This window comes from Nonomuraea sp. NPDC049750 (assembly GCF_040659625.1).
Lineage (GTDB): Bacteria > Actinomycetota > Actinomycetes > Streptosporangiales > Streptosporangiaceae > Nonomuraea.
Genome location: NZ_JBFANB010000037.1, coordinates 1 through 56,224 on the forward strand (window position 1 = coordinate 1; position 56,224 = coordinate 56,224).

56 protein-coding genes (1 of these 56 cut by a window edge) are annotated in these 56,224 nt (G+C 69.0%); 41 read left to right on the top strand and 15 right to left on the bottom strand.

Annotated elements, in window-relative coordinates:
* The 14 genes from AB0J16_RS50760 to AB0J16_RS50825 all read left to right on the top strand — a co-directional run.
* Positions 1–1,098, top strand: a 1,098-nt coding sequence (locus tag AB0J16_RS50760) for an ATP-binding protein (protein WP_358553725.1), incomplete at its 5' end; no start/stop codon positions are given.
* Entirely contained in the window at positions 1,095–1,517 is a 423-nt protein-coding gene (locus AB0J16_RS50765) for a roadblock/LC7 domain-containing protein (protein ID WP_214641568.1), read from the top strand. The genes AB0J16_RS50760 and AB0J16_RS50765, both read left to right, overlap by 4 nt.
* A gap of 65 nt (positions 1,518–1,582) precedes the next feature.
* The gene (locus AB0J16_RS50770) at positions 1,583–1,930 is read left to right on the top strand and encodes a DUF742 domain-containing protein (RefSeq protein ID WP_214641717.1); all 348 of its coding nucleotides are present in this window, start codon (positions 1,583–1,585) and stop codon (positions 1,928–1,930) included.
* Entirely contained in the window at positions 1,911–2,501 is a 591-nt protein-coding gene (locus AB0J16_RS50775; RefSeq protein ID WP_214641567.1) for an ATP/GTP-binding protein, read from the top strand. The genes AB0J16_RS50770 and AB0J16_RS50775 overlap by 20 nt, the downstream gene beginning before the upstream one ends.
* 149 nt (positions 2,502–2,650) lie before the next feature.
* Positions 2,651–4,201, top strand: a complete 1,551-nt coding sequence (gene ffh, locus AB0J16_RS50780) for a signal recognition particle protein (protein WP_225290502.1) — start codon at positions 2,651–2,653, stop codon at positions 4,199–4,201.
* A 220-nt stretch (positions 4,202–4,421) separates the two neighbouring features.
* Complete coding sequence (gene rpsP, locus AB0J16_RS50785; RefSeq protein ID WP_358553728.1) at positions 4,422–4,892, top strand: 30S ribosomal protein S16; 471 nt, start codon at positions 4,422–4,424, stop codon at positions 4,890–4,892.
* Position 4,893: 1 nt separating this feature from the next.
* A complete protein-coding gene (locus AB0J16_RS50790) occupies positions 4,894–5,139 on the top strand; it encodes an RNA-binding protein (protein WP_020546537.1) in 246 nt (81 codons plus the stop codon).
* A gap of 71 nt (positions 5,140–5,210) precedes the next feature.
* Positions 5,211–5,711: a ribosome maturation factor RimM gene (rimM, locus tag AB0J16_RS50795; RefSeq protein WP_358553730.1), complete on the top strand. Its 501-nt coding sequence runs from the start codon at positions 5,211–5,213 to the stop codon at positions 5,709–5,711.
* Positions 5,711–6,517, top strand: coding sequence for a tRNA (guanosine(37)-N1)-methyltransferase TrmD (trmD, locus tag AB0J16_RS50800; protein WP_358553732.1), 807 nt, complete (start codon positions 5,711–5,713; stop codon positions 6,515–6,517). The genes rimM and trmD overlap by 1 nt, the downstream gene beginning before the upstream one ends.
* A 137-nt stretch (positions 6,518–6,654) precedes the next feature.
* On the top strand, positions 6,655–7,017 hold the full coding sequence (gene rplS, locus AB0J16_RS50805) for a 50S ribosomal protein L19 (RefSeq protein ID WP_214641562.1): 363 nt from the start codon (positions 6,655–6,657) through the stop codon (positions 7,015–7,017).
* Between the two features lie 141 nt (positions 7,018–7,158).
* The gene (gene lepB, locus AB0J16_RS50810; RefSeq protein WP_358553734.1) at positions 7,159–8,019 is read left to right on the top strand and encodes a signal peptidase I; all 861 of its coding nucleotides are present in this window, start codon (positions 7,159–7,161) and stop codon (positions 8,017–8,019) included.
* Positions 8,019–8,612 (top strand): signal peptidase I, encoded by a 594-nt coding sequence (gene lepB, locus AB0J16_RS50815; protein WP_358553736.1) that lies wholly within the window; start codon positions 8,019–8,021, stop codon positions 8,610–8,612. The genes lepB (AB0J16_RS50810) and lepB (AB0J16_RS50815) overlap by 1 nt, the downstream gene beginning before the upstream one ends.
* 53 nt (positions 8,613–8,665) lie before the next feature.
* Complete coding sequence (locus tag AB0J16_RS50820) at positions 8,666–9,334, top strand: ribonuclease HII (protein ID WP_358553738.1); 669 nt, start codon at positions 8,666–8,668, stop codon at positions 9,332–9,334.
* Between the two features lie 39 nt (positions 9,335–9,373).
* Positions 9,374–9,697 carry a DUF2469 domain-containing protein gene (locus tag AB0J16_RS50825; protein ID WP_026215037.1) on the top strand — a complete coding sequence of 108 codons (324 nt, stop codon included), beginning with the start codon at positions 9,374–9,376 and terminating at the stop codon, positions 9,695–9,697.
* An 830-nt stretch (positions 9,698–10,527) separates the two neighbouring features.
* On the opposite strand, the gene AB0J16_RS50830 is transcribed toward AB0J16_RS50825, so the two are convergent.
* Positions 10,528–11,181, bottom strand: coding sequence for a maleylpyruvate isomerase N-terminal domain-containing protein (locus AB0J16_RS50830; RefSeq protein ID WP_358553895.1), 654 nt, complete (start codon positions 11,179–11,181; stop codon positions 10,528–10,530).
* Between the two features lie 741 nt (positions 11,182–11,922).
* Here AB0J16_RS50830 and AB0J16_RS50835 point away from each other — a divergent pair.
* The 3 genes from AB0J16_RS50835 to dprA all read left to right on the top strand — a co-directional run bounded on the left by AB0J16_RS50835 (position 11,923) and on the right by dprA (position 15,527).
* Positions 11,923–12,276, top strand: a complete 354-nt coding sequence (locus tag AB0J16_RS50835) for a YraN family protein (protein WP_357942951.1) — start codon at positions 11,923–11,925, stop codon at positions 12,274–12,276.
* Between the two features lies 1 nt (position 12,277).
* Entirely contained in the window at positions 12,278–13,813 is a 1,536-nt protein-coding gene (locus AB0J16_RS50840; protein WP_358553740.1) for a YifB family Mg chelatase-like AAA ATPase, read from the top strand.
* Positions 13,814–13,955: 142 nt separating this feature from the next.
* Positions 13,956–15,527 (top strand): DNA-processing protein DprA, encoded by a 1,572-nt coding sequence (dprA, locus tag AB0J16_RS50845; RefSeq protein ID WP_358553742.1) that lies wholly within the window; start codon positions 13,956–13,958, stop codon positions 15,525–15,527.
* A gap of 831 nt (positions 15,528–16,358) precedes the next feature.
* Here dprA and AB0J16_RS50850 read toward each other — a convergent pair.
* Positions 16,359–17,501, bottom strand: a complete 1,143-nt coding sequence (locus AB0J16_RS50850; RefSeq protein ID WP_358553744.1) for an NAD(P)/FAD-dependent oxidoreductase — start codon at positions 17,499–17,501, stop codon at positions 16,359–16,361.
* 189 nt (positions 17,502–17,690) lie between these two features.
* On the bottom strand, positions 17,691–18,137 hold the full coding sequence (locus AB0J16_RS50855) for a MarR family transcriptional regulator (protein WP_358553746.1): 447 nt from the start codon (positions 18,135–18,137) through the stop codon (positions 17,691–17,693).
* 192 nt (positions 18,138–18,329) lie between these two features.
* On the opposite strand from AB0J16_RS50855, the gene AB0J16_RS50860 reads away from it, so the two are divergent.
* Positions 18,330–19,079, top strand: a complete 750-nt coding sequence (locus AB0J16_RS50860; RefSeq protein WP_358553748.1) for a sulfite exporter TauE/SafE family protein — start codon at positions 18,330–18,332, stop codon at positions 19,077–19,079.
* Positions 19,080–19,258: 179 nt separating this feature from the next.
* Positions 19,259–20,821: a cellulase family glycosylhydrolase gene (locus tag AB0J16_RS50865; protein WP_358553750.1), complete on the top strand. Its 1,563-nt coding sequence runs from the start codon at positions 19,259–19,261 to the stop codon at positions 20,819–20,821.
* 119 nt (positions 20,822–20,940) lie between these two features.
* Here AB0J16_RS50865 and AB0J16_RS50870 read toward each other — a convergent pair whose 3' ends face one another.
* The gene (locus AB0J16_RS50870; protein ID WP_358553752.1) at positions 20,941–21,396 is read right to left on the bottom strand and encodes a DUF4573 domain-containing protein; all 456 of its coding nucleotides are present in this window, start codon (positions 21,394–21,396) and stop codon (positions 20,941–20,943) included.
* A 613-nt stretch (positions 21,397–22,009) separates the two neighbouring features.
* Here AB0J16_RS50870 and AB0J16_RS50875 point away from each other — a divergent pair.
* Positions 22,010–22,876, top strand: coding sequence for a tyrosine recombinase XerC (locus AB0J16_RS50875; RefSeq protein ID WP_358553898.1), 867 nt, complete (start codon positions 22,010–22,012; stop codon positions 22,874–22,876).
* A 418-nt stretch (positions 22,877–23,294) separates the two neighbouring features.
* Here the strand turns inward: AB0J16_RS50875 and AB0J16_RS50880 are convergent, their stop codons facing one another.
* Positions 23,295–24,548 carry a peptidoglycan DD-metalloendopeptidase family protein gene (locus AB0J16_RS50880; protein WP_358553754.1) on the bottom strand — a complete coding sequence of 418 codons (1,254 nt, stop codon included), beginning with the start codon at positions 24,546–24,548 and terminating at the stop codon, positions 23,295–23,297.
* 129 nt (positions 24,549–24,677) lie between these two features.
* On the opposite strand from AB0J16_RS50880, the gene AB0J16_RS50885 reads away from it, so the two are divergent.
* Entirely contained in the window at positions 24,678–25,154 is a 477-nt protein-coding gene (locus AB0J16_RS50885; protein ID WP_358553756.1) for a GNAT family protein, read from the top strand.
* Positions 25,155–25,452: 298 nt separating this feature from the next.
* Here AB0J16_RS50885 and AB0J16_RS50890 read toward each other — a convergent pair whose 3' ends face one another.
* The gene (locus AB0J16_RS50890) at positions 25,453–26,787 is read right to left on the bottom strand and encodes an MFS transporter (RefSeq protein WP_358553901.1); all 1,335 of its coding nucleotides are present in this window, start codon (positions 26,785–26,787) and stop codon (positions 25,453–25,455) included.
* A 125-nt stretch (positions 26,788–26,912) separates the two neighbouring features.
* On the opposite strand from AB0J16_RS50890, the gene AB0J16_RS50895 reads away from it, so the two are divergent.
* The 6 genes from AB0J16_RS50895 to AB0J16_RS50920 all read left to right on the top strand — a co-directional run bounded on the left by AB0J16_RS50895 (position 26,913) and on the right by AB0J16_RS50920 (position 32,156).
* On the top strand, positions 26,913–27,521 hold the full coding sequence (locus AB0J16_RS50895; protein ID WP_358553758.1) for a winged helix-turn-helix domain-containing protein: 609 nt from the start codon (positions 26,913–26,915) through the stop codon (positions 27,519–27,521).
* Between the two features lie 220 nt (positions 27,522–27,741).
* Positions 27,742–28,692, top strand: coding sequence for a 30S ribosomal protein S2 (gene rpsB, locus AB0J16_RS50900; protein WP_358553761.1), 951 nt, complete (start codon positions 27,742–27,744; stop codon positions 28,690–28,692).
* A gap of 299 nt (positions 28,693–28,991) precedes the next feature.
* Complete coding sequence (tsf, locus tag AB0J16_RS50905; RefSeq protein WP_358553763.1) at positions 28,992–29,825, top strand: translation elongation factor Ts; 834 nt, start codon at positions 28,992–28,994, stop codon at positions 29,823–29,825.
* 123 nt (positions 29,826–29,948) lie between these two features.
* On the top strand, positions 29,949–30,647 hold the full coding sequence (gene pyrH, locus AB0J16_RS50910) for a UMP kinase (RefSeq protein WP_225290523.1): 699 nt from the start codon (positions 29,949–29,951) through the stop codon (positions 30,645–30,647).
* A gap of 43 nt (positions 30,648–30,690) precedes the next feature.
* Positions 30,691–31,248, top strand: a complete 558-nt coding sequence (gene frr, locus AB0J16_RS50915) for a ribosome recycling factor (RefSeq protein ID WP_358553766.1) — start codon at positions 30,691–30,693, stop codon at positions 31,246–31,248.
* 68 nt (positions 31,249–31,316) lie between these two features.
* Positions 31,317–32,156 carry a phosphatidate cytidylyltransferase gene (locus AB0J16_RS50920; protein WP_358553768.1) on the top strand — a complete coding sequence of 280 codons (840 nt, stop codon included), beginning with the start codon at positions 31,317–31,319 and terminating at the stop codon, positions 32,154–32,156.
* Between the two features lie 11 nt (positions 32,157–32,167).
* Here the strand turns inward: AB0J16_RS50920 and AB0J16_RS50925 are convergent, their stop codons facing one another.
* Positions 32,168–33,190, bottom strand: a complete 1,023-nt coding sequence (locus AB0J16_RS50925) for a suppressor of fused domain protein (RefSeq protein WP_358553770.1) — start codon at positions 33,188–33,190, stop codon at positions 32,168–32,170.
* Positions 33,191–33,322: 132 nt separating this feature from the next.
* Between AB0J16_RS50925 and rlmN the strand changes: the two genes are divergently transcribed.
* Positions 33,323–34,423 (top strand): 23S rRNA (adenine(2503)-C(2))-methyltransferase RlmN, encoded by a 1,101-nt coding sequence (gene rlmN / locus AB0J16_RS50930; RefSeq protein ID WP_357942983.1) that lies wholly within the window; start codon positions 33,323–33,325, stop codon positions 34,421–34,423.
* Between the two features lie 78 nt (positions 34,424–34,501).
* Here the strand turns inward: rlmN and AB0J16_RS50935 are convergent, their stop codons facing one another.
* From AB0J16_RS50935 to AB0J16_RS50945, 3 genes are all read right to left on the bottom strand, one after another.
* Positions 34,502–35,203 (bottom strand): GDSL-type esterase/lipase family protein, encoded by a 702-nt coding sequence (locus AB0J16_RS50935; RefSeq protein WP_358553772.1) that lies wholly within the window; start codon positions 35,201–35,203, stop codon positions 34,502–34,504.
* A gap of 80 nt (positions 35,204–35,283) precedes the next feature.
* Positions 35,284–35,955: a hypothetical protein gene (locus AB0J16_RS50940; protein WP_358553774.1), complete on the bottom strand. Its 672-nt coding sequence runs from the start codon at positions 35,953–35,955 to the stop codon at positions 35,284–35,286.
* Positions 35,952–36,695, bottom strand: coding sequence for an ATP-binding cassette domain-containing protein (locus AB0J16_RS50945; protein WP_358553776.1), 744 nt, complete (start codon positions 36,693–36,695; stop codon positions 35,952–35,954). The genes AB0J16_RS50940 and AB0J16_RS50945 overlap by 4 nt, the downstream gene beginning before the upstream one ends.
* Before the next feature lie 141 nt (positions 36,696–36,836).
* Between AB0J16_RS50945 and AB0J16_RS50950 the strand changes: the two genes are divergently transcribed.
* Entirely contained in the window at positions 36,837–37,385 is a 549-nt protein-coding gene (locus tag AB0J16_RS50950; RefSeq protein ID WP_357656443.1) for a DivIVA domain-containing protein, read from the top strand.
* A gap of 30 nt (positions 37,386–37,415) precedes the next feature.
* Here AB0J16_RS50950 and iolD read toward each other — a convergent pair whose 3' ends face one another.
* From iolD to iolC, 4 genes are read right to left on the bottom strand one after another with little or no spacing between them, the layout of a single operon-like run.
* A complete protein-coding gene (iolD, locus tag AB0J16_RS50955; protein ID WP_358553778.1) occupies positions 37,416–39,272 on the bottom strand; it encodes a 3D-(3,5/4)-trihydroxycyclohexane-1,2-dione acylhydrolase (decyclizing) in 1,857 nt (618 codons plus the stop codon).
* A complete protein-coding gene (gene iolB, locus AB0J16_RS50960) occupies positions 39,269–40,177 on the bottom strand; it encodes a 5-deoxy-glucuronate isomerase (protein WP_358553780.1) in 909 nt (302 codons plus the stop codon). Before iolB ends, iolD begins: the two co-directional genes overlap by 4 nt.
* Complete coding sequence (locus AB0J16_RS50965; protein WP_358553904.1) at positions 40,174–41,070, bottom strand: deoxyribose-phosphate aldolase; 897 nt, start codon at positions 41,068–41,070, stop codon at positions 40,174–40,176. The genes iolB and AB0J16_RS50965 overlap by 4 nt, the downstream gene beginning before the upstream one ends.
* Positions 41,071–41,075: 5 nt before the next feature.
* Entirely contained in the window at positions 41,076–41,999 is a 924-nt protein-coding gene (gene iolC / locus AB0J16_RS50970) for a 5-dehydro-2-deoxygluconokinase (RefSeq protein ID WP_358553782.1), read from the bottom strand.
* Positions 42,000–42,257: 258 nt separating this feature from the next.
* Between iolC and AB0J16_RS50975 the strand changes: the two genes are divergently transcribed.
* From AB0J16_RS50975 to AB0J16_RS51020, 10 genes are read left to right on the top strand one after another with little or no spacing between them, the layout of a single operon-like run.
* Positions 42,258–43,652, top strand: coding sequence for an extracellular solute-binding protein (locus AB0J16_RS50975; RefSeq protein WP_358553784.1), 1,395 nt, complete (start codon positions 42,258–42,260; stop codon positions 43,650–43,652).
* Complete coding sequence (locus AB0J16_RS50980) at positions 43,627–44,553, top strand: sugar ABC transporter permease (protein WP_358553786.1); 927 nt, start codon at positions 43,627–43,629, stop codon at positions 44,551–44,553. Before AB0J16_RS50975 ends, AB0J16_RS50980 begins: the two co-directional genes overlap by 26 nt.
* A complete protein-coding gene (locus tag AB0J16_RS50985; protein WP_357943003.1) occupies positions 44,550–45,368 on the top strand; it encodes a carbohydrate ABC transporter permease in 819 nt (272 codons plus the stop codon). Before AB0J16_RS50980 ends, AB0J16_RS50985 begins: the two co-directional genes overlap by 4 nt.
* Complete coding sequence (locus AB0J16_RS50990) at positions 45,368–46,438, top strand: ABC transporter ATP-binding protein (RefSeq protein ID WP_358553788.1); 1,071 nt, start codon at positions 45,368–45,370, stop codon at positions 46,436–46,438. Before AB0J16_RS50985 ends, AB0J16_RS50990 begins: the two co-directional genes overlap by 1 nt.
* The gene (locus AB0J16_RS50995; RefSeq protein WP_358553790.1) at positions 46,435–47,619 is read left to right on the top strand and encodes a CehA/McbA family metallohydrolase; all 1,185 of its coding nucleotides are present in this window, start codon (positions 46,435–46,437) and stop codon (positions 47,617–47,619) included. The genes AB0J16_RS50990 and AB0J16_RS50995 overlap by 4 nt, the downstream gene beginning before the upstream one ends.
* Positions 47,610–48,503, top strand: coding sequence for a TIM barrel protein (locus AB0J16_RS51000; RefSeq protein ID WP_358553792.1), 894 nt, complete (start codon positions 47,610–47,612; stop codon positions 48,501–48,503). Before AB0J16_RS50995 ends, AB0J16_RS51000 begins: the two co-directional genes overlap by 10 nt.
* 34 nt (positions 48,504–48,537) lie before the next feature.
* Positions 48,538–49,629: a Gfo/Idh/MocA family oxidoreductase gene (locus AB0J16_RS51005; RefSeq protein ID WP_358553794.1), complete on the top strand. Its 1,092-nt coding sequence runs from the start codon at positions 48,538–48,540 to the stop codon at positions 49,627–49,629.
* Positions 49,626–52,400, top strand: a complete 2,775-nt coding sequence (locus AB0J16_RS51010; RefSeq protein WP_358553796.1) for an alpha-mannosidase — start codon at positions 49,626–49,628, stop codon at positions 52,398–52,400. The genes AB0J16_RS51005 and AB0J16_RS51010 overlap by 4 nt, the downstream gene beginning before the upstream one ends.
* Before the next feature lie 37 nt (positions 52,401–52,437).
* The gene (locus AB0J16_RS51015) at positions 52,438–53,322 is read left to right on the top strand and encodes a hypothetical protein (protein ID WP_358553798.1); all 885 of its coding nucleotides are present in this window, start codon (positions 52,438–52,440) and stop codon (positions 53,320–53,322) included.
* Entirely contained in the window at positions 53,315–53,527 is a 213-nt protein-coding gene (locus AB0J16_RS51020; RefSeq protein WP_358553800.1) for a hypothetical protein, read from the top strand. The genes AB0J16_RS51015 and AB0J16_RS51020 overlap by 8 nt, the downstream gene beginning before the upstream one ends.
* A 53-nt stretch (positions 53,528–53,580) precedes the next feature.
* On the opposite strand, the gene AB0J16_RS51025 is transcribed toward AB0J16_RS51020, so the two are convergent.
* Entirely contained in the window at positions 53,581–54,075 is a 495-nt protein-coding gene (locus AB0J16_RS51025; RefSeq protein WP_225290547.1) for an Lrp/AsnC family transcriptional regulator, read from the bottom strand.
* Between the two features lie 262 nt (positions 54,076–54,337).
* Here AB0J16_RS51025 and AB0J16_RS51030 point away from each other — a divergent pair, with 262 nt between their 5' ends.
* Positions 54,338–55,771 carry a gamma-aminobutyraldehyde dehydrogenase gene (locus AB0J16_RS51030; RefSeq protein WP_358553802.1) on the top strand — a complete coding sequence of 478 codons (1,434 nt, stop codon included), beginning with the start codon at positions 54,338–54,340 and terminating at the stop codon, positions 55,769–55,771.
* 15 nt (positions 55,772–55,786) lie between these two features.
* Positions 55,787–56,224, top strand: partial view of an ABC transporter ATP-binding protein gene (locus AB0J16_RS51035; protein WP_357943021.1) — the 5' portion only. It continues 630 nt past the right edge of the window; the window shows 438 of its 1,068 coding nt (coding positions 1–438); it begins with the start codon at positions 55,787–55,789; the stop codon falls past the right edge of the window.

Genomic DNA, 56,224 nt, shown 5'->3' on the forward strand with positions numbered 1-56,224 from the left:
ACCGACTCCGGCATCGGCATGACCCAGGACGAACTGGCCGCGGCCAACGACCGCCTCACCGACGCGCCCATCGTGGACGTCTCGGTGTCGCGCCGCATGGGCCTGTTCGTGGTCGCCCGACTGGCGCACCGCCACGGCGTCCGCGTACAGCTGCGCCCGCACGGCTCCGGCGGTCTGACCGCCATGGTGCTGGTGCCCGAGAGCCTGCTCGGCAGCCAGTCCCCGGCCTACGCCGGGACGCAGGGCGGCATGCCCGTGCGCGAGGAGACCTACGCGGCTCCCGCTCCCACGGCCGCGCCCCCCGCGCCTCCGCAGTGGCAGGGCGGCGGCTATCAGATGGGCCCGGGACACCCGTCCTACCCGTCCAACCCGGAGCCCGCCGGTGCGGGCGCGGGCGCCTGGCCGTCCATGCCTCAGTGGCCGTCCGACGTCAACGGCTGGCCCTCCGACCCGCGCGCCAGCAGCGGCGGTTACGACACCGCCGACGTCTGGGTGCCGTCGCGAGGCCAGGGTGGTGGCGGCGGTGGCGGCTGGGGCGGCGACAACGGCCTGCCCAAGCGGCCCACCGGCGACCAGCCGCCGTTCCAGCCGCCACAGGACTGGAGCTTCGGCAACCGGCCGGTGGAGCAGAGCCTGCCGCCCAGGCCGAGGTACGACTTCCCGGAGACGGAGTCGGCCGCGACCGGCCCCATCCCGGTGGTCAACCCGCCCTCGTCGGGTGACGAGTACCTGCCGATCTTCGCTTCGGTGGAGTCGGCCTGGTTCGAGCACGGTGGTGAAAGCGGCGCGAACTGGGGTTCCTCCAAGGCGGATGCCGGTTGGAACGCCGCGGCGGCCGCGGTCGAGCCGGTACGTGACGGCTCGACGGCCGCCGGGCTGCCCAAGCGGGTGCCCAAGGCCAACCTCGTGCCGGGTTCCGCCGACACCGCCTCGGCGCCGAAGGGGGTCGCCCCGATGCCCTCTGTCTCGCCCGATCGTGTCCGCAGCCGCCTGTCCAGCTTCCAGCAGGGCTTCCGCGCGGCACGTGACGACATCAGCGAGGGCAAGGCGTACCCCGCCGGCTCGAGGCCCGTTGATAGCAGGGAGGAGGGCGTATGAACGACCTGAGCCACGCGGCACGCGGAGTCGACTGGTTGATAACCGACTTCGTCAGTACCGTTCCAGGTGTCGCCCACGCGGTCGTTGTCTCGTCCGACGGTCTGCCGCTGGCGGCATCGTCGGGCTTCCCCGTGGACCGGGCTGATCAACTGGCCGCGATCGCGTCCGGCCTGGTGAGCCTGACGCAGGGAGCGGCCAGGGTCTTCGAGGGCGGCGCGGTCAACCAGACCATCGTCGAGATGCAACGCGGGCTGATGCTGATCATGTCGATCAGCGACGGCTCCTGCCTGGCCGTGCTGGCGGCGCCCGACTGCGACATGGGCCTTGTCGCGTACCAAATGACGCTTATGGTCGATCGTGCCGGTCAGGTACTTACTCCGGCGGTGCGCGCCGAGCTGCGCGCCAGCCAGACCAGGTGATGTAGGTGACGGACCCAAGGTGGAACAGCGGTGGCTGGGATCCCCATCCGCAACCCCAGCCGCAGCTGAGCTCAGATCCCGCGTCGCCGGTCCGTCCTTACGCCGTGACGGGAGGACGGACCGCGCCCCGGGTCAAGCTGGCGATGGAGGCCCTGGTCTCGTCCGCGACGGCCGAGCACCGGGAGTTCTCCCACATCACGCCGGAGTATCAGGCGATCAGCCAGCTCTGCCGGCAGGTCCGGTCGGTGGCCGAGGTGTCGGCCCTGTTGCGGATCCCGCTCGGCGTGGTGCGCGTGCTGATCGCCGACATGGCGGCCGAAGGTCTGGTACGCGTACACCAGCCAGCGCTGGAGTCCGGACGGCCAGACGTAAACCTGCTCGAAAGGGTGCTCAGTGGACTTCGCAGGCTCTAGCCCCGGCCTCACCTCGACGAAGATCGTGGTGGCCGGAGGGTTCGGGGTGGGCAAGACGACGTTCGTCGGCGCGGTGTCGGAGATCATGCCGCTGACGACCGAGGCCGTCATGACGGACGCTTCGGCGGGCATCGACGACCTCGGTATGACGCCGCTGAAGTCCACCACGACCGTGGCGATGGACTTCGGCCGGGTCTCGCTCGACCGTGACCTGATCCTCTACCTGTTCGGCACGCCCGGACAGCACCGGTTCTGGTTCATGTGGGATGACCTGGTGCGTGGTGCGATCGGCGCGGTGGTGCTGGTGGACACGCGGCGGCTGGCCGACAGCTTCCCCGCGATCGACTACTTCGAAGAGGCGCAGCTGCCGTTCGTCGTGGGCGTGAACGGGTGGGATGGGTCATACCCGCACAGCGACGCGGAGGTGCGCGACGCTCTCACACTGGCGCCGCACATCCCGCTGGTGCGACTGGACGCCCGGTCGAAGGACTCGGTCAAGAGCGCGCTCATCAACCTGGTCGAACACGCGCTGACGGTCCGGATGGCGGTGCCGGGCTGGAGCGGTAGCTGACCTCGCCTGCTACCTGGCAGGCCGCCGTCCGGGATGTCGCCGTCTGGGGCATGCTGACAGACCGGATGGCCGAGCCAGGCTGGAAGGGCTGCCGGAGCGGATAGGCTGAACCATTAGACCAACATTCGCTTCGAGGACTGGCCTACCACGTGTTCGAGACGCTTTCCGACCGGCTGACATCGGTCTTCTCCTCCCTCCGCTCCAAGGGTCGGCTGTCTGAGGCCGACATCGACGCCACCACCCGCGAGATCCGCATCGCGCTGCTCGAGGCCGATGTCGCGCTGCCGGTGGTCAAGGCGTTCGTCGCCCAGGTCAAGGAGCGCGCCCGCGGCATCGAGGTCTCCCAGGCGCTCAACCCGGCGCAGCAGGTCGTCAAGATCGTCAACGACGAGCTGATCGAGATCCTTGGCGGCGAGACGCGCCGGCTCCGCTACGCCAAGACGCCGCCGACCGTCATCATGCTCGCGGGCCTGCAGGGCGCCGGTAAGACCACCCTGGCGGGCAAGCTCGCCAAGTGGCTGCGCGAGCAGGGCCACGCGCCCATGCTCGTCGCCGCGGACCTCCAGCGCCCCAACGCCGTGCAGCAGCTCCAGGTCGTGGGCGAGCGCGCGCAGGTGGCCGTCTACGCGCCCGAGCCCGGCAGCGGCGTCGGCGACCCGATCGGGGTCGCCCGCCGGTCGATCGACGAGGCCAAGCGCGCGCAGCACGACGTCGTCATCATCGACACCGCCGGCCGTCTGGGCATCGACCAGGAGATGATGCGGCAGGCCGCCGACATCCGCGACGCGGTCTCGCCCGACGAGGTCCTGTTCGTGGTCGACGCCATGATCGGCCAGGACGCCGTGACCACGGCCCAGGCGTTCATGGAGGGCGTCGGCTTCGACGGGGTGGTGCTCACCAAGCTCGACGGCGACGCCCGCGGCGGTGCCGCGCTGTCGGTCAGGCACATCACCGGCCGGCCGATCATGTTCGCCTCGACCGGTGAGAAGCTCGAGGACTTCGACGCCTTCCACCCCGACCGGATGGCCTCCCGCATCCTCGACATGGGTGACATCCTCACCCTGATCGAGCAGGCCCAGAAGACCTTCGACGAGGAGCAGGCCGCCAAGATGGCGGGCAAGCTCACCTCGGGCGAGAACTTCACGCTCGAGGACTTCCTCGAGCAGATGATGATGGTCCAGAAGATGGGCCCGATCAAGAACCTGCTCGGCATGATGCCCGGCATGGGGCAGATGCGCGACCAGCTCAACTCCATCGACGACCGCGACCTCGACCGCATCGCGGCCATCATCCGCTCGATGACGCCGGGCGAGCGCCAGGACCCGAAGATCATCAACGGCTCCCGCCGGGCCCGCATCGCCGCCGGCTCCGGTGTGACGGTGAGCGCCGTCAACAACCTGGTGACGCGGTTCTTCGACGCCCAGAAGATGATGAAGAAGATGGCGGGGGGCATGGGCATCCCCGGCATGCCGGGCGGCCGGGGCAAGGCGGCCAAGGCCCAGAAGAAGACCAAGAAGGGGCGGCGCGTGAGCGGCGACCCGCGCAAGGCCGCTCTGGGCAAGGGCGACTCGGCTCCGGCCGAGCCGCAGCAGCCGGCCAAGGGTGGTCTGCTGGGCAACCTGGGCGGGAAGCTGCCTCCGGGCATGGAGCTGCCGCCGGGCTTCGACCCCAGCAAGTTCAATCTCCCGGGCCAGAAGTAGCAACTTTTCTGGATATTCCGGGTTTACGAGTGCGGCGACCCGCGCCTGCGGGTCGTGCGCAGTCCTGTGCGTCTGGCACAATGACATGTTGGAACATCGTGGCCAGGTGGGTGCCCTCTCATCTCCCGCCGGTCATGCCTGTCCCTGGAGCGGACTCCCATCGTGCCCCACTCGATGTGATGCCGTTCACCCACGCTCGAATGCAGGAGAGACCACACCAGTGGCAGTCAAGATCAAGCTCAAGCGGCTCGGCATGATCCGTAGCCCTCAGTACCGCATCGTCGTCGCCGACAGCCGCACCAAGCGTGACGGCCGGGCGATCGAAGAGATCGGTCTGTACCACCCGAAGGAAGACCCTTCGCGCATCGAGGTCAACGCCGAGCGCGCGGCCTACTGGCTCGGTGTCGGCGCGCAGCCGACCGAGCCGGTGCTCAAGCTGCTCAAGCTGACCGGTGACTGGCAGAAGTTCAAGGGCGAGGCCGCCCCTGCGCCGATGAAGGTCGCCGAGCCGGCGCCCGACCGTCACGCCCTCTACGAGGCCGCGGCCAAGGAGACCCTGTCCGGTGGCGACACCGGCACGGCCGCCACCACGCCGAAGAAGGCTCGCAAGAAGGAGGAGACGGCCGAGGCCGCTCCCGTCGAGGCCGCCCCCGCCGCTCCCGCCGAGACCAAGACCGAGGGCGAGGCCTGAAGTGCTCGAGGAGGCTCTCGAGCACCTCGTTAAGGGCATCGTCGAACATCCAGACGATGTCCGGGTCCGCGCACGCCGCATTCGCAGCGGGCGCGTCCTGGAGGTCCGGGTGCACCCCGAGGACCTGGGTAAGGTCATCGGTCGCGGTGGGCGCACCGCCAAGGCGCTGCGCACTGTCGTGAATGCCCTGGCCGACGGGAAGTACGTCCGGGTCGATCTGCTCGACCTGGACGAAGCCGTCCGTTAGCGTCAGGTTCCTGCGCCCTCATCGGTTTCTTGCCGATGGGGGCGCTTGCGTTAGAAAAGGTGGGAGTTCACGTGCAGTTGGTCGTCGGCCGGATAGGCCGCCCGCACGGAGTACGCGGCGACGTGACCGTGGAGGTGCGCACCGACGATCCCGAGCTTCGCTTCGCCGTCGGCGCGGCCGTCGCCACCGATCCCGCCGACAGGGGGCCGCTGGTCATCGAGAGCCGCCGCTGGCACAAGGGCGCGCTGCTGATCACTTTCGCCGGGGTGACCCAACGCGACACGGCCGAGGAACTGCGCGGCACGATGCTGGTCATCGACTCCGACGAGGTGACGCCCTCCGACGACCCCGACGAGTTCCACGATCACCAGCTCATCGGGCTCGCGGTCGTGACCGTCTCCGGGGAGGCCGTCGGCGAGGTCACCGACGTGCTCCATCACGGTCAGGACCTCCTGGTCGTACGGCGGAGCGGCCAGGACGACGCGCTCATCCCGTTCGTCAAGGCCCTGGTGCCCGAGGTCGATCTCGACGGCGGCCGGCTCGTCGTCGACCCGCCCGAAGGGCTGCTGTGATGCGGCTCGACGTCGTCTCGATCTTCCCCGAATACTTCGCGCCGCTCGACGTCTCCCTCATCGGCAAGGCCCGCGAGCGCGGCACCCTCGACGTCCGGGTGCACCAGCTCCGCGACTGGGCGCACGACGTGCACAAGACCGTGGACGACACGCCCTACGGCGGCGGACCCGGCATGGTCATGAAGCCCGAGGTGTGGGGCGAGGCCATCGACGCGGTGATCGCCGGCGGCTCGCCGGCTGCGGTCGCTGGGGGCGGCTTGCCGCGTCTGATCGTGCCCACGCCGAGCGGGCGGCCGTTCACCCAGGAGCTAGCCCAGGAGCTCGCGGACGAGCCCTGGCTGCTGTTCGCGTGCGGGCGCTACGAGGGCATCGACTCGCGTGTCATGGCCGAATACGGCACGCGCCTGCGCGTCGACGAGATCAGCATCGGCGACTACGTGCTGGCCGGCGGCGAGGTCGCGACGCTGGTGATGGTGGAGGCCATCGGCAGGCTGCTGCCCGGCGTGCTCGGCAACGCCCACTCGGCCGTCGACGACTCCTTCGCGCCGGGGGCCATGCGCAACCTCGTCGAAGGCCCCGTCTTCACCAAGCCGCCGGTCTGGCGGGGACACGAGGTGCCGCCCGTACTCCTGTCCGGGCATCACGGCAAGGTCGCGCGGTGGCGGCGTGACGAGGCGCTGCGCCGTACTGTAGCCAACCGGCCCGAGCTGGCGGCGGCGCTCGACCCCGAGGCGCTCGACAAGCACGACCGGCGGCTGCTGGAGGAGCTCTCGTTTCGCTTCCAGCCGGAAGATATGGCAAACTGAAGCGCTACCGACCATCATGTGGTTGGTCTGCCATGCCCGGGGGACAGTCCCGGGTTCATCGAATCAGCAGGCGCGTCCGCCGCGAGCTCAGGCCGGGTGGACCTCCGCGTGCTCGCGAGGACTTGAGGACAGCTCTCATGCACACGAAGATCCAGGAGCTCGAGAAGGCGACCCTGCGCGGCGACGTGCCGGATTTCCGCCCCGGTGACACGCTCGAGGTTCACGTCCGCGTCGTCGAAGGAAACCGCTCCCGCGTCCAGGTCTTCAAGGGCTTCGTGCTGCGCAGGCAGGGCAGCGGCGCCCGCGAGACCTTCACGGTCCGCAAGGTCAGCTACAGCGTCGGCGTCGAGCGGACCTTCCCCGTGCACAGCCCGATCATCGAGAAGATCGTGCTCGTGACCCGTGGTGACGTGCGTCGCGCCAAGCTTTACTACATGCGTGATCTGCGCGGCAAGGCCGCCCGGATCCGCGAGAAGCGCGAGGCCGTGCCCGCCAAGTGACACAGACCTTTCCGAATGGCCCGCGTCTTGCGCGGGCCATTCGGCTTTGCAGGGGCATTTCCTTTATGTGGAGCGACTCGGGCGCGGGTGTAACGTCGGTCGAGACTTGTCGAGCCGACGCATCATCTAGGCTCGTCAGCGATGACTAGCGAGAGCCAGGAGCACGGCGCGTCGCGCCGCCCTGTCAAGGACGAGGTGGACGTGGTCGCCGAAGAAACAGAGAAGCCAGCAAAGGGCGGCAAGAAGGACAAAAAGGGATCGTTCTGGAAAGAACTTCCCGTCCTGGTCGTCGTGGCGCTGGTGTTGGCCCTGATCATCAAGACGTTCGTGATCCAGGCCTTCTACATCCCGTCGGAGTCGATGGAGAACACTCTCCTGAAGAACGACCGGGTCCTGGTGAACAAGATGGTCTACCACACGCGTGACATCGAGCGCGGCGACGTGGTGGTGTTCTCGGGCGTCGACTCCTGGGACGGCGAGTTCGAGATGGAGGAGCCGTCCAACCCGGTCGCGGCGTTCTTCCGCTGGGTCGGCACCGCGTTCGGCGTGGTGCCCGGTGAGAAGGACTACATCAAGCGGGTCATCGGCGTCGGCGGCGACCACGTCAAGTGCTGCGATCCCAAGGGGCGCATCACGGTCAACGGCGTGGCGATCGACGAGGGTAGCTATCTCTATCCGGGCAATGTGCCCTCCGACAAGTTCTTCGACATCAAGGTGCCTGAGGGGCGGCTGTGGGTGATGGGCGATCACCGCTCGGTGTCGCTCGACTCGCGCTCGCACCAGGGTGACCCGGGCGGCGGCTCGATTCCCGTGGGCCAGGTGGTCGGGCGGGCGTTCGTCATCGTATGGCCGTTCAACAGGGCGACCACGCTGCCCATCCCCGACACGTTCGCGCAGCCGGCATTGCAGGCGATGGGCGGCTCCGTGCCGCTGGTCGCCGGGTTCGCGGGAGCACTACCCTTGGTGCTGATCCGTCGGCGCAGGCGAAGCAGGAGGCCCTGATGTCCTTCACCAAGAAGGCGGCGGCGGGGGACAACAAGAAGAAAAAGGGCGGCTTCCGCGAGACGATCCTGCTGCTGGTCCTCGGCGTCGGCATCGCGCTGCTGTTGCAGGCGTACGTCATCGGATCGTTCTACATCCCGTCGGAGTCGATGGAGAACACCCTGCTGATCAACGACCGGGTGTTCGTCAACAAGCTCTCGGGCAAGCCCGAACGCGGCGACATCATCGTGTTCAAGGGCTGGAACGGCGAGGACACCATCAAGCGGGTCATCGGCATCGGCGGTGACAAGGTGGCCTGCTGCGACGCCAAGAAGCGGGTGACGGTCAACGGCACGGCGCTGGACGAGGAGTCCTACCTCTATCCGGGCGACTTCCCGTCGGGCGACACGTTCAAGTACACCGTGCCGCCGGGCAAGTTGTGGCTGATGGGCGACCACCGCAGCGCCTCCGCCGACTCGCGCAGCCACGTCGAGGAGCCCGGGGGCGGGTTCATCTCGGAGGACGCGGTGGTCGGCAAGGCCATCATGCGCTACTGGCCGCTGTCGCGAGGCAGCATCTTCATGCACCCTGACACCTTCGCCAAGGTCAAATAGCGGCGGCTCCCGGTCGCGGTTTGCGGCGATTGGGGCGTACGCTGCCTCTTGTCATGACAGTTGCGTTCCGCCCTCGGCCCAGCGTTGTCCGGCGTGATTCCGGACTCTATGCCTATGAGCGGGCATTGGCCCGCCGTGGCCTGACCCCGATCGCCGGTGTCGACGAAGCAGGCCGGGGGGCCTGCGCCGGCCCGCTGGTGGTCGCCGCGACCATCCTGCGCAGGCCGATCGAGGGTCTCAACGACTCGAAACTGCTGGTGCCGGCCGTACGAGAACGGCTCTATGAGCTGATCATGGACTCGGCGCACGTCGGGATCGTCGTCATTCCCCCGGCGGAGATCGACGCGCGGGGGCTGCACAAGAGCAACGTGGCCGGAATGCGCCGGGCCGTCGCGCGGTTGACCTGTGACCCGGGGTACATCCTCACGGACGGCTTCCCCGTCCCGGGCCTGCCGGCGCCTTCGCTGGCGGTGTGGAAGGGGGACCAGGTGGCCGCCTGCGTGGCGGCGGCCTCGATCGTGGCCAAGGTCACCAGGGACCGCATGATGATCGAACTGGACGCCGAGTTCCCGGGTTACGGCTTCGCCGAGCACAAGGGGTACGTCACCCCAGGACATCGGCTGGCGCTGGAGACGAACGGGCCATGCTCCCACCACCGTTACTCCTTCGTCACGGTGGCCAGGGAGATGGGGGAAAATGAAATGGGGGCCGGGGTTGCCTGACCAGGCGAACCGGAAGACCGGTACGACAGGAGGACCGCGATGAGCGCAGAGGATCTCGAAAAGTACGAAACCGAGATGGAGCTGCAGCTTTACCGCGAATACCGCGATGTCGTCGGGCTGTTTACGTATGTCGTGGAGACGGAACGGCGCTTCTACCTGACCAACTCGGTAGACCTCGACGTCCGGACCGCGGAGAACGGGGACGTGTTCTTCGATGTGAAGATGCAGGATGCCTGGGTTTGGGATATGTACCGGCCGGCGCGGTTTGTGAAGAATGTGCGGGTGGTCACGTTCAAGGACGTCAACGTCGAAGAACTGGCCAAGGCCGACCTGGAGATGCCGAAGGAGGGGTTCTCGGGGTAGGCGCTTTTTGAGGATGTTCGTACGGGGTGGCTCGGCTTGCTGGAGCGGGGGGCTGCCTGACGGGAGGACAGTGCCTGTGGGGGCCGGAACGCCCATGGCCGGGGCCCTTGGCAGCCCTGAGGCCCGTCCAGGCCCGCCCTGAAGGACCACCGTCCAGGCCCGTCTCGAAGGGTTACCGTCCGGCTCGGCCCTAAGGGTTGCCCATGGGCCAGCATGGCCACCCAGCTGCTCAGCCGCCCACCCGCTGGGCCACACACCCCCTCGGGGTCAGTCGCCCCGGTTCCCGCCCGCCAACGGGTGACCAGCCGCCTGGCCGCCCTGGCCAATCCACAGTCGCTGGCCGAGGCCTATCCGTAGCCAGTTGCCGGACCACGGGGTCACGGGGTCACCCGCTGGGCTCCCCGCCCCCTGGGCCACTCATTCACTCAGGGGGCCGACACCCCGGGTCTTCGCCCGCCCGTGACCGACTGCCCGGCCGTCCCGGCCCATCCACCGGGCCAATCCACAGCCGTGCGCCGGGGATTACCCGCAGCCAGCCACCGGGCACCGCAACGACATGGCCACCAGCCCGGGTCCCTTCCCCATGGCCGCTCGCGGGATCCCCATACGATCACCGGCAACGGCCGCCGGCCCTTCATGGACCCAAGCACAGCCGCCTACCGGGCCACCCGTCGCCCTCTCCATGGCCCGTCTCCCGGTGGCCCGTGGATCCCCATGGTCCGTAAGCTCGCCATGGTCCGTAAGCTCGCCATGGTCCGTAAGCTCGCCACGGTCCGTAAGCTCGCCACGGGCCGTGAGCCTGCCACGGGCCGTTGCCCACAGTGAACGGCTCAACCGAGGACAAGCGGGAGCTTAGCGGCGAAATCACCCAGCGCGACCTTCTCTGCGTCGGTCGGCATACGACGTCCGGTGCCGATCAGCAGCGCGTCCTTGTCGGAGAACGAGGCGGGAAATGAGGTCCCGCCGATCTTCTCCAGCGACGCGCGCGCCGCCACGAGGGTCTCGGTGGGCGGCTCGGCGGCCGACGGTAGATGCGCGATCAGGTCGAGGTGGTGCAAGGTCCATTCGAGCACGTACGCGGACAGATAGTCGCCGACGGTCAGCACCTCGTCGCGGGTACTGACGCGCACGGCGGGATCGGCGAGTTCGGCAGCACGACCAGCCGCGGAACCGACGTCGTCGAGATGGAACTTGAGCAACCGCGGCTCCCCATACGCGGCGGCCAACCGGGGGATCAGCGCATCGAGCGGATCTTCTCCGATTGGGGGTTCGACAAGGTTCCAGTAGGTGACCGCGTCCACGGTCGGCTCGGTTTCGGCGGGCGTGACCAGCGTGATCAGTACGTCCTGGGCGTCGATGACCAGGTGACACACCAAGTCTCGAACGAGCCAGCCGACACAACCGGACGGCCGCTCGAAGTCCTCATCCGAGATTTCGGCGACCGCCGTACGCAACGCCGTCCAAGAGCGTGAGAAGAGATCCACTGCGGCACGGTAATGCCGGACCGGAACGGCGGACAAGCGTACTCGTACGCCCGATTCACGTACCCGGACGGTTGGTCGCGCATCTCGGCGGCCTCTCACGCCAACTAGCGCAGCCCCCCACCACAACACCCGCACCGCCAAAGACCACCCGCACCCCCCGCAGTCACCCGCATCGCCACAAGCCACCCGCACTTCCCGCAATCACCCGGCACCCGCACTCGCGCTGCCACCCGCACTCGCACCGCCCCAGGCCACCCGCACCGCCACAAGCCACCCGCACCGCCACAAGCCACCTGCGCTTCCCGCACTCGCGCTGCCGCCCGCACCCGCACCTGCACCGGCCGCCCGCACTGCCCGCAGTCACTTGCCACTGCCGACTCGTAGCCGCCATGGGTCACCCGCACCGAGACAGGCCGGTCACCCCGCACTGCCACTGGCCACCTGCACATGCAGGTCACTCGGGGCGGGTGAGGTGCTCGGGCCGATTCGCTCTGGGCGAATGGATCACCTGGGTCGGCTCACTCAGAGCGGGTGGATCACCCGGCGAGGCCATCTGGAGTGGCCATCCGGCGAGGCCACGCGGGGCGGCAGCGCACCTCACCCGGCGCGGTGCCAGCTGCCCAACCCCGTCCCCGACTTATCCACAACCCCCCGGACCCACAGCCCCCTCTGTCCACAGAACCTCGCTCGGCCCCAATCTCCCATCCCCGATCCGCGAAAGTCAGGGCCCGGAGGTGCCACATGGCCGCGAGGAACGACCTCGGCAAACACGGCGAGCAACTCGCCGTCAACTACCTGGAAGCCGAGGGAATGACCATCATCGAACGCAACTGGCGTTGCCGCCACGGCGAGATCGACGTCATCGCCGAGGACGGCCCCAACCTGGTCGTGGTAGAGGTCAAGACCAGATCCAGCCGATCACACGGCACAGCCTTGGAGTCGGTACGACCGGCCAAACTGGCCAAGCTCCGCATGCTCGCCGCCAAATGGCTCATGACCCAGCCCCGCGCCTTCGACACGGTCAGGATCGACGTGATCGCCCTGGAACGTTTCGCCGGCGACTACTCCCTCCAGCACGTACGGGGGGCGATCTGAGATGGCAGTGGCGAGGACCCGCAGCGTGGCCCTGGTCGGCGTCAAAGGCCGCAGCGTGGAAGTGGAAGCCGACGTGGGCAACGGCTTGGCGGGAATCCACCTAATCGGCCTGCCGGACATGGCACTCAGCGAGGCCAGAGAACGGGTCAGATCGGCGATGGTCAACAGCCATTTCCCGTGGCCAGACGCCCGCATCACGGTAAGCCTGTTCCCCGCAAGCCTCCCCAAGCGTGGCAGTCAGTTCGATCTCGCCATAGCCGTGGCCATACTGGGTGCCGCCGGGGTGGTCCCCGCCGACCGGGTCGCGGAGCCGTTCTTCCTCGGCGAACTCGGCCTCGACGGACGCCTGAGACCCGTGCGTGGCGTTCTCCCGTCGGTGCTGGGCGCGGCCGAGCACGGAGACGTCACGGTGGTCGTCCCGGCCGCGAACTCGGCGGAAGCGGCGCTGGTGCCCGACGTCAAGGTGGCGCCGTTCACCGACCTGCGCCAGCTGGTGGAGTGGCTACGACGGGGAGACGACCTGCCCGAGTGGCACATCCAAGACGTTCCAGAGTCGCCTCAGCCGACCATCCAGCCCGCTGTCGACCTGTCCGACGTGGCCGGCCAGCCGGTCGCCCGCCGAGCACTCGAGATATGCGCGGCGGGAGGCCACAACCTCTGGATGCTCGGCCCGCCCGGCACAGGCAAGACTCTGCTCGCCGAACGCCTGCCCACACTCCTCCCCGACCTGGAGCTGGACCACGCTCTTGAGGTGACGGCCATCCACTCGGTGGCAGGCGTACTGCCGGCCAGCAGCCCCATGCTGAGCAGACCACCGTTCGTCAGCCCTCACCACACCGCCACGGCGGCGGCCATCATCGGCGGCGGCAGCACCGTCATACGCCCCGGCGCGGTCTCCCTCGCCCACCGGGGAGTCTTGTTCATGGACGAAGCCCCCGAATTCCCCCGCCACATCCTCGACTCCCTCCGCCAGCCCCTGGAGGCCGGTCGCGTGACGGTGTGCAGATCAGCCGGCTCCGTCACCTTCCCGGCCCGCTTCATGCTCGTCCTCGCGGCCAACCCCTGCCCCTGCGCCCAGCCCCAGGACCAGGGGGAAAGCTGTCAGTGCTCACCCACGATGAGACGCCGCTACCTGGCCAGACTGTCCGGCCCGCTTCTCGACCGCGTAGACATGAAGGTCACAGTCGCCCGTACGTCCAGACGCGAGCTCATGGCCGACCGCCAGTTCGTCGAACCGAGCAAGATCGTGGCCGAGCGCGTGCTGGCAGCCCGCCATCGAGCCGCCAAACGCCTGGCCGGCACAGCCTGGCGCACGAACGCCGAAATCCCGTCCGCCGCCCTCCACGCCGACTACCGCCCTTCAGATGCCGCCATGAAGTGCATGACGACCGCCCTCGACTCGGGCACCCTCAGCGCGCGCGGCCTCGATCGCGTCCTACGAGTCGCGTGGACCCTTACGGACTTGGCAGGCAAACCCCGCCCCGAAGACGCGGAAACGTCGACAGCCCTCGCCTTGTGGCTGGGGGTGAACACGTGACCTCTCAACCCGCCGCGCAGCCACCACCGAGGCTCGGCGCACCCGAAGCCCACATTCCCACCCCTCAGGAGCGTCGATGACGAGAGCAGAAGTGGAGGCGAGGGCCGCCCTCATGCGCGTAGCCGACGCTGGAGACCCGACGATGGGTCGCCTCGTCGCCTGCTGCGGCGCCGAGGCAGCAATCGACGCTGTACGCACGGAGACCCTCCCGCCCGATTTCATCACCCAGGAAACCCAAGACCACTACATCCCGGACCCCACCCAATATCGACTGGCGGACCTCAACGGGCAGCACCTCCCGGACCCCACCCAACCCCAACTGGCGAACCCCAACGGGCGGCACCTCCCGGACGCCACCCAGCACCAACTGGCGGACCCCACCCGGCAACACCTTCCGGACCCCACTCAGCAACACATCGCGGACCCAACATGGCGGCACATCGCAGCCGACCTCACTAAACGTCCGCCAAATGACCCAAGCTGGCAACTCAGAGACAATCCCACCCAGAGGCAGACCACAGACTCCGGGGGGCAATGCGGAACGACCATCCCTCAGCAACGGATCTCCGACTCCACTCAGCAACACGTCACAGGCCTCGCCCAGCAACTCGGCACAGCCCTCACAGAGCGCCGCATAACAGAGCTCACCCAGCGACTTCGCGCCTGGCGCGCCCGTCTGGAATCCGCCGATCCCGCAGCCGACCTCGCCAACGGCGAACGAAGCGGCGCCAGATTCATCATCCCCGGCAGCCCAGAATGGCCTACTCAGCTGGATCAACTCGGACCGCGCCGCCCGCTCGGCCTGTGGCTCCACGGCTCGGCCGACCTGCGCTTCTCCTGCCTGCGATCGATCGCCGTAGTCGGCGCACGGGCTGCCACGGCGTATGGTGTGCACGTCGCGGCTCAGTTCGCCGTGGGATTCAGTGACTCCGGCTGGACAGTGGTCTCGGGCGGTGCGTTCGGGATCGACGGCGCGGCCCATCGCGGCAGTCTGGCCGCCGACTCCCCGACGGTCGTCGTCCTGGCCTGCGGCGTCGACGTCAGCTACCCGACCGGACATCACGAACTGTTCGCAGCCGCCCGCGACCAGGGCGTTGTAGTCAGCGAGTGCCCTCCCGGCGTACACCCCACCCGTGCGCGCTTCCTCATCAGGAACCGCCTGATCGCCGCCCTGTCACGAGGCACCGTCGTAGTGGAGGCGGCACTCCGCAGCGGCGCACTCAACACAGCCGGTCACGCTTTGTCACTGCAACGCCACCTGGCGGCCGTGCCAGGCCCGATCACCTCCACCATGTCGGCCGGCTGCCACCGCCTACTTCGCGAACGCAAGGCCGTCTGCGTCACCTCGCCCGAGGAAGTGATCGACCTGGTCGGTTCGATAGGCGATGACCTAGCCCCCCAAACTCGCGGCCCGGTCGTCCCACGAGACACACTGAGCGAGACGACCAGCCGGGTCCTCGACGCCATCCCCACACGCGGCGCCGCAGGCCCCGCCTCCATCGCCGTAGCGGCCGGAGTCTCTCTGGACACGGCTCTGAGCGCACTGGGCGGCCTGGCCGCCGCAGGCTACATAGAACGAGTAGCCAAGGGCTGGCGCACCCGCAAAACGCCACCAAGGACGTACGTGAAAGCCGACGAAACAGCACCTCCTAGGCAGTACGCCTCAGACCTAACCGATGACGACGATCTCCCACCTTCACCCGACGATGCGTGAACTTCCCGCGGGCAGTCCACACCCATGTGCCAACGAGCCGCCCATGACCGTAAGCGATACTGCCCGGCGAAGGGGCGAAGGGGCGAAGGGGCGAAGGGGCGAAGGGGCGAAGGGGCGAAGGGGCGAAGGGGCGAAGGGGCGAAGGGGCGAAGGGGCGAAGGGGCTGCCGATCTGGCCCCTGGGCGGCCACCCGTTGTCTTATGTCCCGGATGACCACGCCACTCACGACGGCTCGCACCCCTTCGCCCGATCTACGAACGCAGCCTCCGATCCGATGCTGTTGCGGCGGCGGCGATTCCGGTGGAGCGGATCAACGGGCCGGTGCTGCTGGTGACCGGGGAGGACGACCAGGTCTGATCGGCCAAGCGGTTCGCCCGTGAGCCCGAGGCGCGGCGTGGCGCGGCGGGCTGGTCTGCTGACCCAGATGCGGATCGGGTCGGGGGCGAGGGTCAGCGGGTCTTGCTATCGGGAGAGTTGCTGCTCGGCCTGGCGGTCGTGCATGGTGGCTCACCGGAAGAGGGCGCGGCGTTGGGCGAGGGTCATCGGGTCTTGCTGCCGGGAGAGTTGCTGCTCGGCCTGGCGGTCGTGCATGGTGGCTCACCGGAAGAGGGCGCGGCGTTGGGCGAGGGTCATCGGGTCTTGCTGCCGGGAGAGTTGCTGCTCGGCCTGGCGGTTGTTCACGGTGGCTCACCGGAAGCAGACGCGCCCCGCCGCTCGGCTGCCCCGTGGCCCGGCGGCGTTCGGGGCGCTGGTTTGGCCGCGCCGGCTGGAGCTGTTGCGGTCGCCGGCCGCCGAGGGGTGCCGCTGACAGGGCTGCATCGCCTGCATGACCTAGCGACTCATGGGGGTCTGCGCGTCTTCGACGAGTACGTTGATCAGCCTGTGGGCTGGGTTGTCTCCGGCGAGCATCTCGTAGATCTCGGCCCCCTCGGCGGCGACTTCGGTGCTGCGGAGGAACATGGCCTGCTCGTACTCGGTGAGGGCGGCCTCGATGTCGTCGGGGTGCGCGGCGATGGCCTGGCCGAGTTCGGCGCCGTCGTACATGGCCAGGTTGGCGCCTTCGCCGTTCGGGGCCGAGAGGTGCGCGGCGTCGCCGAGCAGGGTCACTCCCGGCAGCCGATCCCACTGGTGCCCGATCGGCAGGGCGTAGAAGGGGCGCAGGACCGGTGCGGTGTCGCTGTCGGTGATCAGCGCGGTGAGCTCCGGCGCCCAGCCATGGAACTCCTGCGCGATCCGCGCGCCGGACGCGGCGGCATCGGTGAAGTCGATGGCGGCGAACCAGTCCTGCGGTTCGGTGAGCGCCACGTAGGCGTGCAGGGTGCCGCCGCTCTCGCGGTGAGCCAGGATCGCCTTGCCCGGCGCGGGTGCGCCCATCGACCCGCCGCCGACCGCTTTCGCGGCGGCGGGGTGCCGGGTGTCGGCGTCGAACAGGTAGGTCTCGACGAACGACATGCCGGTGTACGCGGGCGTGGCGGTCGAGAGCAGCGGCCGGACCCGGGACCACGCGCCATCCGCACCGACCAGCAGGCTCGTGACGATGGTGGTGCCGTCGGCGAAGGTCACTTCGTGGCGGCCCTCGCCGAGAGCACGGGCACCGCTGACCTTGTGGCCCCACCGGACGGTACCGGCGGGGAGCGAGTCGAGCAGGGTCTGCCGCAGGTCGCCGCGCTGCACCTCGGGGCGTCCACCCGTGCCGTTGTCGGCTTTGTCGAACAGGACGGTCCCGTCCCGGCCGAGGACCCGCATCGCCTGGCGGCCCTCCAGGACAAGGCCACGGAACTCGTCCATGAGGTCTGCCGCCTCAAGGGCGAGTTGCCCGTTGTAGTCGTGGATATCGAGCATCCCGCCTTGAGCGCGCGCCGTCGGTGAGGCCTCCGCCTCGTAGACCGTGGCCGGGATGCCGTGGACGTGCAGGACACGGGCCAGAGTGAGGCCGCCGAGACCGGCGCCGATGATCGTGACGGGAGAGTGCATGGTTGCTCCTTCGGGCAGGTTCGAGCTCTCGGGCAGGTTCGAGCTCTCGGGCAGGTTGGAGCTTCTAGGCAGGTTCGAGCTCTCGGGCAGGTTGGAGCTTCTGGGCAGGTTGGAGCGCACGCCGGCGGACGCCAGAGCGGGTTGCGGATGCGCGTGTTGCGGATGCGCGGCCTGGCCGCGCATCCGCGGTTACGACCGGGTCGGTTGCCGCAGTCTCGCGGTGATCTTCGCGAGCAGGGCGTGCAGGGTGTCCCGCTCGTCCTGGTCCAACGGGGCGAGGATCGTCTCGTCGGCGGCGGCCATCGCGGTGTCGAGCCCGGCGATGAGCTCGATGCCGACCGGCGTCGCGTAGACGCGTTTACTGCGCTCGTCGCCGCGCTCCGTGCGGCGCTCGACCAGGCCGCCGCGTTCGAGTCCCTGCAACAGGCCCGAGACGCTGGACGCGGTCGTGTGGGTCATCTGTGCGATGTCGCGCTGGATCGCGCCAGGGTTCTCGATCAGATAGCCGAGTACGAAGGCCTGCTCGAAGCTGAGCTCGCGGGCCCGGATCCAATCCTCGCCGGCCTTCCGCTGAGCCCAGACGATCCAGCGCATCAGCTCGAAGCTGCGGCTGCGCGTACTCTTCGGCTCGTCCATGATAAGGACCCTAACTGTTCGGATCCGAACTGTAAATGCCCGAACTGCTCAGTGCGTTGCTGCCGCCCGCCTGTACGGCCCTGGGCCACGCATCTGGCAAGGTCGTGATCTCCCTCTGAGATCACATTCGGATATTCTCATATATTGGACCTATTTGTCTTAGAAAGAGAGATGCGCTCTAGAGTTCCGAGCATGACACCACTTGAGGTGGTCGCGGTGCTGGCGGCCGGAGTCGCGGGCGGGGCGATCAACACCGTCGTCGGTTCCGGGTCACTGATCACGTTCCCTACACTGCTGGCCGTCGGCCTGCCGCCGATCACGGCGAACGTCTCCAACAACATCGGCCTGGTCCCCGGCGGCCTGTCCGGTGTCATGGGCTACCGGGCCGAGCTGAAGGGCCAGCGGGAGCGGCTGCTCAGGCTGGCCCCGGCCTCCGTCATCGGCTCGCTGGCCGGCGGGCTGCTGCTGCTCACCCTGCCCGAGGGCAGCTTCAACGTGATCGTGAGCGTGCTGATCGCGCTGTCCTGCGCGCTGGTCATCATTCAGCCCAGGCTGAGCCGCCTGCTGTCCGCCCGGCCGGGGCGCGCGCACGGCGGGCCGTGGCTGTGGCTGGGCACGCTCGCCGCCGGCGCGTACGGTGGCTATTTCGGCGCGGGCCAGGGCATCCTGCTCATCGGCCTGATGGGCATCATGCTGGACGAGGAGCTGCAGCGCATCAACGCGGCCAAGAACGTGCTCGCCCTGCTGGTCAACTTCACCGCCGCTGTCCTGTACATCCTGGTCGCGGAGGTCGACTGGCAGGCGGTGCTGCTGGTGGCGCTGGGCTCGATGATCGGCGGCTTCTTCGGCGCGCGCCTGGGCCGCAGGCTGCCCGCGCCGATCCTGCGCGGCGTGATCGTCTGCATCGGCGTCGTCGCGATCGTCAAGCTCCTGGCGACCTGATCGGCCGGAGGGTGGCCGCGGGCATCCACCGGTTGTTCTCCGCTCCCGAGCGCTAGTTTGCCCTGTGAAACTTTCAAGCATTTTGCCTGGTCACAGCCATAGGACCCACGGTGCGTTGACGAGCGTGAAGACGGCAGCCGAGCATGACGCCGCGTTCTCCCTCTCCGAAAGGCATCCCCATGCACTTGTCCAAGGCGCTGACGGCCGCCCTGGCCACGCTGGTGGCCGGAGCGGCAGTCGCTGTCGCGGTGACCACGGTCGCCCCGGCAGGCGCGGCCGCCGGTACGGGCACCGGCTACCTGCACACCAGCGGCAACAAGATCGTTGACAGCACGGGCGCGACCGTGCGCCTGACCGGCCTCAACTGGTTCGGCATGGAGACCGACAATCGGACCTTCCACGGCCTGTGGTCGAGCACTCCCTGGAAGGGCCACCTCGACAAGATGGCCTCGCTGGGCTACAACACGATCCGGGTGCCGTACTCCAACGACGCGCTCAAGTCCGGCGCCACGGCCACCGGCATCAACGACTACGTCAACCCCGACCTGATCGGCCTGTCGCCGCTGCAGATCCTGGACAAGATCATCGCGTACGCGGGCGGCAAGGGCATGCGGATCATCCTCGACCGCCACCGCCCGACCGCCGCGGGCCAGTCCGCGCTCTGGTACGTCTCCGCCACGCCGGAGAGCACCTGGATCAACGACTGGAAGGCGCTGGCCCAGCACTACGCGAACAACCCCACCGTCATCGGCGCCGACCTGCACAACGAGCCGCACGCCGAGGGCACCAACCCCAACGCGACCGGCTCCTGCTGGGGCTGTGGCGACCAGGCCCGCGACTGGCGGCTGGCCGCCGAGCGGGCCGGCAACGCGGTCCTGTCGGTCAACCCCAACTGGCTGATCTTCGTGGAGGGCGTGAGCTGCCCGAGCGGCGGTCTGTCCAACGTGTGGGACGGCGATCCCAGCAACGACGAGGACTGCGGCTGGTGGGGCGGGAACCTGTCGAAGGCGGGCCAGTATCCGGTACGGCTCAACGTGGCCAACCGCCTGGTCTACTCACCCCACGACTATGCGACCTCGGTCTACCACCAGACCTGGTTCGACGCCCCCGACTACCCCGCCAACCTGCCGGCCATCTGGGACAAGTACTGGGGTTACCTGTACAAGCAGAACATCGCGCCGATCATGATCGGCGAGTTCGGCACCACCCTGGCCGCGAACGTGGACAAGATCTGGCTGCAGGAGCTCCTGAAGTACACGGGTACCGGGGTGAACGGGATGTCGTTCACCTACTGGTCGTGGAACCCGAACTCCGGTGACACAGGGGGCATCCTCAACGACGACTGGACCACCGTCAACCAGGCCAAGCAGGCCATCCTCCAGCCGTACCTGATCCCGCCGACCGGCGGCACCGGGCAGCCCTCCGATACGCCCACGCCCAACCCTCCCGGGCAGTGCACGGTGACGTACAAGCAGACGAACTCCTGGCAGGGCGGCTTCCAGGGTGAGCTGACGGTGAAGAACACCGGCACCGGCACGATCAGCGACTGGACCGCCACCTGGACGTTCCCGTCGGGGGTGACGCTGGTCAACGGCTGGAACGCGGTCGTCACCCAGTCGGGCACCACGTGGACCGCCAAGGGCCCCGACTACGCCAAGAACCTCGCCCCCGGCGCGTCGGTCGCCGTCGGCTTCACCGCCAACGGCCCGGCCGCCCAGCCCAGCAACGCAACCTGCTCCTGACCCTTCCCGCCAACGCAACCTGCTCCTGACCTTTCCCACCGTCCTGAACTCGCGCTCATTCCGACCGTCACGGGCCCCCGCTTCGCCCCATCGTCGCGGGCTCCCGACTCTTCCCACCGTCAGAGGCTGCCGGCCTTGCGACCGTCGCGAGCTCCTGACCCTCCCACCGTCGCGGGCGGACCCGCTCCCGCCCGCGGCCCCTGAACGAGCACCCGCCCCGCGATCCACGACCGAGCACCGCGGGGCGGGCGCTCGCCTTCCCTCTCCAAGGGGTGGCACTCAACGGTCCTCTCCAAGGGGTGGCACTCAACGGTCCTCTGCAAGGGGTGGCACTCAACGGTCCTCTCCAAGGGGTGGCACTCAACGGTCCTCTGCAAGGGGTGGTACTCAACGGTCCTCTGCAAGGGGTGGTACCCAACGGCCCTCCCCAAGTACGGCGAACTCCAACGCATGCAAGGTCTCTGGCTGGGGTGGCCGGGCGGCCGGCGCAGATGGCACTGACAGCCGCTGGCGGAGCATGGGGTTGCTTTGCCCATCCCTCTACGGGCGAGGCGCTGCCGCGAGCAAGGGATCATCGGGGCGGGCCCAGCGGGCGTGGGCGCGTGATCGCGATCTGGGCCGCTTCCGGCCAGGGCAGCGGGTGGTGTCCCACCCAGTGGTGGATCAGTGATCTCGTTGTGTGTTTCCTAGGTGGGCGAACAGGACGAGCGCGCAGAAACTACACCGCTCTGCGGGACGTCATCTTTGGCTCGACCGCGGTGGACAGGTCCTGCCGGAGGTGGAACCGGTCGGTGACTTGGACGCTTCTGGTGCGCTGGTGCGAGCGGGCGATCTCGGCTTTCAGCTTGGCTAGACCGCTGATCCGCCGGTGGCGTCCCATTGAGTGGTGGATCCACGAGCTCGCCGCATGGCTTGGTTGCTACCAGGGAGGATCGGGTCCGAGTGGCCGAGAACCGCGCCACTCCGCGGATCATCATCGATCCGCGACCAACGAGACACCGCCCCATCGGTCGGCTGCTGGTCGTGGACCAATGTGTAAAGGTGAAAGAAGTGAGGCGACGGTAGGCCCATATACGGGTACAAGCCCGGCCGTGGACTGTCGATCGCCTGGTCGCGTGGCTCCGGCAGCGGTCGGCGTCTGTGAGAGGGGAGGCGCTTGTGGCCGACGGGTGGCTGGGGGCGGATGAGGTGACAGCCGAATTCGGCAGGTACTTGCGGTTTGAAAGAGACCTGTCGCCGCATACCGTGCGTGCTTATCTCTCCGACGTCACGGCCCTGTTCGAGCACCTGGACGGTCAGCTCCACGGTCTTGATATCGGTACGTTGCGCGAATGGCTGGCCGAGCAGCATGCCGACGGTAAGGCGAGGGCGACGCTGGCGCGCAGGACCGCCTGCGTACGTACCTTCACGGCCTACTGCCATCGCAGAGGCTGGTTGCCGGACGACCCCGGCCTGCTGTTGGGCAGTGCCAAGGCTCCCCGCCCGTTGCCTGCCGTACTCGATCTGGAGCAGGTTCAGGCCACCCTTGAAGTGCCGTCGGACGGAGAGCCCAAGGAACTGCGGGATCAGGCCATCCTGGAGCTGCTTTACGCCACGGGGGTGCGGGTGAGTGAGCTGTGCGCGCTGGACGTCGACGATGTCGATCGGGATCGGCACGTCATCAGGGTGCTGGGCAAGGGCCGTAAGGAACGGTCAGTGCCGTTCGGGTTGCCCGCGCTCCGTGCTCTGGACAGATGGTGCGTCCACGGACGCCCCCGGTGGATCCGCGCTGGCTCGGGGGCGGCGGTGTTTCTTGGGGTACGAGGCGGGCGTATCGACGCGGGTACAGTGCGCCGGGTGGTGCACGCTCGCTTGCGTGAGGTCGAGGGAGCACCGGATATGGGCCCGCACGGGCTGCGACACACCGCGGCGACGCACCTGCTCGAAGGCGGCGCCGACCTGCGCAGCGTCCAGGAGCTTCTCGGACACGCATCGCTGCACACCACCCAGATCTACACGCACGTCTCGATCGAGCGCCTCCGCACGGCATACCGCCAGGCACACCCCAGGGCGTGACCGGACATCGGTTCGGGGCCCAGCGGGGGATTGGGTGCGGGTCCAACGGGGACCGGGTTCCGGGTCTAACGGGGATGTTGCTGGGGCTGGGGTCCGGCCGGGGGACGAGGTTGTCGAGGTTGTGGGGTTCAGCGGGGTGGACCTAGTGCGCGATGGCGTATGACCGACTTCGCTCGGTGAGATTTGGCGAGTTGGTCGGGCCGACTGGCCCTCACGGCCGTGTCAGCTGGGCCCCGTGTGGCAAGGCCTGGATGACGTCCTGCGGAGCGGTGCCGCTTCTCGGTCACTCGGCTCCTCGGTCACTCTGCTCCTTGGCTCCTCGGCCCTGTGAGTCCCCGGTAGAAGCCCTACAGCGAGATCGTGGTTCCACCACTCAGCGGGACGCTGCCCACAGCCCCAGGCAGGCGGTCGCCCTGGGTTATCGCTTGGTGGGCCTGGCTCTGCGTCGGCGCTTTCGTGGGGGTCGATTGCGCTGCTGTTTGCGGTGCTGACCTCGTGTGGCGCGCGGGTGCTGCGTGCGTGTACTTCGATGGCGGCGGATCAGGGTCAACAGCAGTAATGCGCTGAACAGTGTGCCCACGCTGATGACTGAGATGGCGGGTGTCGAGGCGGAACGTGCCGCGAAGCGGAAGGCGGGGCTGGCGGCTTGGGGCGAGGTGGGTTCGCTCGAAACGGTGGGGCCGGGCGCAGGGGTGCGACCTGACTGAGGTGGCGATGTCAGCGGTCGGGTGGTTGCCGTAGAGGGAGCCATGTCGGTGGGTGCCGGGTGGAGGCGTTTGGTGCTTGAGGGTGGTGGCTGTGTCCAGAGGGCGGCGGTGTCCAGGGCGTCCAGGTTCCAGTAGGGGAGGAGGCGGATGTGGGCTCGGCCGAGGAGGAGCAAGGGGTCGAGGTAGTGGGAGCCGCGCAGGAGGCCCCAGTGAAGACAGGATTCTCGGCAGTGGCCAGTTGGACGTTCGATGACTCCGAGGCGGGTGCCGGGCATTACGCGCTGGTGCCGGCGTACTGATGCGTTGACAGGCAGATACGTCGTGCGTAGGCCATCCGTGTGCTCGATGGTGACCACACCCCGGCCTGCGAGGGGGCCGGCGAAGCGGACGATGCCTGGGCCTGCGGCTACGACAGGGGTGCTGGGTGGGGCGCCGAGGTCGATGCCCCGGTGGCCCGACAGCCATGGCTCGGGTGGGCGTGCGAACTGGCGGAGGACCCTGGGGTGTCCGTCCAGTGGCCATCGCCAGGTGGGGCGGTCGGCGGCGGCGGGGCTTGCGAGTGCCAAGGGGATCAAGGGAATGGCGAGGGCGAGGAGGGCGGCCAGAAGCGTCATCGGGCCTGAAGCCAGAAGCGTCATCGGGCCTGAAGACGCGCCTCTCCGGAGGAGCTTTGTTGGTGGGGGATGCGTTGACCTGCTGCCGTCGCAGGGGTGCCGGTGGCTTGTGGGGTTTTGGTGGTTGAAGGGGTGACAGTGAGTTGGGGGGTTTTGGGGGCTGAAGGGGTGAGGGTGGGTTTTGGGGTTTTGATGGCCGATGGGATGCGGGGAATTGGGGTTGAGGGGGCGCGGGGAATTGGGGCTGGAGTGGCTTCTGGGAGCAGTGGGGTGGGAGTGAAACGGTGCTGGATGGGTGGGGTTGGAGTGGGTAAGTGGTGACGAACCGTGGGGGGTGGCGTGGATGGGCATGCGGTGAGTTTGCGGGAGAGGTGGGGGCGGTCGGAGGGGCGAACGTAATTCTGTGGAAAAGGGGGCGCGGGTCAGTAAGCCTGTGGATAACCGCTGGCATCGTGGCGCGGGCGGGGTTAAGGAGGCGGCATGGTTGAGCTGCGTGGGTCCCGGGTGATCCTGAGGGAAGTTGTACGGGATGACGAGGCGCGGCTGCGGGAGATCGCGGGGACGCCGGAGGTGGCCAAGTGGTGGGGGCCGGTCGATGAGTTCGATGACATGCTTGCCATCACGGTCGGCGGCGAGGTGATCGGGGCGATCCAGTACGAGGAAGTCGAGGATCCGATGTATCGCAGCTCAGGGATCGACATCTTCCTCGGGCCGCGGTGGCACGGACGCGGGTTCGGGCAGGAAGCCGTTCGTACGTTGGCGCGATGGTTGATCGAGGAGCGGGGGCATCACCGGCTGACCATCGATCCTGCGGCGCACAACTCGGTGGCCATCAATGCCTACGAGCGGGTGGGGTTCAAGCGGGTGGGGATTATGCGGGCCTATGAGCGGGATCCGGTGACTGGAGAGTTTCACGACGGGTTGCTTATGGACCTACTGGCGGACGAGCTGATCTAGCTGTACTGACCGCGGACGTCGGTGGCTGAAGGGCCGCGCTCGAAGGGTTGGTGGCTGAGGCTGGGGTCTAGCTGCCTGAGCCGTATGTCACGGATGGCGTCGCTGGATGCTCCATGCTGCGGTGTTCGCAGAGCTGGGCCGTCAGGTTGATGCTCGGTCGCCGTGGTGCGTCGGGTGGGCGGTGAAGGTCGGTCGCCGTGGTGCGTTGGGTGGGCGGTGAAGGTCGGTCGCCGTGGTGCGTCAGTTCGAGGGGGAACATCAGGGGATGGCACTGGACGAGGTGTTCTCGTCTGGAAGGTCAGGACTTCGAGGGCTCCGGCGAGGGCTGGGTCGGTGCCGGGTCAGTGGGGTCCGCGAAGCGATGGCGGCGGCCAGGGCGCAGGGGAGAGGCCCAGATCCAGACCGTACTGAGTGCGATGCCGACCGCTGAGACGAGAATGACGGGACGCAGGCCCACGAACTCGGCCAGCGCGCCACCCGCGAGGCCGCCCAGAGCCATGACACCCTGTACGGCGAACGTCATGGTGGCATTGACGCGGCCCCGGAGTTCGGGGGCGGTTTCGCGCAGGACGATCGCGCCCATGCAGGTCGCGAACGCGACTACGACGCCACCCGTGACGACGCCGGTGAGCGTGAGCAGAGCCAGCTTCCACCAGAGGGGGCCGCTGAGCAGGCCCACTGCCAGGATTTCGATCGGGAAGAAGAGTACGGAGACGAGGAGCACGCGGTTCTCGCCGTAGCGTTTGGCGGCGCGGGTGGTGATCCAGGCGCCGATGAGCCCGCCGACGCCGCCGAGGGCGATGAGGGCGCCGATGAGGCCCCTGGGGATGCCGAGGGTGTTCACCATGTACAGCATGTAGACGGCCGTGTAGGCCAGGGCGAAGAAGTTGATGGTGACGCCCGCGCCGAGGAGGGCACGGAGTACGGGATGGGTGGCGCTGACGCGAAGCCCTTCGGTCACGTCTCGCCACATGCCTCGGGAGGGGGCCGGCTCGTTCTTCTCCGGGGTACGGATCGAGCGCAGCAGCAGCGCCGAGGCCAGGAACGACAGCGCCTCCGTGAGCACCGCCAGCGGGGCCGTCAGCAGCTGTACGAGGAGCCCGGCCAGGCCGGGGCCGCCCACGGAAGCCACTGAGTAGGAGGCGTGGAAGCCGGCCATGGCCTCCGTTCGCTGTTCAGGGGAGACGATCGCGGCTACGTGCGGAAAGTTCGCGGCCCTGAAGAGCACGCCTGCTGAGCCGATGACCAGGGCGACGGCGATGAGCCAGAAGGCGTTGAGTACGCCCAGGAGCCAGGCCACAGGGACCGTCAGCGCGGCGGCGCAGGAGACGAGTTCGCAGGTGATCATGAGGGGGCGGTGGCGCGAGAGGCGGTCGGCGATCGCACCCGACTGGAGGCCGAGGAGCAGGGCGGGTAGTGAGGCCGCCCCGGTGAGCAGGCCCATTTCCATGGGGGAGGCGGCGAGCAGGGTGACCGCGGTCAGCGGCACGGCCAGCTTGGACACCTCGGAGCCGGTTACGGAGATGGTGCGAGCGGTCCAGAGCAGTCGATAGTCGCGCTGTTTGAGGAGCGGGATGAGGTCTGGCGCCGGTGGGGCGTCCCCAGGCGAGGCTGCGTCCGTGGGTGATAGCACCCCATCGGGTGCGATCGGGTCGCGAGGTGGCGCCGATTTGTGAAGGGAACGCTTCATAACTATGAAAGTAACCCTTCAGAGTTATGAAGGCAATACTTCACATCACTTCCGGGTACCTTGGTGCCATGACGCGGGAGAGCCTCAGTGACCCCAAGGCGATGCGGGCCCTGGCGCACCCGGCCCGGCTGGCGATCCTGAACCGGCTGGGTGTCGACGGCAGCGCCACCGCCACCGAGGTCGCCGAGGTCGCCGGCATCACTCCGAGCGCCGCCAGTTACCACCTGCGCATGCTGGCCAAGTACGGGTTCGTGGAGGACGCGCCGCCGCGGGGCGACGGGCGGGAGCGGGTCTGGAAGCCGACGAGTACGCCCCTGTCGGTCGGCGTGCAGCCCGGTGATCAGCCGGAGGTGCGTGAGGCCAAGCACCTGCTGATCCAGGCGTTTCGCAAGGAAGCGGACGAGGAGGCCCGGCGGGCGCTGGAGAACATCGACCAGGAGCCCGAGGAGTGGCGCGAGGCGGCCCGCTTCAGCCGACTGATGCTGCGGCTCGACGCCGAGGAGATGGCGCGGCTCAATGTCGAGGTCGAGAAGCTGTTCGAGCCGTACCTGGCGCGCCATCGCGATGAACGGGCGGCGCCTCCCGGCGCCAGGATCGCCGAGGCCCAGGTCAATCTCTTCCCGCATGTGCGGAGGGCGGCGCCGGGGCTGCCCACGGAGGACCACGACGCGGGCTGACCCGAGACGGTCAGGCCGGGGCGGCGTGGGAGGTAGACTTTTGGGTGGCCTGTGTATCACAGGCCGACTTCGCATGCCCCATCGCGGACCGCGCCATCGGTCCGAGCCACGGCTCGGCTGGAGCGGGTTCGGGGCATCAGGGCGACAGCCACTGGGCTGCCGCGGCACAACCGAGAACCGCGCCCGCCCGCACGGGCGCCCAGACCTGGAGGACCATCACATGGCCCCCGTCGTCACCATGCGACAGCTGCTCGAGAGCGGCGTTCACTTCGGGCACCAGACCCGCCGCTGGAACCCGAAGATGAAGCGCTTCATCTTCACCGAGCGCAACGGCATCTACATCATCGACCTGCAGAAGTCGCTGTCGTTCATCGACCGTGCCTACGACTTCGTCAAGGAGACGGTCGCCCACGGCGGCACGATCCTGTTCATCGGCACCAAGAAGCAGGCGCAGGAGGCCATCTCCGAGCAGGCGGCTCGCGTCGGCATGCCGTACGTCAACCAGCGCTGGCTGGGTGGCATGCTCACCAACTTCTCCACCGTGCACAAGAGGCTTCAGCGTCTGAAGGAGCTCGAGGAGCTCGACTTCGACAACGTCGCCGCCTCGGGGCTCACCAAGAAGGAGCTCCTCATGCGCCGGCGTGAGAAGGACAAGCTCGAGCGCACGCTCGGCGGCATCCGTGACATGGGCCGCGTGCCCAGCGCGGTGTGGATCGTCGACACCAAGAAGGAGCACATCGCGATCAGCGAGGCCAAGAAGCTTGGCATCCCTGTCGTCGCGATCCTCGACACCAACTGCGACCCCGACGAGGTCGACTACCCGATCCCCGGCAACGACGACGCCATCCGCGCCGTCGGTCTGCTGACCAGGGTCGTCGCCGACGGTGTCGCCGCCGGCCTGATGGCTCGCTCGGGCGCCGCTCGCGGTGACGAGAAGCCCGCTGCCGCCGAGCCGCTGGCCGAGTGGGAGCGCGAGCTCATCGAGCAGGGCGCCGCCGAGCAGGCCGCCCCTGAGCCGGCCGCCGAGGCCGCCGCCCCCGAGGCCGCTCCCGAGGCCGAGGCCGAGGCCGCTGCCCCTGAGGCTGAGGTCGAGGCTCCGGCCGAGGTCACGGCTGAGGCTGAGGCCGCTCCGGCCGCCGCCGAGGGCGAGACCGAGCAGCAGCAGGCCTGACCGCTCACACCTCGGGTAAACACCGAGGTGGCGAGCAGTCGCCTACCGAGCCCGGCTCCGTGGAGTGACCCGCACGCGAGGCCGAGCGGAAATCGCAGACGCTGAGCCCGGCGCCGGGGGTCAAGACCCCCGGCGCCGGGCAAGGCCGGAAGAGCCGGGACGGCCGCGAAGGCAGGGCTGCTCACCAGGTAAGACTTTGAGCTCCTGTACGGCAGCCGCCGGCCGTTCGAACCATAGGGTGGGTGCCGGAAGGTCGGCGCCCACCCGATCCACGACGAAATCCCACAAGGAAAAAAGCAATGGCTTCCGTGAACATGGCCGACGTCAAGCGGCTTCGCGAGATCACCGCGGCCGGAATGATGTCTTGCAAGAAGGCGCTCGAAGAGGCTGACGGCGACATCGACCGCGCCATCGAGCTGCTGCGCCTCAAGGGCGCCAAGGACGTGGGCAAGCGCGAGGCGCGCACCGCCTCCAACGGCCTGGTCGCGCTCAAGCAGGACGGCGACTCCGCCGCCGCGCTGCTGGAGCTCAACTGCGAGACCGACTTCGTGGCCAAGGGCGAGCGCTTCCAGGAGCTGGCCGGTCAGGTCGTCGAGCACATCCTGGCCACCAAGCCGGCCGATGTGGCGACGCTGCTCGAGTCCTCCTTCGACGGCAAGACCGTCAAGGAGCACCTCGACGTGGCCAACGCCGCGCTGGGCGAGAAGATCGAGATCCGCCGGTTCTCGGTGCTGGAGGGCGGCTACATCGGCGCCTACATGCACCGCACCGACCCGGCGCTGCCGCCGGCCGTCGGCGTGCTGGTCCAGCTCGACAAGCCGAACGCCGAGGTCGCCAAGGACATCGCGCAGCACGCCGCCGCGATGGCCCCGCAGTACCTCAACGCCGCCGCCGTGCCCGCTGACGTCGTCGAGAAGGAGCGCAAGCTCTTCGAGGAGATGACGCGCGAGGAGGGCAAGCCCGAGGCCGCCATCGGCAAGATCGTCGAGGGTCGCGTCAACGGCTGGTACAAGGACTTCACCCTGCTCCAGCAGGCGTTCGTCAAGGACAACAAGAAGACCGTCGGCAAGTACGCCGAGGAGAACGGCTCCGAGGTGCTGGCCTTCGTTCGCTTCAAAGTCGGCCAGGCTTAGGCTTGAACGAAATTCCAGCCCATCGAACCGCCTAAGAGGGAGGCCGCCGCCGTGCAGGAGAACCAGGAGCCAGCTACGTCGGCGGCTTCTTCGTATCAGAACCCGCTCCGGTGGAAGCGGGTCATGTTGAAGCTGTCAGGTGAGGCGTTCGCCGGTGGCGACCCGCTGGGGATCGACCCGCTGGTGGTCGACCACCTGGCCGACTCGATCGCCGAGGCCGTACGCGAGGGTGTGCAGGTGTCGGTGGTGGTCGGCGGCGGCAACATGTTCCGCGGCGCGGCGCTGTCCGAGCAGGGCATCGACCGCGCCCGCGCCGACTACATGGGGATGCTGGGCACCGTCATCAACTGTCTCGCGCTGCAGGACTTCCTGGAGCGGCGTGGCGTCGAGACCCGCGTGCAGACCGCCATCACCATGCAGCAGGTCGCCGAGCCGTTCCTGCCGCGCCGCGCGATCAGGCATCTGGAGAAGGGGCGCGTGGTCATCTTCGGCGCCGGGCTCGGCTCGCCGTTCTTCTCCACCGACACCGCGGCGTCCCAGCGCGCCCTGGAGATCGGCGCCGAGGCGCTGCTCAAGGGCACTCAGGTGGACGGAGTCTACGACTCCGATCCACGGAAGAATCCCGACGCGGTCAGGTTCGACCACCTCGACTACGGCGAGGTGCTGATCCGCGACCTCCAGGTCATGGACGCCACCGCGATCAGCCTGTGCAAGGACAACGACCTCCCGATCGTCGTCTTCGACCTGATGGGCGAGGGCAACATCCTGCGAGCGGTCCGCGGTGAGAAAATCGGCACGCTGGTGAGTCCCGCAGGCAAATGAGGGAGCGCGCCCGACATCGCCAGCTAGAAGACAGGGAGCCGCTGTGATCGACGAAACCCTCCTCGAAGCCGAGGAAAAGATGGACAAGGCCGTTACGGTCGCGAAGGAGGACTTCGCGGGCATCCGGACGGGCCGGGTAACCCCTTCGATGTTCAACAAGATCAATGCCGAGTACTACGGCACGCCGACCCCGATCCAGCAGTTGGCCTCGTTCCATGTGCCCGAGGCCCGCATGGTGATCATCCAGCCCTACGACAAGGGTTCGATGGCCGCGATCGAGAAGGCGATCCGTGACTCCGACCTGGGCGTCAACCCCGGCAACGACGGGGCGGTGATCCGCGTGTCGTTCCCCGAGCTGTCGGAGGACCGGCGCAAGGAGTACATCAAGGTCGCCAGGAACAAGGGCGAGCACGCCAAGGTGTCCGTGCGCAACATCCGCCGCTCCGCCAAAGAGATCCTCGACAAGATGATCAAGGACGGGGAGGCGGGCGAGGACGAGGTCCGCCGCGCGGAGAAGGAGCTCGACGACATCACCCAGAAGCACGTCGCCAAGATCGACGAGCTGCTCAAGCACAAGGAAACCGAGCTGCTCGAGGTCTGAGCGGCGCGCCGCACGGCCCTCGCCCGGTGGCGGGGGCCGTGGCTCATGGAAGACCCGGGAAGAGATCTGTGGACGAAAGTACGGCTGGCACCAGCCCGAGCGGCGGCAGCCGTACCGGACGGAACCTTCCTGCCGCCATAGCGGTGGGCTTGGGGTTGGGCGCGCTGGTCATCGGCACGCTCTACACCGTCAAAGAACTCTTTCTCCTGGTGCTGGCGGGGGCCGTGGGCGTCGGGGTCGTGGAGCTGACCCAGGCGTTCGGGAGCCGCGGCATCAAGGTGCCGACCGTGCCGCTGCTCGGTGGCATGGTCGCGATGTTCGCCGGTGCCTACTGGGGCGGGCCCGTATGGCTGCTCGGCGCGTTCGTGGTGGTCGTCTTCGTCCTGCTGATCTGGCGGATGTTCAGTGACGGCACCGACGGCTACGTACGCGACACGACCGCTTCGGTGTTCATCCTGGTCTATCCGCCGCTGCTGGCCGGGTTCGCGGCGTTGCTGCTGGCGCCTGTCGACGGCCGTGATCGGGTGGTCATCTTCATCGCGGTGACCGTGGCCAGCGACATCGGCGGCTACATCGCGGGCGTGCTGTTCGGCAAGCACCAGATGACCGTCATCAGCCCGAAGAAGACCTGGGAGGGGATGGCCGGGTCCATCATCGCGTGTGTGGCGGTGGGCGCCTGGCTGGTGAGCTGGCTCATGGACGGGCAGCTCTGGCAGGGCGCCCTGATCGGCGCGCTCGTGGCGGTGCTGGCGACCGTCGGTGACCTGATCGAGTCGATCATCAAGCGGGATCTCGGCATCAAGGACCTGGGCACGCTCCTGCCGGGCCATGGCGGTCTCATGGACCGGCTCGACTCGCTGGTGACCACGCTGGTGCCGGTCTGGCTGCTGATGACGCTGTTCTTCTGACGCGTCTGACGCTAGTGGCGGTGTTCTTCCATCGCCTCGATGGTGACCGGCTGGAGCCAGAGCCAGCGGACAGCCTCACCACCAAAGGCGAATCCTGATAAATCCGGCATGGCGGGTGGGTCGGCGACCATCATGACTCCCGCGTACTGCGGGCCCAGCGGGAACGTGGCCGGTTCGTGATACCACTTGGCCGTATGCCCGTGCCCTAGCCACGTGACCGAGTGCCACGGATACTGCGACAGCCACACGAGCAGCAGCGCCGCCTCGCGCGGATCCTCACGGGTGGCCACGGCCAGCTCGATCCTGGCGTACGCGCCCGGCCGGTCGATCCACTGCTCGACGGTGGGCATCCGCTGGCAGCTCATCCCGACCGTCGACAGCACCGTGAACCCCCGGCGCCCGTACGGCGGCCGCTCGGTGACGCCGACAGCCGGCAGCCGTTCCCCGCTCACGTCCCAGTAGCGCCCGGCCGGCCCGAGCCCCCGTTCCAGATGCCCCATGACGAACTCCTGGAACGACGCCCAGGACCCCTCCCCATGCCGCCAGCGCCAATAGGACCTGGCGTTGGAGATGCGCGGCCGCAGCCCTTCGAGCGCCTCGGACAGTGCCCAGGCGAACGGCGTCTCACCCACGGCGTCACGGGCGTAGCCGGGCATGCCCCTGCTCATGTCGGCCCACCCGGGGATGACCGCCAGCAGGTCCTCGTCCTCATAGACGGCGACCCCGTCGCCCTCCTCGAACCACAGCGCCGTCAGCTGCCCGAGCGGCCGGCGTCCGGCCGGGTGCGTGGTGTTGGGCCGGGGCATGAGCGGCGGCAGCCCCGAGTTGAGCCTGGCCAGATCGACGACCTCGGGCGCGGGACGGTGGTTGGCCAGCCACACGGCGCCGTGCACGGCGCCGTCAGGCGAGCACAGGTAAGCTACCGAGGCGTCCTCGTCCCGCTCGACCACGAGCGTTCGGCTGCCGTACGGGTTGCCGGCGGTGAGGACGACCTCGGTCTGCCCCTCGCCAGAAGCCGACCGGAAAATCGCCATACGAGATGCACTCTAGATCGGCCCCTACCCTCATGCGAGAGCTTCCGCCACCCGGAGCTCCCTCATGGAATGACACCTGGGAGCCGAACGTTCACTAACCTGGTCGGTAACCACCCAAGCAAAGGCAGGAACGTGTCCCAGCAGCCAGGCCAGCTCACCTTCGTCGCGCCGCGCAGGGCCAAGCCGGCTCGGCACCTGGCGGACCTGTCCATGCCCGACCGCCGCGCGGCGGTGACGGAGCTCGGGGAGAAGGCCTTCCGCGCCGACCAGCTGTCCCGGCACTACTTCGAGCGCCTGAACGCCGACGTGCACGCGATGACCGACCTGCCCGCGGCGGCCCGCGACAAGCTGTCGGTGCTGCTGCCGTCGCTGCTCACCCCCGTCAAGGAGCAGACCACCGACGCCGGCACCACCCGCAAGACGCTGTGGCGCCTGTTCGACGGCGCGCTGGTCGAGTCGGTGCTGATGCGCTATCCCGACCGGGTGACGATGTGCGTGTCGTCACAGGCCGGCTGCGGCATGAACTGCCCGTTCTGCGCCACCGGCCAGGCCGGGCTGACCCGCAACATGTCCACCGCCGAGATCGTCGAGCAGGTGGTCTCCGGCGCTCGCGCGCTGGCCGCGGGCGACGTGCCCGGTGGCACGGGGCGGGTGAGCAACGTGGTCTTCATGGGCATGGGCGAGCCGCTGGCCAACTACAAGCAGGTCATCGGGGCCGTACGCCGGATGGTGGAGCCCGCCCCGCACGGCCTCGGCATCTCGGCGCGCGGCGTCACGGTCTCCACGGTCGGCCTGGTGCCCGCCATCGGCAAGCTCGCCGACGAGGGCCTGCCGGTCACGCTCGCCCTGTCCCTGCACGCACCCGACGACGAGCTGCGCGACACGCTGGTGCCGATCAACACGCGCTGGAAGGTGTCGGAGGTCCTCGACGCCGCCTGGGCGTACGCGGCCAAGACCAAGCGGCGGATCTCGATCGAGTACGCGCTGATCAAGGACATCAACGACCAGGAGTGGCGGGCCGACCTGCTCGGCAAGCTGGTACGCAACAAGCTGGTGCACGTCAACCTGATCCCGCTCAACCCGACGCCCGGCTCCAAGTGGACCGCCTCCCGGCCGGAGGACGAGCGGGCGTTCGTGCGGCGGCTTGAATACCACGGTGTGCCGGTGACCGTCCGCGACACCCGCGGCCGCGAGATCGACGGCGCCTGCGGTCAGCTCGCCGCCGCCGAATAAGCCCTGGGAAGAGCTCGGAAGCCCAGGGAGGAGCTCTGGGAAAGCCACGGAAGAGCTCTGGGAAAGCCACGGAAAAGCTCAGGAAGAGCGCACGACGCCCTCGATCAGGTCCGCGATCATCCCGGCGCCGCGGCTGTTCAAATGGACGGTGTCCGTGGTCAGCAGCAGGCCGCGGCTCTTGGCGATCGAGTCGAAGCCGCGTCCCAGAAAGAAGTGCTGCATCGCGGCGGTGGGCGCCAGCAGGCTGTCAGGCCGGTAGTGGACGCGCGGCTTGCGGTCCGACTTCTCCAGGTGCGCCACCATCTGCTCGTTGAGCGGGAGATACTGCACGAACTGCTCGGCCGCCACCTTACGTACGATCTCCCCGAACTCCGACGTCCGCCGCAGCACCACCGAATCGAGGTCTTCGCCGAGCACCGGCGGCGAGATCAGCGCGATGCGGGCCCGGGTCTCGTTCTTGAGCCGGGTGGCGATGGCGGAGAGGTTCGCCGCGTAGCCGTCGGGGCTGATGTCCTCGGCCAGCTTCCACCGGTCGCGCAGCTTGCGGGCGGTCGTCTCGCCCAGTGTGGCGGTGGCGTCGTTGGTGCCGATGAGTACGGTGACCACGTCGGGATCCTGGTCGACGACCTCGGAGAGCCGGTCCAGCACATGGGCGGAGACGTCGTAGTTGACGCCCGCGTTGATCACAGTGGTGCCCGGCAGTCTGGACTCCAGCATTTTCACGTAGTTCGCGCTGACCTGACCACGCGTGATGCTGTCGCCGACACAGATCACCTTCATGACGCCTGCTCCTCGTAGGTGGGTGAGTACTCACTAACCTAGCGGCTAAAAGGGGCACGCGTGACGTTCCCCTCGTTTTTTCAGGGTCGCGTACGGCGCAGCCAGGCGTAACAGCCCAGGCCGAGCAGGCACCACCCCAGCGAGATGGTCGCGAGCTCAGGCAGCCGGGCGGTCAGCTCGGCGGAGTTCGCGGACTTCATCCAGGTGATGACCGGGACCGTGAGCCAGTACAGAGGCGAGGCGCTGAGCATCAGCATGACCAGGAAGCCCAGCAGCAGCGACATGATGGAGATCGCGGGGGAGCGCAGGATCGCCCGGCTGGTGAGCGCGCCGAGCGTGACCCCGGCGAGCGTCGCGAGGCCGTACAACGTCAGGACCGCGGCGAACTCCTCAGGCGCCGGGACCGTGCTGACGCCCAGTGCCAGGCCCCAGCCCAGGGCCAGCGCGATGAGCACCAGAGACGTCGCGAAGGCCGCCAGCAGGCCCGCGCTCAGCTCGCGCAGCCGGCCGCCCACGCTGATCGCCGACATGGCGCGCTGCTGATCCGGCTCGGTGTCGAGCAGGCTCCTGCTGGACCAGGCCAGGATCGGGATCACCAGCACCGCGGCGTCCGTGAGGACCTCGGTCTCGGCGCCCTTGGGCGCGCGGCTGCCGTAGAGGATGGCGACCAGCGCGAGCATGAGCAGGAGCGCCTGGAAAATGCGGTGGGACCGGATGTAGGCCGCGACGCGGAAGACAGTCAGGGCGATCATCGCTGCTCCTCGGTGACGTCCGCGACGTTGGCGTCCGCGTCCGCGACCTCCGCGAGGTGGGCGGCCTCCGCGGCGGATGTGACGGCTGTGGCGACGGACACGTCCTGGACCCGGTAGCCCTCGTCGCGCATCCTGGCCACGAAGGACCGGACCTCGTCCACCGGCAGATCCACCCGCACGGTCGCCCGCTGCCCCGCCGTACCCTCCTTGACCAGGCCGTCCACCACCGTCCAGTGCCGGATGGAGGGAAGGTGGCGCAGGCCGCCCTGGTGGTCGCTGGCGACCACGATGGCGCCGCCCTCGGAGAGCTCCGTGACGATGGACGGCAGCACCTCGCGGGTGTCGGCGTCGAGCCCCGCGAACGGCTCGTCCAGGATGAGCAGGCCGGGCCCGCACATCAGGGCCTGGGTCAGCCCGACCTTGTGGGCGCTGCCCTTCGATAACTCGCCCAGCCGCAGGCCGAGCAGGTGAGCCATGCCGAGGCGCTCCGCCCAGGGCTCCCAACGGGCGCCGCCGCGTATCCGGGACATGTGGCGCAGGTAGCCGGAGACCGTGAAGGGTTGTTCGAGCGGGAAGCGGTCCGGGGCGAAGCCGACCACCGCCGGGCGGTCGGTGATGGTGCCCGACGACGGCTTGGTGAGCCCGGCCAGCAGGCGGAGCAGCGTGGACTTGCCCGCACCGTTGACGCCGGCGACCTCGATCACATCACCGGGATCAAGGTGCGCGTCCACGTCCTTCATGACAGAAGGATCACGTCTTCGATAACGGAAAGAGACCTTGGTCAATCGCATGGTGCAGTAACGGTATATCTCAGTTCGCATTGTCAGGATAAAGAGCCCCACAATATGAGCAGCCCCTAGCACACCGCAGAAGGAGTGAGCTTGAACCGCTTTCCACGCGTCATGGGTATGCGTTCAGGCTACGACCCGGTCGAGGTCGACGCCCTGATCGGGCGCATCGAGGCGACACTGGGCAGGGGGCCGCGCGACATCGAGCAGGTCACGGCCGACGACGTACGCAGAGCGACGTTCCGGGCCAGGCGCGGCGGTTATCAGGAGACCGCGGTGGACTTCGCGCTGGAGGCGTTCGTGGTGGCGCTGGAGACGCGGGCCAAGAGTCCCGTACGGCTGGCCATGACCGAGCCGACCGGTGAGATGCTGCGCGAGGAGTGGTTCGAGACGCAGGCGGCGCGGGTGGAGCGGGTGGCCTTCCGGCCCGGGCGGATGGGCACGGGCTACAACGAGGACGAGGTCGACGCCTTCCTGGACCGGATCGTGGCCACGCTGCGCGGCACCACCGACTACCCGGTGACGGCCAAGGATGTCCGCGAGGCGAAGTTCTCGACCGTGCTGCTGCGGCCCGGCTACCTGATCGCGGACGTCGACTCGTTCCTGGCGGGCATCGCCGACGTCCTGAAGCAGCGGGCCTGAAGCAGCGGGCCGGAAGCAGCGCCCCTTCTGTCAGGTGGGCGTGATGTGTGGCTTCTGGGCGCTCTTCTCGGACTCGTACGAAGCGCGCACCATAGGGCCTTCCGGCGCGGTCGAGAGCTCGGCGACCGGGACGTCCCACCACGCCTCCGACGAAGGACTGTCGAGCATGGGGTCGGCGCGGACATAGATCACGGTCGTCTCCTCGGCCGCGCGGGCCGCCTCCAGAGCCTTGCGGAAGTCGGTCAGCGTGTCGGGCCGCAGTACGGTGGCGCCGAGGCTGGCGGCGTTGGCGGCCAGGTCCACCGGCAGGCCGTCGCCGTCGTAGCGGCCGGTGCCCCGGTAGGCGTAGGAGGTGCCGAGCCGCTGGGCGCCGACGCTCTCCGAGAGGCGGCCGATCGAGGCGAAGCCGGAGTTGTCCACCAGCACCACGATCAGCTTGATGCCCTCGGAGACGGCCGTGACGATTTCCTGGGCCATCATCAGGTAGGACCCGTCGCCCACCATGACGAACACCTCGCGGTCAGGGACGGCCATCTTGACGCCCAGCCCGCCGGCGATCTCGTAGCCCATGCAGGAATAGCCGTACTCCACGTGATAGCTGCCAGGACCGCTCGGCCGCCACAGTTTGTGCAGGTCGCCGGGCATGGAGCCGGCCGCGCAGACCACCACGCCGTCGTCGCCGGCCGCGGCGTTGACCGCGCCGATCACCGCCGACTGCGGCATCGGCCGGCCGTCCAGCGCGTACGCCTCGTCCACCACCGCGTCCCAGGCCGCCGACAGCTCGGCGGCGCGCGAGCGGTAGGACTCCGCGGTGCTCCAGCCCGCGCAGGCCTCGGTCAGCTCGGTCAGGCCCTCGCGGGCGTCGGCCACGAGCTGGAGCCCCGACAGCTTGGCCGCGTCGAAGCCGGTGATGTTCAGATTGACGAACCGGGCCTCAACCGAGAAGAGCGTGCGGGAGGCCGTGGTGAAGTCGCTGTAGCGGGTGCCGACGCCGATGATCAGATCGGCCTCGCGGGCCAGCGCGTTGGCCGCGGTGGTGCCGGTCGCGCCGACCGCGCCCATCGCGAGCGGATGCCCGTACGGCAGCGCGCCCTTGCCGGCCTGTGTCTCGGCGACCGGGATGCCGTACGCCTCGGCGAGGGCCCGCAGCTCGGCCGTGGCCTCGCTGTAGATCACCCCGCCGCCGGCGATGATCAGCGGCCGGCTCGCCGACTTGATCAGCTCGGCCGCCCGCGCCAGGGCCGCCCGCTCGGGTCGGGGTCGCGGCATGTGCCAGAGGCGGCGCTCGAACAGCTCCTCCGGCCAGTCGTACGCCTCGGCCTGGACGTCCTGCGGCAGCGCCAGGGTCACCGCGCCCGTCTCGGCCGGGTCGGTGAGGACGCGCATGGCGGCCAGCAGCGCCGAGGGGAGCTGTTCGGGCCGGTTGATCCGGTCCCAGAAGCGCGACACCGGCTTGAAGCAGTCGTTGACCGAGATGTCGTACGAGCGGGCGTCTTCGAGCTCCTGGAGCACCGGGTTGGCGACCCGGGTGGAGAACACGTCGCCGGGCAGCAGCAGCACGGGCAGCCGGTTGATCGTCGCGCCCGCCGCGCCGGTGATCATGTTGGTCGCGCCGGGGCCGATCGAGGTGGTGCAGGCCAGGGTGGACAGCCGGTTGGCGGCCCGCGCGTAGGCGGCGGCCGCGTGCACCATGGCCTGTTCGTTGCGGCTCAGGTGGTAGGGCAGGTCCTCGGTCGAGGTGGCCAGCGCCTGGCCGAGCCCGGCCACGTTGCCGTGGCCGAAGATGCCGAAGCAGCCGCCGAACAGCCGGTGCTCGACGCCGTCGCGCTCGCTCCACTGGTGAGCCAGGAAGCGCACCACGGCCTGTGCCACGGTCAAACGGATCATGAAGTCCTCCCGAACGGCAGTCTCGCATCGATGGCCTGGCCGTCCCAGGAAGAGCGGATCCAGGCGTGCCGGGGGTCGTCGCAGAACGCCATCGACCGCTCATCGGCGGGACCGGCCAGGACGTTCAGGTAGTACAGGTCGTAGCCGGGTGCGGCCATCGACGGGCCGTGGTAGCCATAGGGCACCAGCACCACGTCACCGGAGGAGACCTCGGCCAGCGTGTCGATCCGGCCCCGCTCGGAGGAGTAGACGCGCTGGTAGCCCAGGCCGCCGTCGGCCACCTCGAAGTAGTAGATCTCCTCCAGCACGGCCTCGCCCTCGTTGGGGGTGTCGTGCTTGTGCGGGGGATAGGACGACCAGTTGCCGCCCGGCGTGAGCACCTCCACGGCCACGAGCTTGTCGCACTCGAAGACGCCAGGGGCGCAGAAGTTGTTCACCTGGCGGCTGGCCTGGCCCGCGCCCCGGATCTCGACCGGCACCTCCGAGGCCGGAACATACCGTGGAGCCAGCCGCCGGGTCGCCCGAGCGGAGGGGAACGCGATGCGGCCCAACCCCTCCACCGTCACATCCGTAGAAATCGGGATATAGGCGAAATCAGAAGGCCCAGCGAAGACCGACGCGCGGCCTGTCAGCTCGAACCGCTCGCCACCGCACGTCACCGTGCACGAACCCGACAACGGCAGGACCAGCATCTCCTCCTCCCCGGTCGAAAAGGTGACGGCGGTTGGAGAGGTGACGGCGGTTGGAGAGGTGACGGCGGTCGAGGTGGCGCCGGTTGAGGGGGAGGCCGCGTCGCCGCCGAGGTCGGCCACCCGCAGCCCCGAGTAGGTCCAACCGGCCAAGGCGGGCGTGATCTCCACCGACCACGACCCGCCGGCGGCCTTGCCGTACGGAAGGTATGTCATGAGCGCACCTCTCGAACCAGAGCGGCCGCGCCGTCCACCGCGGCGGCCACGTCGTCGTCCGGAGGGTAGAGCAGCGCGCGGCCGATGACGAGCCCGCGCACCCCCGGCAGGCGCAGCGCGCGGTCCCAGTCGGCGTAGGCGGCGTCGATGTCGGGCGGGTCGCCGCCGAGCAGCAGCGCGGGCAGCGTGGTGGCGGCCATGACGCGCTCCATCTCGGCGACCGCGGGGATCTTCAGCCAGGTGTAGGCGGAGGTCGTGCCGAGTGCCTGGGCGACGCTGATCGACCGGATGACCGCCTCGGGCGACAGGTCGTTGCGCAGGACGCCCGCCTCCGTACGCGCGGCCCAGAACGGCTCGACCATCGCCAGCAGCCGCCGGCGGGCCAGGTCGGAGACCGCGTGGGCGCATGATTCGAGTGTGGTGACCGTGGCGTGGTCGGCCGGGTCGATGCGGCAGAGCATCTTGCCGCCGTCGAGGCGCATGGCGTCGATGGCGGCCGCGTCGAAACCGGTGAACCGGTCGTCCAGTTCGAACACCGAGCCCTGCAGACCGCCCCGGTTCATCGAGCCGAAGGCCAGCTTCTCCTCCAGCGCGCCGAGCAGCAGCAGGTCCTCCAGCACGTCGGGGGAGGCCAGGATGCCGTCCACGCCGGGCCTGGCCAGCGCCGTCTGGAGCCGGTCGAGCAGGTCGGGGCGGCTGGCCATGGCCAGCGGCCGGTCGCGGACGCCGAGCGACCCGCGCGCCGGATGGTCGGCCGCGATGATCAGCAGGCGCTCGCCCTCACCTGGCAGCCCCCGGCGCTGCCGGCGGGCGGCGGCGCGCTCGATCTCCTCCGGCCGGGTGGCCCGGATGTGGGTCAGGTGGTCGTAGCGGGCGGTTCGGGGCAGCGTCATGTCGCTCATAGGAGTGCCTGCACCTCGTCAGTCGTGGGCATCGCGTCGGCGCAGGCCAGGCGGGCGGCCACGTAGGCCCCGGCGGCGTTGGCGAAGCGGATCGTCCGCTCCAGCGGCCAGCCGCTCAGCAGCCCCAGGCAGACGGCGCCGCCGAACGCGTCGCCCGCGCCGATGCCGTTGACCACGTCGACCTTGACCGGCTCCGCCACCACGTACTCGTCCCTGCTGCGGGCCAGCACCCCGTTGGGGCCCATCTTGACGATGGCGACGCGCATCCCGGCGTCGAGCAGCGCCTGCGCGGCCGCCTCCGGGTCGCGGGTGCCCACCGCGTTCTCCACCTCGTCGAGGTTGCCGACGGCCACGTTGGCGTACGGAAGCGCCTGGCGTACCGCCTCCTGGGAAGCCTCGGGCGACTCCCACAGCATGGGGCGGTGGTCCAGGTCGAAGACGGTCAAGCCGGACGTGCGCGCGGCCAGGGCGGCGGCGTGCGCGGCCCGGCTCGGCTCCTGGCTCAGGCCGGTGCCGGTGAACCAGAACAGCTTCGTGTCCCGGATCGCGGCCAGGTCCAGCGACTCGGCGGTCAGTTGCAGGTCCGGTGGATGCTCGCCCCGGTAGAAGTAGAGCGGGAAGTCGTCCGGCGGGAAGATCTCGCAGAACGTGACGGGCGTCGGGGGACCTTCGACGGTGGCCACGAAGGAGTCGTCCACGCCGAAACCGCGGATCGCCTGCCGTACGTACTCCCCGAAGGGGTCGGCGCCGACCGCGGTGATCACGGCGGCGCGCAGCCCGTGGCGCGCGGCCGCGACCGCGACGTTTGTCGGGCTCCCGCCGAGGAACTTACCGAAGGTGTCGACGTGGGCCAGGCCCACGCCGGTCTGCAGCGGATAGACGTCGACCCCGGAGCGGCCGATCGTGATCAGGTCGTACAACGCACCTCCAGTGACGGAGCCTTCGTGCCTACTATGGCATATTGTCATGACATTCGGATGTCCGCTATGCCGGTCTTTCTTCCCTGACCGAAACCCCGGTAAGTGGATCGTCTAGGGTGGGACCGCCGCCGAGACCTCCTCGTGACAAAGATGCAGCATGCGGACACACTCCCGAAATATCGGCAGGCCTTTACGTCATCTGGATGTCATGACATATTGGCCGGGTTCCTGGCTTTAAGGACATGTCGGAGGGTTTGCATGGGATTGCGGAAAAGGTCGGTAGGCGCGGTCGCGGTCCTCGCCGTGTCCACGCTGGGGCTCGCCGCGTGCGGCCAGTCGTCCGGCGGCGACTCCGGTGGCACGATCGAGTTAACGATCGCCCAGAACGCCATCGCGGGCGGCAAGAACGCGGCGGCGGCCGAGTTCCTCGCCAACTGGGTCGCCCCCAAGTTCGAGGCGGCCGAGAAGGCGAAGGGGAAGGACGTCAAGGTCAAGTTCGTCCCCAGCGGTGTCGACGACGAGCAGTACAAGACCAAGCTCTCCCTCGACCTGAAGTCAGGCAAGGGCGCGGACGTGATCGACCTCGACGGCATCTGGGCCGGTGAGTTCGCCGAGGCGGGCTACATCAAGCCGCTGTCCGAGGTGGTGGGGGCGAGCGCCGACAGCTGGGACGGCTGGCAGCAGATCCCCGAGTCGGTCCAGGGACTGGCCACCTTCAACGGCAAGAAGTACGCCCTGCCCGTCGGCACGGACGGCCGGGTGCTCTACTTCAACAAGACGCTCTTCCAGAAGGCCGGGCTGCCCGCCGACTGGCAGCCGAAGAGTTGGCAGGAGATCCTCGACGCGGGCGCCAAGCTGAAGACGGCGGGCGTACCGGTGCCGATCCAGATCAACGCCGGCACCGCGATGGGCGAGGCCACCTCGATGCAGGGCGTGCTCCCGCTGCTGGCGGGCGCGGGCGGCGAGGTGCAGAAGGACGGCAAGTGGACCGGCGCGTCCCAGCCGCTCAAGGACGCCCTCGGCCTCTACCAGAAGATCTACGGCGGCAGCGGCCTCGGTGACCCCAAGCTCCAGCAGGAGGCCAAGGGCCGCGACAAGTCCTTCCAGCAGTTCGCCGGCGGCAAGATCGGCATCCTGATGGAGGGCGACTACTTCTGGCGCGGCGTCGTCAACCCCAAGGACGGCGTGGCCAAGATGGCCGACCGCGACCAGACCGTCGGCTACGCCCTGATCCCCGCCATGGAGCCCGGCAAGGGCCTGCGCGGCCAGGACTTCGTCAGCATGTCGGGCGGCGCGCTGCGGACCGTCAACCCCAACAGCAAGCATCCGAAGGAGGCCTTCGACCTGCTGGCCTTCACGCTCTCGCCGGAGGGGCTGAAGGAGGAGACCAAGAACGGCAACGTGCGCATCACCCCGCGCACCGACGTCAACAAGGAGATCCTCGCCGGGGAGCCGCTGCTGACGTTCATCTCGGAGAAGGTGCTGCCGCTGACGGCCTACCGGCCGCCGGTCGCCGTCTATCCGCAGGTGTCGGCCGCACTCCAGGAGGCCACGGCCGCCGTCGTCGGGGGCACGGCACCCGACCAGGCCGCCGCGGACTACCAGAAGAAGCTCGAAGGAATCGTCGGTGGCGCAGGCAATATCGCCTCCTGAAGCTCTCGAGGACGCACCGGCCCGTCGCTACAGCTCGGACGCGGCGGGCCTGGGCAGGCTGAGAGCGGGCGCGTTCGTGGCGCCCGCGCTGGCGCTGATCGCGGTGTTCCTGGTCTTCCCCGCGCTCTGGGTCCTCTACCTCGGCCTCACCAACTACCGCCTCACCGGAGCCGCCGCCGCCGAGCCCCAGCTCGTCGGCCTGGACAACTTCGTCAAGGCGGTCTCCGACCCCGCGTTCTGGAACTCGACCTGGCTGACCGTCCAGTTCGTGCTCGGCTCGGCCGTCATCGGCCAGGTCGTGCTCGGGTTCACGATCGCCTGGCTGATGCGCGATCGCACCGGACCGCTCAAACGGACCGTCGAGGGCCTGGTCATCCTGGCCTGGATCCTGCCCAGCGCGGTGGTCTCGTTCCTGTGGGTGGCGCTGCTCGACCGCGACGGCGGCACGCTCCAAGCGCTGCTGCACGTCCCGGGATTCGCGCCGCTGCTCGACCACCCGATGCTGTCGATCGTCATCTTCAACACCTGGCGCGGCGCCGCCTTCTCGATGATGTTGTACGGCGCCGCGCTCGGGAACGTGCCGCCCTCGCACCTGGAGAGCGCCCGCCTGGCCGGAGCCTCCGGCTGGCAGCAGTTGCGTGACGTGGTGTTCCCCCACATCAGGGGACACATCCTGACGAACCTTCTGCTGATCAGCCTGTGGACGTTCAACGACTTCACCCCGTTCATGCTCACCGCGGGCGGGCCCGACGGTCAGACCGAGGTGCTGGCGGTCCACGTCTACAAGGTCGCGCTGCAGGGCAGCGAACTGGGCTACGGCGCGGCCGTCTCCACGGTCATCCTGCTGATCAACCTGGTCGTGGCGGTGTTCTACCTGCGCCTGCTCAGGAGTAAGAAATGACGCGGTTCGTGCTGGGCCGGATCGGCTTCTACACGCTGATCGCGGTGCTGCTGGCCTTCTTCACCATCCCCTTGCTGTGGCTGGCCGCCGCGCCGTTCACCTCGGACCCCACCTACGAGGTCCGGGTGCCCGACTTCACGCTGGACAACTTCACGGCGATCCTGGAGCATCCGTACGCGCTGCCGTCGCTCCTGAACTCGCTGGTGCTGGCGGTCGGCACGGCCCTGCTCGTGGTGGTCTTCGCGGCGCTGGCCGCGTACGCGCTGAGCCGGGTGCGGCTGCCGGGCCGCGACGCGCTGCTCTACGCGCTGCTGCTGCTGTCCTCGATCATCACCGGGACGGCCGCGATGGTGCCGCTGTTCCAGCTGGCCGTCGAGCTGAACCTGATCGACTCGCAGTTCGGGGTGATCCTCATCCTGACCGGCGGCCTGCTGCCCGCGGCGATCTTCATGCTCAAGGACTTCATGGACTCCACGCCGAAGTCCTACGAGGAGTCGGCGCGCGTCTTCGGGGCCTCGCCGCTGCAGATCGTCCGCCACGTGGTCGTCCCCCTGGTACGGCCCGGACTGGCGACGATCGCGGTGTGGGCCGTGGCCAACGTGTGGGGCAACTTCCTGATGCCGTACCTGCTGCTCAGCGATGTCGAGAAGCAGCCCGCGGCGGTCATCATGTACACGCTCTACACCGAGGGCGGCCAGGCCAACCTCACTCTGCTGTCCACGTTCGGCCTGCTCTATTCGGTCCCCGTGGTGCTCATGTACCTGTTCGTCAGCAAGAAGTATGGCTTCCGCTTCCACGGAGGGATCAAGCGCTGATGGCCGCAATCGAACTGCGAGCCCTGACCAAGGTCTACCCCGGGGGAGTCAAAGCGCTCGACTCGCTCGACCTGGCCATCCCCGACGGCGAGTTCTTCGCCCTGCTCGGCCCGTCCGGCTGCGGCAAGACCACGCTGCTGCGCACGATCGCCGGGCTGGAGACCGCCACGAGCGGCGCCGTCGTCATCGGCGACCGCGACGTCACCGGCGTCCAGCCGGGCGGCCGGGACATCGCGATGGTCTTCCAGGACTACGCGTTGTTCCCGCACATGGACGTCACCGACAACATCGCCTACCCGCTGCGCATCAAGAAGGTCGGCAAGGCCGCCCGGCAGCGCAAGGCCGAGGAGGTCGGCGCCAGGCTGGGCCTGGACCAGCTCATGGACCGGCGCCCCGGCCAGCTGTCCGGCGGCCAGCAGCAGCGGGTCGCGCTGGCCCGCGTCATGGCGACGCAGGCGCAGGCGTTCCTGTTCGACGAGCCGCTGTCGAACCTCGACGCCCGGCTCCGCCTGGAGGCCCGTACGTTCCTGAAGAAGCTGCAGCGCGAGCTCGGCGTCACCACCGTCTTCGTCACCCACGACCAGGCCGAGGCCCTGGCCATGGCCGACCGGATGGCCGTCATGGAGGCCGGGCACATCCGGCAGATCGGCACGCCGGCCGAGGTGTTCCAGCGGCCCGCCAACACCTTCGTCGCCGGCTTCATCGGCTCGACGCCGATGAACCTGCTCGACGGGACCGTCCGCGGTGACACGCTGGAGGTGGCCGGATGCAAGGTGCCGGTCCCCGTCTCGGCCGAGGGACTGCTGACCGACGGCGAACGGATCGTGTACGGCGTGCGGCCCGAGTACAACACCTACTCGGCAGAGCCCGCCGAGGGCTCGCTGGGTGGAAAGGTGGTCATCGTGGAGAACCTGGGGGCGTCCCACCTGGTGACGCTGGAGGTCGGCGAGGTGCTCGTGCAGGCGGTCGTGCCCGAGGGCGGCGAGCCGTCGATCGGGGCCGACGGCTTCGCCGCGCCGCGCCGCGACCGGGCCCTGGTCTACCGGGACGGCGAGCTGGTGTCGGCATGACCGTGATCCGCGGCCACTGGAGCCTGGACGACCGGCTGGAGCGGATCCTGCGCGAGTTGCCCTTCGAGGTGCCGGCCGGGACCGGCGCGCTGACCGTACAGCTGAGCTTCGACCGGTCACAGGGCGTGCTCGACCTCGGCTGCGGCTCGCCCGACGGGTTCCGTGGCTGGTCGGGCGGCGCGCGCGACGAGTACACGATCACCGCCGACTGGGCGACCCCCGGCTACCTGCCCGGCGAACTGGAGCCGGGGACGTGGCAGGTGTGGCTGCGGCTGCACCGGGTGCCGCCGCAGGGGCTCGACTACACGCTGCAGATCCACACCGAGGCCGCCGCGCCCCCACGGCCGGTGACCGAGGAGCCGCCCCACGGGGACCGGCCGCCGCGCCGCGACCTGCCGGGCGTCGACGGCCTGCGCTGGTTCGCGGGCGACTTCCACTCCCACACCGTCCACAGCGACGGCGTGCTGACCATCCCCGAGCTGGCCGAGCTGGCCAAGGGCCGTGGCCTCGACTTCCTGGTCGTCACCGACCACAACACCGTCAGCCACCACCCCTGGCTCGGCGACGATCGAGGCATCGCCCTGCTGCCCGGCCAGGAGGTGACCACGGATCGGGGGCACGCCAACGTGTTCGGCGACGTGGGCTGGGTGGACTTCCGGCAGCCCGCCGACTCCTGGGCCCGGCACGCCGCGCGCGAGGGCGGGCTGATGTCGATCAACCACCCGCTCGGCGGCGACTGCGCCTGGCTCCAGCCGCTGAGCGAGCGGCCGCGGATCGCCGAGGTATGGCACTCCGGCTGGTGGGACCGGCGCTGGGGCGCGCCCTTGGCCTGGGCCGACGCCTGGGGCCCCGATCTGGTCGCGATCGGCGCCAGCGACTTTCACCGCGTCGGCGACGACGGCCTGCCGGGCGCGCCGACCACCTGGGTCCTGGCCGAGGACACCAGCACGATCTTCGATGCCGTCGCCGCGGGCCGTACCGCGATCTCCGCGGGCCCCGGCGAGCCGCTGCTGCTCAGGCTGGGCGACGAACTGCTCGCGCTCGACGCCGACGGCCTCGTCCTGGTGCGCCCCGGCGGCGATCGCCAGGTCATCCGCGGTGAGCGGGTACTGGTCCCCGCGAGAGAGGGACGGCACCGCCTGGAAACGTACGAGAACGAGGTGATCGCCATATGCGCGTGACACGAGTCGCCAACGCCCCTGTGAGTTTCGGCGTGTTCGAACTGGCCGACGCGCCGCCTCCGCTGAGCGCCGACCAGATGGTCCGTGCGCTCGCCGACGCCGGTTACGCGGGCATCGACCTGGGGCCCATCGGCTATCTCGGCACCGGCGCCGACCTGGTGGAACGCCTCGACGGGCTGCTGCTCGCCGGCGGCTGGGCCGACCTGCGCTACAGCGACGCCGTGGAGTTCGAGAAGGGACTGGCCGCGCTGGACGCGACGCTCGACGTGTTCGCCGCCGCGCCGCCCGCCCCCGAGCACCTGGCGCCCCGGCCCACGCTCGGCTGCTCGGGCTCTCCGGCGAGGTTCGCCAGGCCGGGCGGGAACGCTCCCGGGCTGGCCGCCGCCGACTGGCCCGGCTACGCCTCCCGCGTCCAGATCGCGGCCGACCGCTGCCGCGAACGCGGCTTCGAGCCAGCCTTCCACCACCACCTCGGCACCTACGTCGAGACGCCCGAGGACGTCGAGCGGCTGCTGGAGCTGACCGACGTACAGCTCTGCCTGGACACCGGCCACCTGCTGCTGGCCGGCGGCGACCCGGTGACCGCCCTGCGCGACTGGTCGGATCGGGTCGGCCACGTGCACGTCAAGGACGGCGACACCGCGATACTCGGCCAGGCCCTCGCCGACGGCGTGGATCTGCGCGAGCTCATGGGCCGGGGCGGCTTCGCGCCGCTGGGCGAGGGCGAGCTGGACCTGCCGGGCGTCGTCCGCGCGCTCGACGAGATCGGCTACCAGGGCTGGATCATCATCGAGCAGGACACCCTGCCGGGTCGCCGGTCAGTTGAGCGGAACATCGCCGATCAAGCCGCCAACCGCGAGAAGCTGAGAGAACTGGGACTGTGACTCCCAGGCTGACCCCACGCTGGAGGATCGGGTTTTGAAGATCGCGCTTGTCGGGTGCGGCGCCGTCACGCAGGCGGTGTACGTGCCGCTGCTGTCGAGGCGCCGCGACCTGTTCGAGGTGACCGCCGTCTGCGACCTGTCGCGGGCCCTCGCCGACGTCGTCGGCGACCGGCTGGGGGCGCCCGGGCGCTTCACGGCCGTGGAGAGCATGCTGGCCGAGGGCGGGTTCGACGCCGTGCTCATCCTCGCCTCCGGCTCCCACGGCGAGCCGGTACGCCGGGCGCTGGCCGCGGGCTACGCCGTGCTGTGCGAGAAGCCGCTCGCGCTGACCAGGGCCGAGGTCGAGGCGCTGCCCGAGGGGCGGCTGATGGTCGGCTACATGAAGCAGTACGACCCGGCCGTACGCCGGGCCGAGGAGCTGCTGGCCGAGCTGGGCGGCCCGGCCGCGATCCGGTCGGTCGAGGTGACCGTGCTGCACCCGAGCGCCGAGTCCCAGCTGGCCTTCGCGAGCCTGACGCCGGCCCGCGACGTCGACCCCGCGCTGCTGGCCTCGCTGCGCGCGGCGGAGCACTCGCTGGTCTCCTCGGCGCTGGGGGAGTCGGCTCCCGACTCGGTCCGGGCCCTCTACGGGGTAGCCCTCGGCTCGATATGCCACGATTTGTCGCTCCTGAGGCGATTTAGTGGGTCGCCAGCGGAAATTTCGGCTGTTGAGACGTGGGGGCCGGGGCCCGGGTCCGTCGAGATCTCCGGAACGCTGCCGGTCAGCGGGCGGTTCTCGATCCGGTGGCACTACCTGGAGGACTACCCGGCCTACCGGGAGACCGTGGTCATCCACCACGACAAGGGCTCGCTGGAGCTGGTCTTTCCCTCTCCCTACCTGATGAACGCGCCCACGACGCTGACCGTGGTCTCGGGTGACGGCTCGGGCGGCGAGAGCCGGACCGAGTGGCGTGACGTCACCGAGGCGTTCGAGGTGCAGCTGGCCGCCTTCCACGCCTACGTCACCAAGGACGAGCCGCCGCTCACCGCCGCGGCCGGCGGACTGGCCGACATCGTCACGGCCCAGAGCATCGCCGCGCGCTATGCCGTACAGCATGACCTGCCCATCGGAGGGGAAGCCGCGTGAGCGCCGAAATCGTCGTCGTCCCCCACACGCACTGGGACAGGGAGTGGTACGAGCCCTTCCAGCGCTTCCGGCTGCGGCTGGTGGCGCTGCTCGACGAGGTGCTCGACACGATGGAGCGCGAGCCCGACTACCACTTCACCCTCGACGGGCAGCTGGCCTGCGTGGACGACTACCTGGAGGTCCGGCCGGAGAATCGCGACCGCATCGCCGCGCTGGTCGAGTCCGGGCGGCTGGCGGTCGGGCCGTGGCAGATCCTGCTCGACGAGTTCCTGTGCTCGGGCGAGAACATCGTGCGCAACCTCGAACTCGGCATGAACCGGGCCGACAAGCTCGGCGGGGCCATGGCGGTCGGGTACCTGCCCGACATGTTCGGGCATACAGCGCAGATGCCGCAGATCCTGCGGCGGGCCGGGCTGCTGCACGCCTGCGTCTACCGGGGTGTGCCGTCGTCCGTGGTGACCGACGCCTTCGCCTGGGTCGCGCCCGACGGCACGGCGCTGCGGACCCAGTACCTCCCGGCCGGCGGCTACGGCAATGGGGCGCACCTCTTCGAGGATCCGGCGCGTCTGCCGGAGCGGGCCGCCGAGTTCACCGAGCGGATGCGCGAATGGCACGGGCCCGAGGGGGCCTTGCTGGCGATGTACGGGACCGACCATTCGGCCCCCGTGCGCGGGTTGCCCGGCATGGTGGCGGACATCGGCGCCCGCATGGACACCTTGTCCGGATACATCGGCGCTTATTCGGGTGATGTGGAGGGGCTGCCCCGAGTCTCCGGCGAGCTGCGCTCCCACGCCCGCGCGAACATCCTGCCCGGCGTCATCTCCGTACGCGCCCACGTCAAGCAGGCCATGGGCCGGGCCGAGCGGATGGTCGAGCGCTACGCCGAGCCGCTGGCCACCCTCTGGGGTGGCGACTGGCCCGGCCGCTTTCTCGACATGGCGTGGTGGCGGCTGGTGGACGCCAGCGGGCACGACTCGGTGACCGGCTGCGGCGTCGACGACACGGCCCAGCAGGTCGCCGCGCGCATCGCCGAGGCCGAGCACCTCGGGCAGGCCGTACGCGACATGGTGACCGCCCGGCTGTCCGCCGCCGTCCCGTCGGACGGGGTGCTCGTCGTCAACCCGACGCCCGCCACGCGGCGCGGCGTCGTGCTGGTGGACGTGGCGGGCCGGGATCCCCTGGTGGACCCGACCGGCGCGCGGGTGCCCGCGCAGACCCTGGAGTACGCGCCCACGCTGCTGCTGGACGCCGAGATGGACCCGGCCACGGCGCTGACGTTCATCCATGGCACGGAGCTGTACGGCCAGCACATCACCGGCTGGTCGGTGGACGACGGCACGCTGACGTTCACGGTGGCGCGGGAGTCGGCGACGGCCTTCAACGTGGCGCAGCTGCGCGGGGCGCTGGACGGGGTGACCCGGGTACGCATCGTCGCCGAGGCCCGCCGTACCGTCGCCGCCCTCGTCGAGACGCCACCTTTGGGACACACCAGCATCCGACCGGCGTCTGCCGACACCCTGCGCGACACCGGCCCGGCGCCCGACGGCTCCGTGGCGGCGTCGGGCGGCTCTCCCGCCGAGTCCGGTGGTGCGGGTTCGGCATCCGGTGCCTCCGCCGCGATGAGCGCGCCGGTCGCCGGGGTGCGGGCCGAGGAGCGGGCGCTCGACAACGGGCTGCTGCGCGTCGAGGTGGCGGCGGACGGGACGCTGGCGCTGACCGGCGCCGAAGGGGCCACCGTCACGGGCGCCGGCCGCATCGTCGACGGTGGCGACGTGGGCGACACCTACAACTACGCGCCCCCGGCCGACGACCGGATCGTGTCGGACCCGGTGTCGGTCGAGCTCACGCTGGTCTGCTCGGGCCCGCTGGTGGCCGCCTTCGACGTACGCCGCACCTACCGCTGGCCCGCCGCCGGCCAGGGCGTCGAGGGCACCCCGGAGATCCCGGCCGCCGCCAGGACCGAGGCGACCGAGGAGATCGTCGTCGACACGCGGATCGAACTGCGGGCCGGAGAGCCGTACGTCAGACTGCACGTCTCGTTCGACAACCGATGCTCCGACCACCGGGTACGCCTGCACATACCGCTGCCCACGCGGGCGGCGGCCTCGCACGCGGAGGGCCAGTTCGCGGTCGTCACCCGCGGCCTGTCCGCGGAGGGCGGCTGCGGTGAGGAGCCGCTGCCCACCTTCCCGGCCTCCGGGTGGGTGGCCGCCGGTGGCGTCGCTGCGCTGCTGGAGCACGTCACCGAGTACGAACTGGTGGAGGACGGCGCGGAGCTCGCGCTCACCCTGCTGCGCTCGGTCGGCTACCTCTCCCGCAACCTGCACGTCATGCGCCCCGAGCCCGCCGGTCCCCAGCTGCCGACCCCGGCCGCTCAGTCTCGCGGCCTGCGCTCGGTCAGCCTCGCGCTCATGCCGTACGGCGGGTCGTGGGCGGCGGTGCCGCCGGCGGCCGAGACCTTCCGGCACGACCTCCTCGTGGTGCCCGGCATCGGCGACCCGTCACTCGCCCTGCCCCCGGCGGCCTCCGGCCTGTCGGTGACGGGCGACGGCGTGGTCATGACCTCGCTCAGGGTCCGCGACGGCCGACACGAACTCCGCGTCGTGGCGTACTCGGAAACCCCCACGAACGCGACCATCTCCGGCACGTTCACTCAAGCCCGCCACGCCGACCTCCGCGGCCGCCCAGGCGACCCGATCCCTGTCTCCTCCGGCACGATCCACCTTCCTCTGCGCCCTTGGGAGATCGCCACCGTCCAACTTGGAAACTGAGAGTATTTTCATGACTACGTAGAGTAATATCTCGGCCATGATCACCCCATTGCACGAGGGGCTGGTCGGGATCACCACTCTCGACCCCGAACTTACGGCGCGGATGCTGCGCGAGCTGTTCGCCCTCCCGATACCCGACAAGTCCAAGGGCACCCAGGTGTCCTGCGACCTGTCGGAATGCGTGCCGGCCGTCTACCGGGCGGACGCGGCACTGCTGTACGGCGATGACCCCAAGAAAGCCGAGCTGGGGGTCATCGCCGAGGTTCAACTGGAGCAGGACGAGAGGAAGCGGTTGTCCTGGCTCGCCTACATCGCCAACCTCCGCGCCCGCGACAAGTGTCCTGTCTGCCTCGTCGTCATTTGCCCCAAGCGAAGGACCGCCGAGTGGGCGGCTCTTCCCATCGAAACCGGCCATCCGGGCCTGACTCTCACCCCGCTGGTGATCGGGCCCGACAACACTCCCGTCATCACGGATGTGGTCGAAGCCGTCGGCAACATCGGCCTGGCGGCCATCTCCGCGATCACGCAGAGCAAGCATCCGCTGATAGCGGACATCCTCGCCACCCTGACGGAGGCTTTGGACAGCCTCGATTCGGACGTGGCCCGACGCTACGCTGAATATGTCACCGTGGCGCTGACCGGCAACGCGCAGAAGGAAATGGAGCGACTCATGGCCACAGAGACCTACGTCTACCAGGGAGAGTACGCACAGAGCCTGCTCGCCAAGGGCGAGGCAAAGGGCGTGGCCAAGGGGCGCGTCGAGGAGGATATCGAGTCCCTGCTCATGGTGCTCGAGACTCGAGGGATGGCGCTGTCCGACGGCGACCGTGAGCGCATCACGACCTGCGGTGACATCGCACGCCTCCGGCTGTGGCTGAAGCGGGCGGTTCTGGCCTCCACGGTGGAGGAAATCTTTGCCTGAGAGCTACCTCTACCAGGGGGAGTACGCCCAGAGCCTGATCGCCAAGGGGATGGTCAAGGGGCTCCTCAGGGTGCTCGCGGCCTGCGAGGTCGTGTTGTCCGACAGTGACCGCGAGCGCATCTCGACCTGTGATGACGCCGCACAACTCGAGCTGTGGCTGAAGCGGGCGGCTCTGATCTCCACGGCAGAGGAACTCTTCGCCTGACCCGCAGCCGAACGATGACTTGAGGCGGGCGTACAGACCCGCCTCCAGTCAGCTCAGCGCGTCCCCCACGAGTACGTCTGCTTACGCAGCTTCAAATACACGAACGACTCGGTAGCCCGCACAGCCGGGATGGCCCGGATCTTGCTGAGGATCTCCAGCAGGTGCCCGTCCCCCTCACACACCACCTCGACGATCACGTCGAAGGACCCGGCCGTCAGCACCACGTAGTCGATCTCGTCGATGGCCGCCAGTTCGTCCGCGACCGACTCCAGGTCGCCCTCGCAGTTGACCCCGATCATCGCCTGGCGCGGGAAGCCGAGCGTCAGGGGGTCCGTCACCGCGACGATCTGCATCACCCCGGCCTCCTGCAGGCGTTGTACCCGCTGCCGGACCGCCGCCTCCGACAGGCCCACGGCCTTGCCGATCGCCGCGTACGGCATGCGCCCGTCGCTCTGCAGCTGTTCGATGATCTGCTTGGAGAGATCGTCGAGCACGAACGGCCCAGAGGGCGCGTCACTGTTGCGTCGTACGCGGGGCGGCGTGGACATTGCGAGGATCCTCCTAGCGGTCCGGCGTTGCGGGCGCATTCCCGCGGTGTTGCCGTCCTGGTGCGACATGGTGTCAGTTCTGATCGCTCTGTCAAGCGAATTCGTAGCAATTTGGTATATTCGCCACGAAATCCCTTGTCGTGAGGCGTGTGCTCTGTAAGAGTCTCGGCATCTCAGCCACCTCACCAGGAGGTCATATGACCGAGCTTGTCGAGGTCATCAATAGACACAGCACCTTGGTCAGGCGACCGAAGGAGAGCGCATGAGCACCCGTCTGCAGAACTACGTCAACGGTGCGTTCGTGGACGCCAAGAGCGGCCGATTCTCCGATGTCATCGACCCCTGCACGGGCGAGGCCTACCTGCGGGCCCCGATCTCGGGCAGCGAGGACGTCGACGCCGCCTACGCCGCCGCGGCCGCCGCGTTCGAGTCATGGGGCCGGACCACCCCGGGCGAGCGGGCCAACCTGCTGCTCAAGGTGGCCGACGCCATCGACGCCCGCGCCGACGAGATCAACGAGGCGGAGTGCCTGAACACCGGCAAGCCGCGGGCCCGCATGGCCGAGGACGAGACCCCGGTCGCCTCCGATCACTTCCGCTTCTTCGCCGGCGCGGCCCGTACGCTGGAGGGCCCCACCTCGGGCGAGTTCCTCGCCGAGCACACCAGCGTGATCAGGCACGAGCCGATCGGGGTGATCGGGCAGGTCACGCCGTGGAACTACCCGATGATGATGGCGGTCTGGAAGATCGCCCCGGCGCTGGCCGCCGGCAACACGATCGTGCTCAAGCCGTCCGACACCACCCCGGCCTCCACGCTCAAGCTGGCCGAGATCCTCGGCGAGGTGCTGCCCGCCGGGGTCTTCAACGTGGTCACGGGTGACCGGGAGACCGGCGCGCTCGTCGTGGGTCACCCGACCGCGGCCATGGTCGCCATCACCGGCTCCGTCGGCGCCGGCATGTCGGTGGCCAAGACCGCCGCCGACGACCTCAAGCGGGTGCACCTGGAGCTCGGCGGCAAGGCGCCCGTCGTGGTCTTCGAGGACGTCAAGGACCTGCGCAAGGCCGCCGGCGACATCGCCACCGCGGGCCTGTACAACGCGGGCCAGGACTGTACGGCCGCGTGCCGCGTGCTGGTCCACGAGAGCGTGCACGATGAGTTCGTCGCCGCGCTGACCGAGGCCGCCGCCGGCACCGTGACCGGTGACCTGTCCAACGACGAGGCGCTGTACGGCCCCCTCAACAACGAGAACCAGCTGGCCAGGGTGCAGGGCTTCATCGAGCGCGTCCCGGCGCACGCCAAGGTGCTCACCGGCGGTCACCGGGTCGGCGAGAAGGGGTACTTCTTCGCCCCCACGATCGTCGATGGGCTCAAGCAGGACGACGAGATGGTGCAGAACGAGGTGTTCGGCCCGGTCATCACCGTCCAGACCTTCTCCGACGAGGCCGACGCGCTGACCAAGGCCAACGACGTCAGGTACGGCCTGAGCGGCTCCGTCTGGACCTCCGACCACGGCCGGGCCATGCGCATGTCCAACAGGCTCGACTTCGGCGTGGTCTGGGTGAACACGCACATCCCGTTCGTGTCGGAGATGCCGCACGGCGGCTTCAAGCACTCGGGCTACGGCAAGGATCTCTCGGTGTTCGGTCTGCATGACTACACCCGGGTCAAGCACGTCATGCACTACATCGGCGACTAAGGACTGTGCCGGGACATGGCCGAGTTGAACGCGATCGAACTGGATGACGTCGTCAAGGAGTACCTCTCGCACGGCGAGGTCGTCCAGGCCGTGAAGGGCATAACGCTGGGCATCGCCGAGGGAGAGTTCTTCTCGCTCCTCGGCCCGTCCGGGTGCGGCAAGACCACGACGATGCGGATGGTCGCGGGGTTCGAGGACCCCTCGCGTGGCGTGGTCAGGCTGCACGGCAAGGACGTGACGGATGTCCCGCCGAACAAGCGTGACGTGAACATGGTTTTCCAGTCCTACGCGCTGTTCCCGCACATGAGCGTGTGGGACAACGTGGCGTTCGGGCTCAAGCAGCGCAAGGTGCCGCAGCAGGAGATCAGGCAGCGCGTCGGCGAGATCCTGGAGATCGTCGATCTCACCGGCCGGGAGAAGCGCCGGCCGCGCGAGATGTCCGGCGGCCAGCAG

What these genes read in the sequence shown, in the direction of transcription:
- AB0J16_RS50765 (WP_214641568.1), top strand. Translation starts at nt 1,095, where the DNA reads ATGAACGACCTGAGCCACGCGGCACGCGGAGTCGACTGGTTGATAACC.
- trmD (WP_358553732.1), top strand. Translation starts at nt 5,711, where the DNA reads ATGCGGCTCGACGTCGTCTCGATCTTCCCCGAATACTTCGCGCCGCTC.
- rplS (WP_214641562.1), top strand. Translation starts at nt 6,655, where the DNA reads ATGCACACGAAGATCCAGGAGCTCGAGAAGGCGACCCTGCGCGGCGAC.
- lepB (WP_358553734.1), top strand. Translation starts at nt 7,159, where the DNA reads ATGACTAGCGAGAGCCAGGAGCACGGCGCGTCGCGCCGCCCTGTCAAG.
- lepB (WP_358553736.1), top strand. Translation starts at nt 8,019, where the DNA reads ATGTCCTTCACCAAGAAGGCGGCGGCGGGGGACAACAAGAAGAAAAAG.
- AB0J16_RS50820 (WP_358553738.1), top strand. Translation starts at nt 8,666, where the DNA reads ATGACAGTTGCGTTCCGCCCTCGGCCCAGCGTTGTCCGGCGTGATTCC.
- AB0J16_RS50825 (WP_026215037.1), top strand. Translation starts at nt 9,374, where the DNA reads ATGAGCGCAGAGGATCTCGAAAAGTACGAAACCGAGATGGAGCTGCAG.
- AB0J16_RS50835 (WP_357942951.1), top strand. Translation starts at nt 11,923, where the DNA reads ATGGCCGCGAGGAACGACCTCGGCAAACACGGCGAGCAACTCGCCGTC.
- AB0J16_RS50840 (WP_358553740.1), top strand. Translation starts at nt 12,278, where the DNA reads ATGGCAGTGGCGAGGACCCGCAGCGTGGCCCTGGTCGGCGTCAAAGGC.
- dprA (WP_358553742.1), top strand. Translation starts at nt 13,956, where the DNA reads ATGGGTCGCCTCGTCGCCTGCTGCGGCGCCGAGGCAGCAATCGACGCT.
- AB0J16_RS50850 (WP_358553744.1), bottom strand. Translation starts at nt 17,501, where the DNA reads ATGCACTCTCCCGTCACGATCATCGGCGCCGGTCTCGGCGGCCTCACT.
- AB0J16_RS50855 (WP_358553746.1), bottom strand. Translation starts at nt 18,137, where the DNA reads ATGGACGAGCCGAAGAGTACGCGCAGCCGCAGCTTCGAGCTGATGCGC.
- AB0J16_RS50860 (WP_358553748.1), top strand. Translation starts at nt 18,330, where the DNA reads ATGACACCACTTGAGGTGGTCGCGGTGCTGGCGGCCGGAGTCGCGGGC.
- AB0J16_RS50865 (WP_358553750.1), top strand. Translation starts at nt 19,259, where the DNA reads ATGCACTTGTCCAAGGCGCTGACGGCCGCCCTGGCCACGCTGGTGGCC.
- AB0J16_RS50870 (WP_358553752.1), bottom strand. Translation starts at nt 21,396, where the DNA reads ATGATCCCTTGCTCGCGGCAGCGCCTCGCCCGTAGAGGGATGGGCAAA.
- AB0J16_RS50880 (WP_358553754.1), bottom strand. Translation starts at nt 24,548, where the DNA reads ATGCCCATCCACGCCACCCCCCACGGTTCGTCACCACTTACCCACTCC.
- AB0J16_RS50885 (WP_358553756.1), top strand. Translation starts at nt 24,678, where the DNA reads ATGGTTGAGCTGCGTGGGTCCCGGGTGATCCTGAGGGAAGTTGTACGG.
- AB0J16_RS50895 (WP_358553758.1), top strand. Translation starts at nt 26,913, where the DNA reads ATGACGCGGGAGAGCCTCAGTGACCCCAAGGCGATGCGGGCCCTGGCG.
- rpsB (WP_358553761.1), top strand. Translation starts at nt 27,742, where the DNA reads ATGGCCCCCGTCGTCACCATGCGACAGCTGCTCGAGAGCGGCGTTCAC.
- tsf (WP_358553763.1), top strand. Translation starts at nt 28,992, where the DNA reads ATGGCTTCCGTGAACATGGCCGACGTCAAGCGGCTTCGCGAGATCACC.
- pyrH (WP_225290523.1), top strand. Translation starts at nt 29,949, where the DNA reads ATGTTGAAGCTGTCAGGTGAGGCGTTCGCCGGTGGCGACCCGCTGGGG.
- AB0J16_RS50925 (WP_358553770.1), bottom strand. Translation starts at nt 33,190, where the DNA reads ATGGCGATTTTCCGGTCGGCTTCTGGCGAGGGGCAGACCGAGGTCGTC.
- AB0J16_RS50935 (WP_358553772.1), bottom strand. Translation starts at nt 35,203, where the DNA reads ATGAAGGTGATCTGTGTCGGCGACAGCATCACGCGTGGTCAGGTCAGC.
- AB0J16_RS50940 (WP_358553774.1), bottom strand. Translation starts at nt 35,955, where the DNA reads ATGATCGCCCTGACTGTCTTCCGCGTCGCGGCCTACATCCGGTCCCAC.
- AB0J16_RS50945 (WP_358553776.1), bottom strand. Translation starts at nt 36,695, where the DNA reads ATGAAGGACGTGGACGCGCACCTTGATCCCGGTGATGTGATCGAGGTC.
- iolD (WP_358553778.1), bottom strand. Translation starts at nt 39,272, where the DNA reads ATGATCCGTTTGACCGTGGCACAGGCCGTGGTGCGCTTCCTGGCTCAC.
- iolB (WP_358553780.1), bottom strand. Translation starts at nt 40,177, where the DNA reads ATGACATACCTTCCGTACGGCAAGGCCGCCGGCGGGTCGTGGTCGGTG.
- AB0J16_RS50965 (WP_358553904.1), bottom strand. Translation starts at nt 41,070, where the DNA reads ATGACGCTGCCCCGAACCGCCCGCTACGACCACCTGACCCACATCCGG.
- AB0J16_RS50975 (WP_358553784.1), top strand. Translation starts at nt 42,258, where the DNA reads ATGGGATTGCGGAAAAGGTCGGTAGGCGCGGTCGCGGTCCTCGCCGTG.
- AB0J16_RS50985 (WP_357943003.1), top strand. Translation starts at nt 44,550, where the DNA reads ATGACGCGGTTCGTGCTGGGCCGGATCGGCTTCTACACGCTGATCGCG.
- AB0J16_RS50990 (WP_358553788.1), top strand. Translation starts at nt 45,368, where the DNA reads ATGGCCGCAATCGAACTGCGAGCCCTGACCAAGGTCTACCCCGGGGGA.
- AB0J16_RS50995 (WP_358553790.1), top strand. Translation starts at nt 46,435, where the DNA reads ATGACCGTGATCCGCGGCCACTGGAGCCTGGACGACCGGCTGGAGCGG.
- AB0J16_RS51000 (WP_358553792.1), top strand. Translation starts at nt 47,610, where the DNA reads ATGCGCGTGACACGAGTCGCCAACGCCCCTGTGAGTTTCGGCGTGTTC.
- AB0J16_RS51015 (WP_358553798.1), top strand. Translation starts at nt 52,438, where the DNA reads ATGATCACCCCATTGCACGAGGGGCTGGTCGGGATCACCACTCTCGAC.
- AB0J16_RS51025 (WP_225290547.1), bottom strand. Translation starts at nt 54,075, where the DNA reads ATGTCCACGCCGCCCCGCGTACGACGCAACAGTGACGCGCCCTCTGGG.
- AB0J16_RS51030 (WP_358553802.1), top strand. Translation starts at nt 54,338, where the DNA reads ATGAGCACCCGTCTGCAGAACTACGTCAACGGTGCGTTCGTGGACGCC.